This window comes from Streptomyces sp. NPDC060000 (assembly GCF_042737375.1).
In the GTDB taxonomy this organism is placed as follows: Bacteria; Actinomycetota; Actinomycetes; order Streptomycetales; family Streptomycetaceae; genus Streptomyces.
In genome coordinates this window covers 57,108-114,778 of record NZ_JBHWUU010000015.1, presented here as the reverse complement: position 1 = coordinate 114,778, position 57,671 = coordinate 57,108, and the positions used below count along the sequence as shown (strand labels likewise).

At 69.9% G+C, this 57,671-nt stretch carries 45 protein-coding genes and 2 pseudogenes (1 of these 47 only partly in view); 26 read left to right on the top strand and 21 right to left on the bottom strand.

What is annotated here, in order from left to right; all coding sequences use genetic code 11:
* The 4 genes from ACFWBB_RS11140 to ACFWBB_RS11125 all read left to right on the top strand — a co-directional run.
* A protein-coding gene (locus ACFWBB_RS11140) for a glycoside hydrolase family 2 protein (RefSeq protein WP_385269452.1) crosses the window boundary here: on the top strand, positions 1-1,823 show its 3' portion. The gene continues 610 nt to the left of window position 1, outside the view; 1,823 of the gene's 2,433 nt are visible here — the last part of the coding sequence; its start codon lies off the left edge, out of view; its stop codon occupies positions 1,821-1,823.
* On the top strand, positions 1,820-2,857 hold the full coding sequence (locus ACFWBB_RS11135; protein WP_385269450.1) for a LacI family DNA-binding transcriptional regulator: 1,038 nt from the start codon (positions 1,820-1,822) through the stop codon (positions 2,855-2,857). The genes ACFWBB_RS11140 and ACFWBB_RS11135 overlap by 4 nt, the downstream gene beginning before the upstream one ends.
* A gap of 158 nt (positions 2,858-3,015) precedes the next feature.
* Positions 3,016-4,242, top strand: coding sequence for a thiolase family protein (locus tag ACFWBB_RS11130; RefSeq protein ID WP_385269448.1), 1,227 nt, complete (start codon positions 3,016-3,018; stop codon positions 4,240-4,242).
* Positions 4,239-6,365 (top strand): 3-hydroxyacyl-CoA dehydrogenase NAD-binding domain-containing protein, encoded by a 2,127-nt coding sequence (locus ACFWBB_RS11125; RefSeq protein WP_385269446.1) that lies wholly within the window; start codon positions 4,239-4,241, stop codon positions 6,363-6,365. Before ACFWBB_RS11130 ends, ACFWBB_RS11125 begins: the two co-directional genes overlap by 4 nt.
* 207 nt (positions 6,366-6,572) lie before the next feature.
* Here ACFWBB_RS11125 and ACFWBB_RS11120 read toward each other — a convergent pair.
* Positions 6,573-7,590 (bottom strand): annotated as a pseudogene (locus ACFWBB_RS11120) (hypothetical protein).
* A 78-nt stretch (positions 7,591-7,668) separates the two neighbouring features.
* On the opposite strand from ACFWBB_RS11120, the gene ACFWBB_RS11115 reads away from it, so the two are divergent.
* Entirely contained in the window at positions 7,669-8,040 is a 372-nt protein-coding gene (locus tag ACFWBB_RS11115; protein WP_385269444.1) for an NTP pyrophosphohydrolase, read from the top strand.
* A 123-nt stretch (positions 8,041-8,163) separates the two neighbouring features.
* Here the strand turns inward: ACFWBB_RS11115 and ACFWBB_RS11110 are convergent, their stop codons facing one another.
* The 9 genes from ACFWBB_RS11110 to ngcE all read right to left on the bottom strand — a co-directional run bounded on the left by ACFWBB_RS11110 (position 8,164) and on the right by ngcE (position 20,738).
* Positions 8,164-9,654: an amino acid permease gene (locus ACFWBB_RS11110; RefSeq protein WP_385269442.1), complete on the bottom strand. Its 1,491-nt coding sequence runs from the start codon at positions 9,652-9,654 to the stop codon at positions 8,164-8,166.
* A gap of 157 nt (positions 9,655-9,811) precedes the next feature.
* On the bottom strand, positions 9,812-11,734 hold the full coding sequence (dxs, locus tag ACFWBB_RS11105) for a 1-deoxy-D-xylulose-5-phosphate synthase (protein ID WP_385269468.1): 1,923 nt from the start codon (positions 11,732-11,734) through the stop codon (positions 9,812-9,814).
* Between the two features lie 193 nt (positions 11,735-11,927).
* Positions 11,928-13,283: a sugar ABC transporter permease gene (locus ACFWBB_RS11100; RefSeq protein WP_385269440.1), complete on the bottom strand. Its 1,356-nt coding sequence runs from the start codon at positions 13,281-13,283 to the stop codon at positions 11,928-11,930.
* Complete coding sequence (locus ACFWBB_RS11095; RefSeq protein ID WP_078615460.1) at positions 13,280-14,071, bottom strand: ATP-binding cassette domain-containing protein; 792 nt, start codon at positions 14,069-14,071, stop codon at positions 13,280-13,282. Before ACFWBB_RS11095 ends, ACFWBB_RS11100 begins: the two co-directional genes overlap by 4 nt.
* Positions 14,072-14,336: 265 nt before the next feature.
* A complete protein-coding gene (locus tag ACFWBB_RS11090) occupies positions 14,337-15,440 on the bottom strand; it encodes a sugar ABC transporter substrate-binding protein (protein WP_385269437.1) in 1,104 nt (367 codons plus the stop codon).
* A 122-nt stretch (positions 15,441-15,562) separates the two neighbouring features.
* Positions 15,563-16,762, bottom strand: a complete 1,200-nt coding sequence (locus ACFWBB_RS11085; protein ID WP_385269435.1) for an ROK family protein — start codon at positions 16,760-16,762, stop codon at positions 15,563-15,565.
* Positions 16,763-17,386: 624 nt separating this feature from the next.
* Positions 17,387-18,319 (bottom strand): carbohydrate ABC transporter permease, encoded by a 933-nt coding sequence (locus ACFWBB_RS11080; RefSeq protein WP_385269433.1) that lies wholly within the window; start codon positions 18,317-18,319, stop codon positions 17,387-17,389.
* Positions 18,320-18,321: 2 nt separating this feature from the next.
* On the bottom strand, positions 18,322-19,248 hold the full coding sequence (locus ACFWBB_RS11075; RefSeq protein WP_385269466.1) for a carbohydrate ABC transporter permease: 927 nt from the start codon (positions 19,246-19,248) through the stop codon (positions 18,322-18,324).
* A gap of 44 nt (positions 19,249-19,292) precedes the next feature.
* On the bottom strand, positions 19,293-20,738 hold the full coding sequence (gene ngcE, locus ACFWBB_RS11070; protein ID WP_385269464.1) for an N-acetylglucosamine/diacetylchitobiose ABC transporter substrate-binding protein: 1,446 nt from the start codon (positions 20,736-20,738) through the stop codon (positions 19,293-19,295).
* 459 nt (positions 20,739-21,197) lie between these two features.
* Between ngcE and ACFWBB_RS11065 the strand changes: the two genes are divergently transcribed.
* Positions 21,198-25,022 (top strand): GH92 family glycosyl hydrolase, encoded by a 3,825-nt coding sequence (locus tag ACFWBB_RS11065; RefSeq protein ID WP_385269431.1) that lies wholly within the window; start codon positions 21,198-21,200, stop codon positions 25,020-25,022.
* 112 nt (positions 25,023-25,134) lie between these two features.
* Positions 25,135-25,659 (top strand): hypothetical protein, encoded by a 525-nt coding sequence (locus ACFWBB_RS11060; protein WP_385269429.1) that lies wholly within the window; start codon positions 25,135-25,137, stop codon positions 25,657-25,659.
* A gap of 494 nt (positions 25,660-26,153) precedes the next feature.
* Here ACFWBB_RS11060 and ACFWBB_RS11055 read toward each other — a convergent pair whose 3' ends face one another.
* From ACFWBB_RS11055 to ACFWBB_RS11035, 5 genes are all read right to left on the bottom strand, one after another.
* Positions 26,154-27,242, bottom strand: a complete 1,089-nt coding sequence (locus ACFWBB_RS11055) for a lytic polysaccharide monooxygenase (protein ID WP_385269427.1) — start codon at positions 27,240-27,242, stop codon at positions 26,154-26,156.
* Positions 27,243-27,542: 300 nt separating this feature from the next.
* Complete coding sequence (locus ACFWBB_RS11050; protein ID WP_385269425.1) at positions 27,543-29,054, bottom strand: ATP-binding protein; 1,512 nt, start codon at positions 29,052-29,054, stop codon at positions 27,543-27,545.
* Positions 29,051-29,776: a response regulator transcription factor gene (locus ACFWBB_RS11045; RefSeq protein ID WP_385269423.1), complete on the bottom strand. Its 726-nt coding sequence runs from the start codon at positions 29,774-29,776 to the stop codon at positions 29,051-29,053. The genes ACFWBB_RS11050 and ACFWBB_RS11045 overlap by 4 nt, the downstream gene beginning before the upstream one ends.
* A gap of 309 nt (positions 29,777-30,085) precedes the next feature.
* On the bottom strand, positions 30,086-32,803 hold the full coding sequence (gene acnA / locus ACFWBB_RS11040; protein WP_385269421.1) for an aconitate hydratase AcnA: 2,718 nt from the start codon (positions 32,801-32,803) through the stop codon (positions 30,086-30,088).
* A 456-nt stretch (positions 32,804-33,259) separates the two neighbouring features.
* Positions 33,260-34,285 (bottom strand): AraC family transcriptional regulator ligand-binding domain-containing protein, encoded by a 1,026-nt coding sequence (locus ACFWBB_RS11035; protein WP_385269419.1) that lies wholly within the window; start codon positions 34,283-34,285, stop codon positions 33,260-33,262.
* 399 nt (positions 34,286-34,684) lie between these two features.
* On the opposite strand from ACFWBB_RS11035, the gene ACFWBB_RS11030 reads away from it, so the two are divergent.
* The 4 genes from ACFWBB_RS11030 (at position 34,685) to ACFWBB_RS11015 (ending at position 36,575) form a co-directional block, all read left to right on the top strand.
* Positions 34,685-34,960, top strand: coding sequence for a DUF4267 domain-containing protein (locus ACFWBB_RS11030; protein ID WP_385269417.1), 276 nt, complete (start codon positions 34,685-34,687; stop codon positions 34,958-34,960).
* 131 nt (positions 34,961-35,091) lie between these two features.
* Complete coding sequence (locus ACFWBB_RS11025; RefSeq protein ID WP_385269415.1) at positions 35,092-35,325, top strand: hypothetical protein; 234 nt, start codon at positions 35,092-35,094, stop codon at positions 35,323-35,325.
* Between the two features lie 46 nt (positions 35,326-35,371).
* Complete coding sequence (locus tag ACFWBB_RS11020) at positions 35,372-35,833, top strand: DUF2871 domain-containing protein (protein WP_385269413.1); 462 nt, start codon at positions 35,372-35,374, stop codon at positions 35,831-35,833.
* Between the two features lie 91 nt (positions 35,834-35,924).
* Positions 35,925-36,575 carry a DUF1772 domain-containing protein gene (locus ACFWBB_RS11015; protein WP_385269411.1) on the top strand — a complete coding sequence of 217 codons (651 nt, stop codon included), beginning with the start codon at positions 35,925-35,927 and terminating at the stop codon, positions 36,573-36,575.
* Between the two features lie 272 nt (positions 36,576-36,847).
* Here ACFWBB_RS11015 and ACFWBB_RS11010 read toward each other — a convergent pair whose 3' ends face one another.
* Positions 36,848-37,759, bottom strand: a complete 912-nt coding sequence (locus ACFWBB_RS11010) for a LysR family transcriptional regulator (protein WP_385269409.1) — start codon at positions 37,757-37,759, stop codon at positions 36,848-36,850.
* A gap of 499 nt (positions 37,760-38,258) precedes the next feature.
* On the opposite strand from ACFWBB_RS11010, the gene ACFWBB_RS11005 reads away from it, so the two are divergent.
* The 11 genes and pseudogenes from ACFWBB_RS11005 to ACFWBB_RS10955 all read left to right on the top strand — a co-directional run bounded on the left by ACFWBB_RS11005 (position 38,259) and on the right by ACFWBB_RS10955 (position 48,061).
* A complete protein-coding gene (locus tag ACFWBB_RS11005) occupies positions 38,259-39,194 on the top strand; it encodes an NADP-dependent oxidoreductase (RefSeq protein ID WP_385269407.1) in 936 nt (311 codons plus the stop codon).
* A gap of 27 nt (positions 39,195-39,221) precedes the next feature.
* A complete protein-coding gene (locus tag ACFWBB_RS11000; protein ID WP_385269405.1) occupies positions 39,222-39,863 on the top strand; it encodes a Type 1 glutamine amidotransferase-like domain-containing protein in 642 nt (213 codons plus the stop codon).
* A 21-nt stretch (positions 39,864-39,884) separates the two neighbouring features.
* A complete protein-coding gene (locus tag ACFWBB_RS10995; RefSeq protein ID WP_385269402.1) occupies positions 39,885-40,328 on the top strand; it encodes a carboxymuconolactone decarboxylase family protein in 444 nt (147 codons plus the stop codon).
* A gap of 626 nt (positions 40,329-40,954) precedes the next feature.
* On the top strand, positions 40,955-41,155 hold the full coding sequence (locus ACFWBB_RS10990) for a DUF4236 domain-containing protein (RefSeq protein WP_385269400.1): 201 nt from the start codon (positions 40,955-40,957) through the stop codon (positions 41,153-41,155).
* A gap of 64 nt (positions 41,156-41,219) precedes the next feature.
* Positions 41,220-42,749 (top strand): helix-turn-helix domain-containing protein, encoded by a 1,530-nt coding sequence (locus ACFWBB_RS10985; protein WP_385269398.1) that lies wholly within the window; start codon positions 41,220-41,222, stop codon positions 42,747-42,749.
* A gap of 87 nt (positions 42,750-42,836) precedes the next feature.
* Positions 42,837-43,049 (top strand): hypothetical protein, encoded by a 213-nt coding sequence (locus ACFWBB_RS10980; RefSeq protein WP_385269396.1) that lies wholly within the window; start codon positions 42,837-42,839, stop codon positions 43,047-43,049.
* A pseudogene (locus ACFWBB_RS10975) lies at positions 43,049-43,882 on the top strand (hypothetical protein); the annotation flags it as partial. The gene ACFWBB_RS10980 and the pseudogene ACFWBB_RS10975, both read left to right, overlap by 1 nt.
* 202 nt (positions 43,883-44,084) lie before the next feature.
* Positions 44,085-44,480: a molybdopterin-binding protein gene (locus ACFWBB_RS10970; protein ID WP_385269394.1), complete on the top strand. Its 396-nt coding sequence runs from the start codon at positions 44,085-44,087 to the stop codon at positions 44,478-44,480.
* A 694-nt stretch (positions 44,481-45,174) separates the two neighbouring features.
* A complete protein-coding gene (modA, locus tag ACFWBB_RS10965) occupies positions 45,175-46,011 on the top strand; it encodes a molybdate ABC transporter substrate-binding protein (protein WP_385269392.1) in 837 nt (278 codons plus the stop codon).
* A complete protein-coding gene (gene modB, locus ACFWBB_RS10960) occupies positions 46,008-46,865 on the top strand; it encodes a molybdate ABC transporter permease subunit (protein WP_385269390.1) in 858 nt (285 codons plus the stop codon). Before modA ends, modB begins: the two co-directional genes overlap by 4 nt.
* A complete protein-coding gene (locus ACFWBB_RS10955; protein ID WP_385269388.1) occupies positions 46,862-48,061 on the top strand; it encodes an ABC transporter ATP-binding protein in 1,200 nt (399 codons plus the stop codon). Before modB ends, ACFWBB_RS10955 begins: the two co-directional genes overlap by 4 nt.
* Before the next feature lie 72 nt (positions 48,062-48,133).
* Here ACFWBB_RS10955 and ACFWBB_RS10950 read toward each other — a convergent pair whose 3' ends face one another.
* On the bottom strand, positions 48,134-48,565 hold the full coding sequence (locus tag ACFWBB_RS10950) for a DUF6299 family protein (protein WP_385269386.1): 432 nt from the start codon (positions 48,563-48,565) through the stop codon (positions 48,134-48,136).
* 230 nt (positions 48,566-48,795) lie between these two features.
* On the opposite strand from ACFWBB_RS10950, the gene ACFWBB_RS10945 reads away from it, so the two are divergent.
* Complete coding sequence (locus ACFWBB_RS10945) at positions 48,796-48,999, top strand: DUF5999 family protein (RefSeq protein ID WP_385269384.1); 204 nt, start codon at positions 48,796-48,798, stop codon at positions 48,997-48,999.
* Positions 49,000-49,208: 209 nt separating this feature from the next.
* Here ACFWBB_RS10945 and ACFWBB_RS10940 read toward each other — a convergent pair whose 3' ends face one another.
* The gene (locus ACFWBB_RS10940) at positions 49,209-49,610 is read right to left on the bottom strand and encodes a RidA family protein (RefSeq protein ID WP_385269382.1); all 402 of its coding nucleotides are present in this window, start codon (positions 49,608-49,610) and stop codon (positions 49,209-49,211) included.
* Complete coding sequence (locus ACFWBB_RS10935) at positions 49,607-50,779, bottom strand: acyl-CoA dehydrogenase family protein (protein ID WP_385269380.1); 1,173 nt, start codon at positions 50,777-50,779, stop codon at positions 49,607-49,609. The genes ACFWBB_RS10940 and ACFWBB_RS10935 overlap by 4 nt, the downstream gene beginning before the upstream one ends.
* A 241-nt stretch (positions 50,780-51,020) precedes the next feature.
* Between ACFWBB_RS10935 and ACFWBB_RS10930 the strand changes: the two genes are divergently transcribed.
* Positions 51,021-52,703 (top strand): AMP-binding protein, encoded by a 1,683-nt coding sequence (locus tag ACFWBB_RS10930; RefSeq protein ID WP_385269378.1) that lies wholly within the window; start codon positions 51,021-51,023, stop codon positions 52,701-52,703.
* Positions 52,704-52,718: 15 nt separating this feature from the next.
* Positions 52,719-53,546 (top strand): PaaX family transcriptional regulator C-terminal domain-containing protein, encoded by an 828-nt coding sequence (locus ACFWBB_RS10925; protein WP_385269376.1) that lies wholly within the window; start codon positions 52,719-52,721, stop codon positions 53,544-53,546.
* 1 nt (position 53,547) lies between these two features.
* On the opposite strand, the gene ACFWBB_RS10920 is transcribed toward ACFWBB_RS10925, so the two are convergent.
* On the bottom strand, positions 53,548-55,920 hold the full coding sequence (locus ACFWBB_RS10920) for a bifunctional salicylyl-CoA 5-hydroxylase/oxidoreductase (RefSeq protein WP_385269374.1): 2,373 nt from the start codon (positions 55,918-55,920) through the stop codon (positions 53,548-53,550).
* A gap of 35 nt (positions 55,921-55,955) precedes the next feature.
* Positions 55,956-56,783, bottom strand: coding sequence for an enoyl-CoA hydratase family protein (locus tag ACFWBB_RS10915; RefSeq protein ID WP_385269372.1), 828 nt, complete (start codon positions 56,781-56,783; stop codon positions 55,956-55,958).
* Positions 56,784-57,072: 289 nt separating this feature from the next.
* On the opposite strand from ACFWBB_RS10915, the gene ACFWBB_RS10910 reads away from it, so the two are divergent.
* Positions 57,073-57,558 (top strand): ATP-binding protein, encoded by a 486-nt coding sequence (locus ACFWBB_RS10910; protein ID WP_385269370.1) that lies wholly within the window; start codon positions 57,073-57,075, stop codon positions 57,556-57,558.
* Positions 57,559-57,671: the final 113 nt, after the last annotated feature.

Genomic DNA, 57,671 nt, shown 5'->3' with positions numbered 1-57,671 from the left:
AGCGCACCCGGGTGGAGGCCGGACTCACGCTGGAGGCCCGGGTGGGGGGGCGCTCGGCGCGCGCCGAGGTGACGGGCACCAGCGCCACCGTGCGGGTCGAGGTGCCGGACGCGGAGCTCTGGTGGCCGCGCGGGTACGGTGAACAGGCTCTGTACGACGTCGAGTTGACGTTGCACCACGGCAGCGCGCCGCTCGACGTCTGGCGGCGGCGCGTCGGCTTCCGCAGCGTCGGGCTGGATACCTCCGCCGACGCCCACGGGACCGGGTTCACCCTCGTCGTCAACGGGGAGCGGCTCTTCGTGCGGGGCGTCAACTGGATCCCGGACGACGTGTTTCCGTCCCGGGTGACCCGGGCGCGCTACCGCGAGCGGCTGGGGCAGGCGGCCGGCGCCGGGGTCGACCTGGTCCGGGTCTGGGGCGGCGGTATCTACGAGAGCGAGGACTTCTACGACGCCTGCGACGAGCTGGGCCTGCTGGTGTGGCAGGACTTCCCGTTCGCGTGCGCGGCCTACCCCGAGGAGCAGCCGCTGCGCGGCGAGGTGGAGGCGGAGGCCCGCGAGAACGTCGTACGGCTGATGCCGCATCCGTCGCTCGTGCTGTGGAACGGCAACAACGAGAACCTGTGGGGGTTCAGGGACTGGGGGTGGGAGGAGCGGCTGGACGGGGACTCCTGGGGTGAGGGCTACTACCTCGGTGTACTCCCGCGTGTCGTGGGCGAGTTGGATCCGACGCGGCCCTACACGCCGGGGAGTCCCTGGTCGGGGTCGTGGGAGCACCATCCCAACGACCCGGCACACGGGACGCACCACTCCTGGGAGGTGTGGAACCGGCAGGACTACGCCGACTACCGGAGCGAGGTGCCGCGCTTCGTGGCCGAGTTCGGCTGGCAGGCCCCGCCCGCCCACGCCACTCTGCGGCGGGCGCTGCCGGGTGAGGCGCTCGCGGCGGACTCCCCCGGCATGCTGCACCACCAGAAGGCCGAGGACGGCAACGGCAAGCTGGCCCGCGGGCTCGCCCGCCACTTCGCCGTGCCGGAAGGCGACTTCGACCGGTGGCACTACCTCACGCAGGTCAACCAGGCGCGGGCCGTGGCGACCGGGATCGAGCACTGGCGGTCGCGCTGGCCGGTCTGCGCGGGCACGATCGTCTGGCAGCTCAACGACTGCTGGCCGGTGACGTCCTGGGCGGCGATCGACGGGGACGGGAGGGAGAAGCCGCTGTACCACGAGCTGCGGCGGCTGTACGCGGATCGGCTGCTGACCCTGCAAGTGCGGTACGAGGGACTGGCGTTGGCCGCCGTCAACCAGTCGGGCGAGCCGTGGGCGGCCACGGTGTCGTTGCGGCGGGTGTCCGTTGAGGGGGGAGTGATCGGTGCGGCGGACGTGGAACTCACGGTCGGTGCACGGGCGGTCGGCGAGATGCGGGTGCCGGCCGAGCTGGAGCCGGCCGGGGCGAAGGAGTTCCTGGTGGCCGACACAGTGGCCGGCGCAGGGGGGTCCCTCCGCTCGACCGGGAGCGGGACCGGGAGCGGGAGAGGGGAAGGGCTGCGGGCCGTGCACTTCCCGGTGGCCGACCGCGACATCCCCTATCCGCGGCCGCGGTTCGAGGTGACCGTGGCACCGGGGGGCGTCACCGTCACGGCCCACACCCTCGTACGGGATCTGCTGCTCCAGGCCGACCGGCTGGGGCCGCACGCGCGGGCCGACCGGGGCCTTGTGACCTTGCTGCCCGGGGAGCGGGTGACCATCGGGGTCGAGGGCTGGGAGACTCCGGATGCCGCCGCCGCCCGGGCCGCGCTGTACTGCCAGGAGCCCGCTCGATGACAGCGTCCCCGTCGCCTCGCGTCACCATCAAGGACGTCGCGGCGCGTGCCGGCGTCTCCAAGGGTGCCGTGTCGCTCGCCTTCAACCGCAAGCCGGGTCTGGCGGAGGCGACCCGGGACCGGATCTTCGCGGCGGCGCGGGAGCTGGGCTGGGAACCGAACCTCACGGCACGCTCGCTGTCGAGCTCGCGGGTGGACGTGGTGGGGCTCGCGATCTGCCGGCCGGCCCGGATGCTGGGTCTTGAGCCGTTCTACATGGAGTTCGTCTCCGGGGTGGAGAGTGTGCTGACCGAGCACTCCTGTTCGCTGCTGCTGAGGCTGGTGCGCACCGTGGAGGAGGAGGCCGGGCTCCTGGAGTCGTGGTGGCGCGGGCGACAGATCGGCGGGTCGATCCTGGTCGACTTCCGGGCCGACGATCCCCGGGTGGCGGCGGCCGAGCGGCTCGGGATGCCGGTGGTCGCGGTGGGGCACCCCTCGCTGACCGGGAGCCTGACGTCGGTGTGGACCGACGACGCGACGGCGGTGACGGAGGCGGTCCGCTATCTGGCGGCCCTCGGGCACCGCCGGATCGCGCGGGTGGGCGGCGCGGCCGCACTCGGGCACACGGTGATGCGGACCGCGGCCTTCGACGCGGCGGCGCGGACCCTGGGGCTGGCGGGAGCCTGGCAGGTCGCCACGGACTACTCCGGGGAGGCGGGGGCGCGGGCGACCCGGTCGATGCTGACCGCCGCTCCGCCGGACCGGCCCACGGCGATCGTCTACGACAACGACATCATGGCGGTGGCCGGGCTGGCCGTGGCGGCCGAGATGGGGCTCGGGGTGCCCGCCGACGTCTCCCTCCTCGCCTGGGACGACTCCCAGCTGTGCCGGCTCACCCATCCGACGCTCTCCGCGATGAGCCATGACGTGCACGGATTCGGCGCGGAGGCGGCGCGGACGCTGTTCGGCGTGATCACCGGGCCGGGTTCCGGATCGCATCCGGTGCCGACGCCCGTACTGACCCCACGCGGCTCCACGGCACCGCCCCGCGGCTGAGTGCGAGGGTGAGTTCGGACGCGTCCCGGGTGTGACGTTCGCCGCTTGGCCCCCCGGGACTGGGCAGCTACGTTACCGATAAGTAGCATGGGTCCTGAGCGCGCGCTCAGTGTTTGCGTGTCGCAGCAGTGCCATCCCGCACCTGGAGGAGAGCCATCGTGCCTCGTACCGTCAGGGACGTCGTCTTCGTCGACGGCGTCCGTACCCCGTTCGGCAAGGCGGGCCCGAAGGGCATCTACCACGAGACCCGGGCCGACGACCTCGTGGTGAAGGCGATCCGGGAGCTGCTGCGCCGCAACCCCGGCCTCGACCCGAAGAAGATCGACGAGGTCGCCATCGCCGCGACCACGCAGATCGGCGACCAGGGCCTGACCATCGGCCGCACCGCCGGCATCCTGGCCGGTCTGCCGACCTCCGTGCCCGGTTACTCCATCGACCGCATGTGCGCGGGCGCCCTGACGGCCGTCACCGCGGTCGCCGGCTCCGTGGCCTTCGGCGCCTACGACATCGCCGTCGCCGGCGGTGTCGAGCACATGGGCCGCCACCCGATGGGCGAGGGCGTGGACCCCAACCCGCGGTTCGTCAGCGAGAAGCTGGTCGACGAGTCCGCCCTGTTCATGGGCATGACCGCCGAGAACCTGCACGACCGCTACCCCACCATCACCAAGCAGCGCGCCGACGAGTACGCCGTGCGCTCGCAGGAGAAGGCCGCCAAGGCGTACGCCAACGGCAAGATCCAGGCCGACCTGGTGCCGGTGTCGGTCCGCCGCACCAACCCGGACGCCGGTGAGACGGGCTGGGGCCTGGTCACCGCCGACGAGCCGATGCGCCCGGGGACGACGCTGGAGAACCTCTCCGGCCTGAAGACCCCGTTCCGTGTCCACGGCCGGGTAACCGCCGGTAACGCGGCCGGTCTGAACGACGGCGCGACCGCTTCCCTCATCGCGTCCGAGGACTTCGCCCGCGAGAACGGCCTGCCGGTCAAGATGCGCCTCGTCGCGTACTCCTTCGCGGGTGTCGAGCCGGAGGTCATGGGCTACGGCCCGATCCCGGCCACGGAGAAGGCGCTGGCCCAGGCGGGCCTGTCCATCTCCGACATCGGTCTCTTCGAGATCAACGAGGCCTTCGCCGTCCAGGTCCTGGCCTTCCTCGAGCACTACGGCATCGCGGACGACGACGAGCGCGTCAACCAGTACGGCGGCGCGATCGCCTTCGGTCACCCGCTCGCCTCCTCCGGCGTCCGTCTGATGACGCAGCTGGCCCGCCAGTTCGAGGAGCAGCCGGGCGTCCGCTACGGCCTGACCACCATGTGCGTCGGCTTCGGCATGGGCGCGACCGTCATCTGGGAGAACCCGCACTTCGAGTCCGCCGGAGGCGACAAGTGAGCACCACCGAACTCCTGAAGGGCGCGGCCGAGCTGTTCCCGGACGAGGTCGTCACCCAGGCGCACGTCCGTCACCTGGACCTGCCGTTCAACGCGGGGCGCTTCGCCCTGATCACGCTGGACAACGGTTTCGACCACACCAAGCCGACCACCTTCGGACCGCAGTCCCTCGCGAACCTCGACAGCGCGATCGACCAGGTCGAGAAGGAGGCCGCGGCCGGCGAGATCGTCGGTGCCGGCGTCACGGGCAAGCCGTTCATCTTCGCCGTCGGCGCGGACCTGAAGGGCGTCGAGCTCCTCAAGGAGCACAAGGACGCGCTCGCCATCGGCAAGGGCGGCCACGAGGTCTTCAAGCGCCTGTCGGGCCTCGCGGTCCCGACCTTCGCCTACTACAACGGCGCGGCGATGGGCGGTGGCGTCGAGGTCGGTCTGCACTGCAGGTACCGCACGGTGTCCGCGGCGCTGCCGGCCTTCTCGCTGCCCGAGGTCTTCCTCGGTCTGGTCCCCGGCTGGGGCGGCTGCACACTGCTGCCGAACCTGATCGGCGCGGACAAGGCCGTCTCGGTGATCATCGAGAACTCGCTCAACCAGAACAAGCAGCTCAAGGGCGTGCAGGTCTACGAGCTGGGCATCGCCGACGCCCTGTTCGAGGGCGCGGACTTCCTGGAGCAGTCGCTGCTCTGGACGGCGTCCGTCCTCAAGGGCGAGATCGTCGTCGACCGCCCGGTGATCGACCGCGGTGAGGCCTGGGACCAGGCCGTCGCGCGCGGCCGGTTCGTGGCGGACAGCAAGGTGCACGGCGCGGCCCCGGCCGCCTACCGCGCCCTCGACATCATCGCCGCCGCCAAGAACGGCGACCTCCAGCAGGGCTACGACGCCGAGGACGTGGCGCTCGCCGACCTGATCATGGGTGGCGAACTGCGCTCCGGCATCTACGCGTTCAACCTGGTGCAGAAGCGCGGCAAGCGGCCGGCCGGCGCACCGGACAAGTCCCTGGCGCGTCCGGTCACCAAGGTCGGCGTCGTGGGCGCGGGCCTGATGGCCTCGCAGCTCGCCCTGCTGTTCCTGCGCCGCCTCGAGGTGCCGGTCGTGCTGACCGACATCGACCAGGAGCGCGTCGACAAGGGTGTGGGCTACGTCCACGCCGAGATCGAGAAGCTGCTCGGCAAGGGCCGTATCAACCAGGACAAGGCCAACCGCCTCAAGGCGCTGGTGTCCGGTGTGCTGGACAAGGCCGAGGGCTTCGCCGACGCGGACTTCATCATCGAGGCCGTGTTCGAGGAGATCGGCGTCAAGCAGCAGGTGTTCGCGGAGGTCGAGGCGGTCGCCCCGGCGCACGCGATCCTCGCCACCAACACCTCCTCGCTGTCGGTCTCCGAGATGGCGTCGAAGCTGAAGAACCCCGAGCGGGTCGTGGGCTTCCACTTCTTCAACCCGGTCGCGATCCTGCCGCTCCTGGAGATCGTGCGCGGCGAGCGGACCGACGACGCCTCGCTGGCCACGGCGTTCGCCGTCGCCAAGAAGCTGAAGAAGACGGCGGTTCTGGTGAAGGACGCTCCGGCGTTCGTCGTGAACCGCATCCTCACCCGTTTCATGGGCGAGGTGCAGAACGTCATCGACGAGGGCACCCCGGTCGAGGTGGCGGAGAAGGCGGTGGAGCCGCTCGGCCTGCCGATGTCCCCGCTGGTCCTCCTCGAGCTGGTCGGCCCCGCGATCGGTCTGCACGTCTCGGAGACCCTCAACCGGGCCTTCCCGGACCGCTTCACGGTCTCCCCGAACCTCGCGGCCGTCGTCAAGGCGGGCAAGCGCGGTTTCTACGTGTACGACAGCGGCAAGCCGGAGCTGGACCCCGAGGTCTCCGCGCTCCTGAAGCAGGGCGACAACGTCCTGACCGAGGAGCAGGTGCGGGCGCGCGTCCTGGACGCGGTGGCGCAGGAGATCGGGCTCATGCTCGACGAGGGTGTCGTCGCCGAGGCGCAGGACATCGACCTCTGCCTGATCACGGGCGCCGGCTGGCCCTTCCACCTGGGCGGCATCACGCCGTACCTGGACCGCGAGGGTGTCTCCGAGCGCGTGAACGGCAAGAAGTTCCTGGCGCCCGGCGTCGCCTCGGTGCCTGCGTAACCGTCGTGACCGTCCTGTGCCGCAGGACGTGAAGAGGGCCTCCGCCACGTGCGGAGGCCCTCTTTTCATGCGCCGACGGCGTCCGTTCGGCCTCGGCGGACTCTGCGCCGCGGCGCACGCCGACCGACGGAGACGCGGCCGGGGAAGACGCGGCCGACGGAGACGCAACTGACGGTCAGGTCGGCTGCGGTGACGCGGAGACCGCGGTCAGACGGTGCGCCAGGCCGTCAGGGCCAGGCCGGGCTCGTCCTTGCGGCGGGTGAGCCGGAGGTGGCCGGTCGACCGGGGACAGGGCCGCCGCGACCACCCGGTTCTCGTGGTCCTCGGCGAGCGCCACCACGGCGTCGGCCGGCAGTTGCGGTCCCGACTCGGACCACCAGGCACCGGCCGACTCCCGTTCCGTCGGGTACGCGGCGAAGGCCACGCGACCGCTCGTGGAGCGCTGGGCGAGCAACGTGCAGTCGTGACCGTCGAGTTCGGTGCGGATCGCCGCGACCGGGCCGGGTCCGGCGGCGGCGAGCACGCGGTGGGGCTCGCCGCCGGGACGCCACGCGCACACGTCACCGGATGCGTCGGTGTAGAAGAGGGTGGTGTGCTCCGGGGAGGTGGCCAGCGCCCGCAGGGTGTTGGGCCGGACCGGTGTGTTCAGGGGCTCCTGGAGCACCGGCTGGGCGCCCGGCGCCTCCTGGCGCCAGTGCAGGATCCCACCGGACACGGCCGCGTACGCCTGGACGAGGCCGGATTCCCCCGTCACCGCGACCGGCGGCCCCTCGACGCCCTGTCCCTTCAGGTCGCGCCACGGATCCCAGCCGCCCTTCTCCTTCTGGGCGACCATGCACAGTCCCGTGCCGATGTTGCGGGCGAAGACGTGCGCGCGCCCCTGGGCGTCCACGGCGACGGCGGGCGTGCCCGTGCGGTCGCCCTTCTTGTTGGGATGGCCGATGGGCGCCCAGTCCAGGGCGGCGAGCAGCAGCCGGAAGTGCGTGCAGTGCACCAGGGCCGCCTCCCCCTTGCCCGTGGGCCGCCAGGAGGCCAGATGGGCGTAGCCGTCGGCGCCCTGTCCGACAGCCACGGCCGGGTACACCTTCTGGTCCCCGCCCACCTTGCGCGGGGCGCCCCAGGAGCCGCCCGGGATGTGTTCCGCCCGGCACAGGACGGCGTCGTCCGACATCAGATAGACACCGAGCCGCCCGTCGCGGCCGCGTATGAGCCAGTCGCCGTTCACCCGATCACTTTATGACGGCCCCCCTCGGCGCCCGCGCGAGGGTCATGCCCGCAGGGCCGGCCGTGCGACCCTGGGCCCATGGACGACACTCCCGCGCTGCTCGTGATCGTCGACGCCGCGAACGTCGTCGGGTCGGTGCCCGACGGCTGGTGGCGGGACCGGCGCGGGGCCGCGGAGCGACTGCGTGACCGGCTGGCGGTGGACGGGCTGCGGGGGCACGAGGGGCCCGAGGAGATCGTCCTCGTCGTGGAGGGCTCGGCCCGCGGGGTGGAGCCGGTGCCCGGGGTACGGGTGGAGGCGGCGCCAGGCAGCGGGGACGATCGCATCGTCGAGCTGGTCGCCGGGTCCGCGGGGCGCCCCCGTCTGGTCGTGACGGCCGACCGCGAGCTGCGCCGCCGGGTGACGGAGCTGGGAGCGGACGTGACGGGCCCGCGCTCGGTACGGGGCTGAAGCGGTACGGGGCTGAAGCGGTACGACGCCGGAGCCGGTCGCCGTGCTCCGTGCGGGGCGCGGGACCGGCTCAGGAGCCGCCTGGCCGGGTCGTCGCGCCCCGGCTTGCGGGACTGGACGGGACTAGACGGCGGACGTCTCCTCGTGGCGTGCGAGACGGCTGTGGGAGCGGCCGTAGAGGAAGTACACGACGAACCCGATGACCATCCAGATGCCGAACCGCAGCCAGGTCTCGGCAGGCAGGTTGAGCATCAGCCACAGCGAGGCCAGCACTGACACGATCGGCAGGAACGGCACCCACGGGGTGCGGAAGGACCGGGGCAGGTCGGGGCGCGACCTGCGCAGGAGGACCACGCCGATCGCGACGACGATGAAGGCGAACAGGGTGCCGATGTTCACCAGCTCGGCGAGCTCGCTGAGGCTGGTGAAGCCGGCCAGGATCGCGATCAGCACGCCGAGCAGGATGGTCGGCCGGTGCGGGGTCTTGAAGCGCGGGTGGACGTGGGAGAAGAAGCGCGGCAGCAGTCCGTCCCGGCTCATGGCGAAGAAGACCCGGGTCTGGCCGAGGAGCAGGATCATGCAGACGGTCGTCAGGCCTACGGCGGCACCGAAGCTGATGAAGCCCGCGAACCAGGGGTGTCCGGTGGCCTTGAAGGCGTCGGCGAGCGGGGCGCTGACCGACAGTTTGGTGTAGTGCTGCATCCCGGTGACGACGATCGACACGGCGACGTACAGGACCGTGCAGATGATCAGTGAGCCGATGATGCCGCGGGGCATGTCGCGCTGCGGGTTCTTGGTCTCCTCGGCGGCGGTGGCGACGACGTCGAAGCCGATGAAGGCGAAGAAGACGACGGAGGCGGCGGTGAAGATGCCCATCACGCCGAAGTTGGACGGCGCCCAGCCGAAGATCAGCTGGATCAGCGGGGCCTTGAGGCCGCCGCCCGCGTCGACGGGTTGCGCCTTCGGGACGAAGGGGTGGTAGTTGTCGCCGTGGATGAAGAAGGCGCCCGCGATGATCACGGTGAGGACGACGGTCACCTTGATGGCGACCACGACGGTGGTGACCCGCGCGGAGAGCTTCGTGCCGACCACGAGGATGGCGGTCAGCACCAGGACGAGGGCGGCGGCGAGGATGTCGAAGCCGAAGCCGTCGACTCCCTCCCGGCCGCTGAGCGCCGCCGGCAGGTGCCAGCCCGCGTTGTCGAGCAGCGAGGCGATGTATCCGGACCAGCCGACGGCCACCACCGCCGTGCCGAGCGCGAACTCCAGGACCAGGTCCCAGCCGATGATCCAGGCGGGGAGTTCTCCGAGGGAGGCGTACGAGAAGGTGTAGGCCGACCCGGCCACCGGCACGGTGGAGGCGAACTCGGCGTAGCAGAGCGCGGCGAGCGCGCAGACGACCCCGGCCACCACGAAGGCCAGGGCGACGGCGGGGCCGGCGTTGTTCTTGGCGACCGTGCCGGTGAGGACGAAGATGCCGGTGCCGATGATGACGCCGACGCCGAAGACGGTGAGGTCCAGCGCGGACAGGGATTTCCTGAGCGCGTGCTCGGGTTCCTCGGTATCGAGGATGGACTGCTCGACCTTCTTCGTCCGGAAGAGGGTGCTGCTCACGGGTTACCTCCCACGCTGCGTCGTCCTCGACATGATCGAGAGGGGGCAGAGACCGTATGCCCCGACGCGGGCCGGTTAACGCGAATGGACCGGTTTCACCACTCTTCACAGTGGTGGAACCGGCCCATTCGGGCGCTTCGGCTTGCCCGGTGCGGCGTCAGTCGCGGGCGGACTCCACGGAGTCGACCTCGGCCGAGCTGCCGTACTTGCCGTCGAGCTTGGAGACCAGGCCGGTGACCTGGCGGGCGATGTCGGGGGCGGTGAGCCCGATCTCGGCCATGACCTCGGCGCGGGAGGCGTGGTCGAGGAAGCGGGGCGGGATGCCGAAGTCGCGCAGCGGGACGTCGACGCCCGCGTCGCGCAGTGCCTGGGCGATCGCCGATCCGACGCCTCCGACACGGGAGTTGTCCTCGACGGTCACCACCACGCGGTGGCGTTCGGCGAGCGGGGCCATGGCCTCGTCGACGGGCTTGACCCAGCGCGGGTCGACGACCGTGGTGGTGATGCCCTGGCGGTCGAGGAGGGTCGCGATCTCCAGGCACATCGGGGCCAGGGCGCCCACCGAGACCAGCAGCACGTCCGGGGTGTCGGTGCCGCTCTCGCGCAGCACGTCCATGCCGCCGACGCGTCCCACGGCGGGTACGGCGGGGCCGACGGCGCCCTTGGAGAAGCGGACGACGGTCGGCGCGTCCTCGACCTGGACGGCCTCGCGCAGCTGGGCGCGGACCTGGTCGGCGTCGCGCGGGGCGGCGAGTCTGAGGCCCGGGACGACCTGGAGGATCGACATGTCCCACATGCCGTTGTGGGAGGCGCCGTCGGTGCCGGTGACACCGGCCCGGTCCAGTACGAACGTCACACCGCACTTGTGCAGGGCGACGTCCATCAGGACCTGGTCGAAGGCCCGGTTGAGGAAGGTGGCGTACACCGCGAAGACCGGGTGCACCCCGCCCGCGGCCAGTCCCGCGGCGGAGACCGCGGCGTGCTGCTCGGCGATGCCGACGTCGTAGATGCGGTTCGGGAAGGCGTCCGCGAACTTCTTCAGGCCGACCGGCTGCAGCATCGCCGCCGTGATCGCGACGATGTCCTCGCGCTCCTTGCCGAGCTCGACCATCTCGTCGCCGAAGACCGAGGTCCAGTCTGCGCCCGAGGCCTTGATCGGCAGACCGGTGTCGGGGTGGATGGGGCCGATGCCGTGGAAGCGGTCGGCCTCGTCCTGGAGGGCGGGCTGGTAGCCGCGGCCCTTCTCGGTGAGGCAGTGCACGATGACCGGGCCGCCGAAGCGCTTGGCGCGGGCCAGCGCGGACTCCAGGGCCTCGATGTCGTGGCCGTCGATCGGGCCGACGTACTTCAGGCCGAGGTCCTCGAACATGCCCTGGGGGGCGATGAAGTCCTTCAGACCCTTCTTGGCGCCGTGCAGGGTCTCGTAGAGCGGCCTGCCGACGACCGGGGTCCGCTCCAGGAGGTCCTTGCCGCGGGCGAGGAAGCGCTCGTAGCCGTCCGTCGTCCGCAGGGTGGCGAGGTGGTTGGCGAGGCCGCCGATGGTCGGCGCGTACGAGCGCTCGTTGTCGTTGACGACGATGACCAGCGGGCGGTCCCCGTCGGCGATGTTGTTCAGCGCCTCCCAGGCCATGCCGCCGGTGAGCGCCCCGTCACCGATGACGGCGACCACGTGGTCGCCGCGGTCGAGGATCTGGTTGGCCTTCGCGAGGCCGTCGGCCCAGCCGAGCACCGTGGAGGCGTGGCTGTTCTCGATGACGTCGTGCTCGGACTCCGCCTGCGACGGGTAGCCGGAGAGGCCGCCCTTCATCTTCAGCCGGGAGAAGTCCTGCCGGCCCGTGAGCAGCTTGTGCACATAGGACTGGTGGCCCGTGTCCCACAGCACCTTGTCCTTCGGGGACTCGAAGACCCGGTGCAGGGCGATGGTGAGCTCGACCACGCCGAGGTTGGGGCCGAGGTGGCCACCGGTCTTGGAGACGGCGTCGACGAGGAAGGTCCGGATCTCCCCTGCCAGCTGGTCCAGCTCCTCCAGGCTGAGCCGGTCCAGATCGCGCGGTCCCCTGATGCGGGTCAGCAGCGGCACCCGTGCCTCCTTGCAGTAAAAGCTGATCGAGCTGTTGCCGGGCTCGTCGAGTCTAATGTTCCGCCCGGGCTGATCGACTCCGGCCCATGCGTCATAGGTCACGCGAACGGCCGTACCCAGAATGAGCCTTTCCTATGACACGACTGTGCCCGGCATCTGAACAGATGCCGGGCACATCGGGTCACCGGGAGCGTTATCCGCGACCGGCGGCCTTCTGGCTCTTGCGGGAGATGGAGTCGATGACGACCGCGCCCAGCAGAACACCACCGGTGATCATGTACTGGATCGAGGTGTTCATGTTCAGCAGGTCGAGACCGGTCTGGATGGACTGGATGACCAGCATGCCCAGGAGGGCGGACCACACGGTGCCACGGCCGCCGAAGAGGCTCGTACCACCGATGACGGCCGCCGCGATGGCGAGCATCAGGGTGTTGCCGCCACCGGCGTTCAGCGTCGCGGACGCCGTCTGGCCCGCGAAGAACATGCCGCCGACCGCCGCGAAGCCACCGGAGATGGCGAACACGGTGATGCGGACCATCGGCACGTTGATACCGGCACGGCGAGCCGCCTCGATGCCGCCACCGACCGCGAAGACCTTGCGGCCGTACGTGGTGCGGCGCAGCACGAAGTCGACGATCACCAGCGCCACCAGGAAGATCACCAGCGCGTTGGAGACACCGGACGCGTTGTTGAGCACGCCGGCCGCCACGAAGGCGGCGACGGCCAGCGCACCGACGCGCAGCAGGATCTCGGCGGTGGGCCGGAACGGCACACCGGCCGCCCGGCGGCGGCGCTGCTCACCGAAGTTGCCGACGAGGGTCAGCACGACCGCGAGACCGGCCAGCAGGTAGGCGCCGATGATGGCCTGGTCCATGAAGAAGGAGTTCTGGCCGAGCAGGTGCACCGGGCCGGAGTCCGACGGGATGTTGATCGTGCCGCTGGAGCCCAGCAGCCACAGCATCAGGCCGTTCCAGCCGAGGAAGCCGGCCAGGGTGACCACGAAGGCCGGCACGCCGATCTTGGCGAAGAACCAGCCCTGCAGTGCGCCGACGCCGGCACCGACGAGAACCGTCAGGATCAGGGACAGCCACGGGTTCATGGTGTGGTCCACCACGAACACGGCGAACAGCGTGGACGCCAGGCCGCTGACGGAACCGACCGACAGGTCGATCTCACCGAGCAGCAGGACGAACACCAGGCCGATGGCCAGCATGCCGGTGGCCGACATGAAGTAGCTGATGTTCGAGAGGTTGTCCGCGCTCAGGAACAGGTCGTTCTTCGCCTGGAAGATCGTCCAGATGATGATCAGGCCGATGACGACGGGCAGCTGGCCCAGCTCGCCGCCCTTCACCTTGCGCTTGAACTCGGTGAGGTAGCCCTTGAAGCCCTCTTCCCGCACCAGCAGGCGCGGGTCGACGACGGACACCGGAGCGGCCGTCGGGTCGTCGGCGGGGGCGACGGTGGTCTGGTCCTCGATGACGCCCCCGGTCTTCTCGACCTTCTGGGGCTCCGAGGAGTCGCTCTTCACGGTCTTGGACGTGTCGCTCACTTTGCCGCCTCCGCGGTGCGACGCCCCGCACGACGGGTCACGGCGTTGTCCGTGGCACCGGTGATCGCGGCGATGATCTCTTCGTGGCTGGTGTCCTTCACGGGGAAGGAGCCGTTGTTCTTGCCCAGGCGCAGGACGGCGACGGTGTCGGCGACCGCCTTGACGTCGGCCATGTTGTGGCTGATGAGGATGACCCCGAGGTTGCGCTCGCGCAGCCGCTCGACCAGGTCGAGGACCTGCGCCGTCTGCTCGACACCGAGGGCCGCGGTGGGCTCGTCGAGGATGACGACCTTCGGGTCACCGATCAGGGCGCGCGCGATGGCGACGACCTGACGCTGACCACCGGAGAGGCTGGCGATCGGGATCCGGACGCTCGGGATGCGGATGGAAAGGGTGGACAGCAGCTCGCGGGCGTTCTTCTCCATCGTCACCTCGTCGATGACGCCGCGGTGCAGCAGCTCGCGTCCGAGGTAGAGATTGCCGACCACGTCGAGGTTGTCGCACAGGGCGAGGTCCTGGTAGACGGTCGCGACACCGAGTCCCTGGGCGTCGTGCGGCCGGTTGATGCTGACCGGCTTTCCCTCCCACTCGATGACGCCCTCATCGATGGGGTGGACACCCGCGATCGTCTTGACCAGGGTGGACTTTCCTGCGCCGTTGTCGCCCACCAGGGCGACCACTTCTCCGGCGTGGACCTCCAGCTCGACGTCGGTGAGTGCCTGCACCGCACCGAATCGCTTGGAGACCCCGCGCAACGCCAGCACGGGCGTAGCGGACACGTGAACCATCTCCTTCGCCGCCTGACCGGCGGGGATGCCGCGCGCAAAAGACAGGCGCGGAGGGATGTGCGCGACGGGCGGAACGCGACGTCGGCGCACGAGGTTTACAAGATGAACATGCGTGAATCCGCTGCGCTTGGCAACGGTTCCGTCCGACGCCCGCCCCGGCAGCGGGGTGTGAAGGTGGGGCGGGCGTCGAACAGGTCTCACGGGACCGCTGAGCGGTCGGTGGGACCCGAGGGCCGGCTCGGAGAGGGCCCTCGGGACCGGATGCCTACTGGAGGCCGGCGGTCTTGCAGGCGGCGGCGTACTCGCCGGCGCAGATGTCAGCGACGGTGTACAGCCCGTCCTTGACGACCGTGTCCTTGATGTTGGCCTTGGTGACTGACACCGGGGTCAGCAGCTGCGAGGGGACCTTGTCGCCGGAGCCGCTGGTCAGCGTCTGAGTGGCCAGGGACTTGATGTCCTTGCCCTCCAGCAGGTTGACCGCGAGCTGGGCGGCCGCCTCGGCCTCGGGCTTGAAGGCCTTGTAGACGGTGGAGGACTGGGTGCCGGCGACGATGCGCTGGATACCCGCGAGCTCGGCGTCCTGGCCGGTCAGCGGGATACCGCTGATCTTCGCACCCTTGAGGGTGTTGGCGATGCCACCGGCCATGCCGTCGTTGGCGGAGTAGACGCCCGCGATGTTCTTGGCGCCCAGCTGGGTGATGGCCGCGGACATCTTCTGCGCGGCGACCGTGTCCTTCCAGAGACCGGACTGCTCGTAGGCGATGTCGACCTTGCCGTCGAGGGCGTTGTGCGCGCCTTCCTTGAACTGACCGGCGTTCGGGTCGGCGTCGTCACCGTTGATCATGACGACCTTCGCCTTGGGGGTCGCCTTGGCGCCGAGGGCGTCGATCAGGGCCTGGCCCTGGAGCTCGCCGACCTTGACGTTGTCGAAGGAGACGTAGGCCGAGACGGGGCCCTGGGCGAGGCGGTCGTACGCGACGACCTTGACACCCTTGTCCACCGCGGACTGGATCGAGGACTTGATCGCGGCCGAGTCCTGCGCCGAGATCACGATGACCTTGACGCCCTTGGTCACCATGCTGCTGACCTGCTGGGCCTGCTTGGCCGAGTCGGCCGCGGCGTTCGCGTACTCGAGCTTGCAGTCGGAGCAGAGCGCCTTGACCTTGGCGTCGAAGTACGGCTTGTCGAACTTCTCGTACCGCGCGGTGACGCTGTCGGGGAGCAGCAGGCCGATGGACTTGGAGCCGGAGTTGCTGCTGCTGCCGGAGTCGCTGGCCTTGTCGTCGCCCGCCTTGCCGCACGCGGCAATCGAAAGCGCCATGGACACGGCGGTGGCGCCGATCACGACTCTACGCATCATTGCGTTCATTGGGGTGTGCCTCCCTGACAGGGCCGCAACGCTGCGGCCGAGGTGGCTCGAAGTCAACTCGGCCGCAAGTTCGACGTCAAGAAGTAAATACTTAACGAGATGGCAACGGCCTCATTCGTTCTCTAAGTGAAGGCAGGTGTCGCTGCGGTCAGCGTGCCGTCCAAAAGGGTCGAATCGCCCATCTCGCTCAGTGCGAGGGCGAGCGCTCCGAGGACCTCCGCACGGCCCCCAAGTGCCCCCGGGAGAACGGAAAGCTGACGCGCCGCACTCGGGATCGCATAGCGGCCGACGGACTCTCTGATCGGACCGAGCACCAGCTCACCGGCCTCGGCGAGATCGCCGCCCAGGACCACCCGGCTCGGGTTCAACAGGTTGCAGAGATTGGCGACTCCACTGCCGATGTGGCGGCCGACGTCGGCGATCACCCGACGGCAGCCCGGGTCGCCGTCCCTCGCCAGTCGCACGACGCCTTCCATCGTCAGATCCGTGCCGTGGCTGGACTGGAGGAGAGGGAGCACATAGCGCGCCGCCGTGAAGGTCTCCAGGCAGCCCCGGTTTCCGCAGCGGCAGACGGGGCCGGACTCGTCAAGTGTAATATGTCCGATTTCTCCCGCAGTGCCGCCGGGGCCTCGGTAGATCTTCCCCTCGATCACCAGACCGGCGCCGACACCGCTCGCGACCTTGATGTATGCAAGATCACGTACGCCTCTGCCGCTGCCCCAGACCATCTCGCCGAGGGCCCCGAGGTTGGCGTCGTTGTCCACGTGCACGGGCACGCCGAGCCGGCCTCTCATCTCCTCGGCCGGTCTGGTGCCGATCCAGCCGGGCAGGATGGCGGAGGACCCGAGGCTTCCGGACTCCAGATCGATCGGCCCCGGCACGCCGAGACCGACTCCCGCGACCTTCGTACGGTCCACGCCGGTGGCCTCGATCAGCCGGGTGACCAGCTGTTCCGCCCGGTCGAAGCCCTGCGTCGAAGAGGCGTCCACATCGAGCGGCTCGGACTCCTCGGCAAGGACCTGATGGGCCAGATTGCCCACGGCCACCCGCAGATGGGTATGCCCGAAATCGACCCCGATGACGATGCCCGCGTCGCCGCTCAGACTGACGCTGCGCGCCCTTCGCCCGCCCGCCGAGGTGGGCGTGACCTCGACGGTTCCGCCGTCCTTGAGCTCGCGCACGATATTGGAGACGGTCGCGGCGGACAGACCGGTGCTCCGGGCGATCTCCGCCTGCGTGAGGGACCCGGCCAGACGCACGGCGCGTACGACTCGCTCCAGGTTGGCTCGGTGCAGCGACGACTGCGACCCCGGAGTCTCCACGACGACCTCCTGCGCACGGGGCCGCTTCAATGAGGCCCCGTCTATGTCCAACTAGTGAACTCTAAGCTGAGCCGTTCGGGTCGCCTCCCGTCAAGAGGTTGAACAGTATCCGCATGCGTGTGAAGCAACACGGAGGGTGGTCGAGGGGGGGATCGCGGGGCGTGCGGAAGCGGCTGCGGGGAGTTGCGGTCAGGGTGATGACCGCGACACGGGCGAAGCGCCGGAAGGGACGAACCCGCCACGGGGGCGAGGCGCCGGAAGGGACGAACCCGCCGCGAAGGCAAGGCGCCGGAAGGGTGAATCCGCTTCGCGGGTGGGTTCCGGAGAGGGTGCTCCCGCCGCGCCGCCGGGGTGCGGGAGAGGGGAGGGACCAGTTGGGGTGCGGGAGGGGGCGAACAGGTGCCGACCCGGGTGGGGCGGAGCGTGTTCCCGGGCCGGTCACGGGGAGTCGGGTGCGCGGGTGGGGCCGGGCGGTGGGGGCGAAGCCGGGTGCGCCCTCGCCTTCACCCCTTGTCCGCACCTTCACTCCGACGGCCCGCGCGCTCACCTGACCGGCCCACAAAGGCATCGGCCCGATGGGTCGCGACCCGGGCGCCGGCCGTTCACAGGGGCCGGACGGTCCCCCTACTTCAGCGCGCCCGCGGTCAGCCCCTGCACCACCTGCCGCTGGAAGACGATGTACGCGACCAGCACCGGCAGCATCGCCATGACGAGGCCCGCGAAGAGCCCCGACCAGTCACCCTTGTACCCCTGGCTCACGGCCAGTTGGACCAGCCCCTGGGTGAGGACGTGTTTGTCGGGGTCGGTGTTCAGAACCGTGGGGAGCATGTACTGGTTCCACTGGCCCAGGAAGTTGAAGATACCGACGCTGATCAGGCCGGGTTTGGCCATCGGCACCATGATCTGGAAGAACGTCCGGCTGTGCGAGGCGCCGTCCACGAAGGCCGCCTCCGCCACCGACGTCGGCAGCGTGCGGAAGAAGGCCGTCAGGAAGAACACCGTGAACGGTAGTGAGTAGGCGATGTAGACCAGGATCAGGCCGTGGATGGAGTTCAGCAGGCCCATGTTGTTCACCACGTAGAACAACGGGACCAGCGCCAGCATGATCGGGAAGCTCATGCCACCGACGAAGAGGTAGTAGATGAAGCGGTTGCCCGGGAAGTCGAACCGCGCCAGGACGTAGGCCGCCATGGAGCCGAGGACCAGCGTGCCGATGAGTGAACCACCCACCACCAACACGGTGTTGAGGAAGTAGTCGCTCATGTTGGCCTGGGTCCAGGCCCGTGACCAGTTGTCGAAGTGCAGCTTGTCCGGCAGCGACCAGGGCGAGCCGAAGATGGAGCTGTCGTCCTTGAAGGAGGTCATCACCGCCCACAGCAACGGCAGTACGACCATGATCGCCCAGATGACCAGAATGCCGTGCGAGAAGGCGTTGAGGACGTTTCCTTCCGTTTTCTTCCCCCTGCGCGGTTTCCCGGCGGGCAGGTCGACCTTCGTGACGGGGATGCCCGAGCCGGACTCGGCCGGCAGGGGCGCGGGCGTTTCGGTCGTCTTCAACGTCAGTACTCCAGCCGCTCGCGCCGACCCAGCCGCATCACGACCGCGGCGAAGGCCAGCGTCACGATGAGCAGGGCCACGCCGATGGTGGTGGCATAGGCGGCCTGACCGTCACGGAACGCCTTCTGGTACACGTACAGGACCATGACGGTGGTCGAGTAGTCGGGACCGCCGGGCCCGGTCGTCATGATCTGCACGACCGCGAACGACTCGGCGCCGAGCGCGAGGATGCCCATGTAGACCCAGCCCGACTGCACCGTGTCCCAGAGCAGGGGCAGGGTGATGCGGAAGAACGTGGCGGCCCGGCCCGCGCCGTCCAGCAGCGCGGCCTCGTACAGGTCCGCCGGGATGGAGGCCATGCCCGCCGAGAAGAGGACCACGAAGAAGCCGACCGTGGACCAGACGAGCACCGCCATCACGCACCACAGCGCGAGATCCGGGTCGCCGAGCCAGAGGGGCTGGAGGCTGTCCAGCCCGATCCCCCGGAAGAACGAGTTGATCGCGCCGCTGTCCGGGTTGTACGCGAACGCGAACAGCAGCGCCACGATGGCGATCGACAGCACCTGCGGGAAGAAGTACACGATCTTGTAGAAGGAAGAGCCCCGGACTCCGGAGATCACCGGGCCGCCCTTCCTTCTGAGTCCACCGACATTGATCATGAAGGCGAAGAACAGCGCCAGGCTGATCGTCACCAGCGGCAGCACGACCGCGAACATCAAGCTGTGCTGCAAGGACTTCCAGAAGATCTCGTCGTCCAGCATCCTCCGGTAGTTGTCCAGGCCGACCATCTTGAATTCGGGGCTGAGGCCGGTCCAGTCCGTGAACGAGTAGTAGATGGACTGGATGAACGGCCACACCACGAAGAGCGCGTACAGTCCGAGGGGCAGCGCCAGGAACCCCACGATGAACCGGTACTTGCCGTGCTGCATCGCCACTCCGGTGCTTTATGGATGGTTCGCCGTGATTCCCGCCGTCACTGGTGTTTGTAATGCTTGATCGACGTGTCCTTGGCCGCCTCGTCGGCGTACCCCTGGATCTTCTTGATCGCCTCGGCCGGGGTGAGCCGGCCGGCCATCATCTCGCCGAGACCGGACACCCCGATCTTCTCCTTCTGCAACTGGACATACCAGTCCTGCAGTCGCGGATTCACCACGTTGTCGCCGGCCTTGTCCAGCGCCGCGACACCCGATTTGAGACCCGGGGTGAGGGTGATGCCGTCGGTTCCCCCGTTGTAGGCGGTCAGCGACTTGACCTTGGAGGTGAAGTTCTTGGAGGACGCCTCGCTGAGCATGATGCGCAGCTGTTCCATCCCGCCCGCCGTGTTCTTCGCCTTGGCCGGGACGACGAACGGCTCGCCGCCGGAGGCCCAGATGGTGCCGAAGGGCATCTTGTCGGAGGAGTCGATGCCGGTGGGTGCGGACACGGCCAGATCGAAGTCGGCGGGGATGACGTTCGCCGACTCGTTCTCCACCCAGGAGCCGTTGGGGATGAACAGGGCCTTGCCCTTGGCCCACGCGGTCTGCGACTGGATGTGGTCCAGACCCGGGGTGCCCTGGAGGACGTAACCCTTCTTGTAGAGCTCGTAGTAGGCGTCGAAACAGGCCTTCACCGCCGGGTGCTTCCAGGCGTTCGGCTCCAGGTTGTCGATGGCGTCGAGGGCCTCGCGGCCGCCCACCTTGCCGATCATCGGATACAGCGAGAAGGGGATGTAGTACGGGTACTTGCCCGCGTACGTCCAGCCCGCGATGCCCTTCTTCTTGGCCTTCTCGCAGACCGCGAGCATCTGGTCCCAGGTCTCGGGGTACGTGGCGTCGAGCGAGTCCAGGGCCTTCTGCGAGTACCAGACGCCGTAGACGGTGTAGGCGTAGTACATGATCCACACCGGGTCGCCGTCGAACTGGCCCATCTCGACGATGCCGGGGCGCAGGGTGTCGCGGACCTTCTTGTCCGGGTCGTCGTAGGACGCGGCGTCCAGGAGCGGCGTGAGGTCGGCGAGCTGCTTCTTGCCGACCAGGACGCCCATGTCCATCTGCTCGGCGCCGGAGTTGTCGATGAGGTCGGGCGGGGTGCCCTGGTTGAAGCGCGGCTGGAGGGTCGACTGGATCTTCTGGGTGGCCGCGAACTTCACCTTCGCGTCCGGGAAGCTCTTCTGGTAGATCTTGACCGCGTCCTCGGCGTACTCCTTGCCGAAACCGCCGTCGAACAGGACGAATTCCATCTGGGCGGTCTCGTTGACCGCCAGCGGATTCTTGGCGGTCTTCTTTCCGGCCTTGGCCTTGTCCTCGTCGCCGCCGCCGCTGCTGGCACAGGCGGACAGGAAGCTCATCGTGGGAACGGAGATCAGGCCGAGTGCCGCGGATCTCCTGATCAGGTCTCGGCGGCCGATACCCGTGGGGCCGCGCTTCTCGGAGCCGCGCATCTCGGCGCCGTGCTGCTCGGAGCCGTTGTTCTCGGAGCCGTTGTTCTCGGAGCCGTTGTTCTCGGAGTGGGATCCCATGCTCAAGTCCTCGCCTTCTCCAGGACTCAGGCGGTGTACCGGATCCTTCCCGGCACCGCGGTCAGGTCAAGCAGGGTCGTGCGGATCATACGGTTCGACGGCATCGACGGTTCGAGGGCTGATCGCCGACAGGTATAGTCCACTTCTTGCCGACGGAGCAAGATCGAATGCAAGGTTGGCCGTTGGTCTTTTCCGAGTTGAGACCTCCCGGAAATATGACCGGGCCGTGGGCGCCCTGCCCGAAAATTGCATGACATGGGCCCCGCCTGGCGCAATCAACATCCTTGACATCACTGTCCACTTGGCCACCTACTGATTCCTGCGTAACCACGAGGACAACGTTGTCCGGGGCGTTGTCCGGCGCGGGGAGGGTGCTCACGCATGCAACGGTTCGGGCGGTTGCGGGCGGTCGTGATCACGGCCGCTCTGGTCATGACGGTCGGCGCACAGGGGACGGCGGTGGCGCTCCCTTTCCCCGTTCCGGTCCCCGGCCGGGGGTTCGCCTCGTCCTTCGAGGCGGGTGAGCACGCCCCCGACTGGCAGAGCACCGTCGACACCGCGCCCGGCGGTGGCAAGCGGGCCTCGGGGGTGGACGGCGGCTACGGCGGCGGGCTCCCCGGCGACGTGACGGACCGGGTCACGGGCCTACGGGCGAGCGCGGAGAACACGGCCGGCGGCGAGGTGAAGGAGAACCTCGTCGACGGCGAGGCGGGCACCAAGTGGCTGTCGTTCGCGTCCACCGGATGGGTCGAGTTCGACCTCGCCGAGCCCGCGCGGGTAACCGCCTACGCGCTGACCTCGGCCAACGACTTCGCCGAGCGCGACCCCGCCGACTGGACCCTCTCGGGCTCGGCGGACGGGACCGCCTGGACCCCCCTCGACACCCGCTCCGGGGAGTCCTTCGCCCAGCGGTTCCAGAGCCGCACGTACACCCTCGCGGCCGGGGCCCCGGCCGGGTACCGGCACTTCCGGCTGGAGGTCACCCGCAACCACGGCGCCGGGATCCTCCAGCTCGCCGACGTGCGGTTCGGCACGGGCGGCGGCGACGGACCCGTTCCGCCGGACATGCTCACCGTCGTCGACCGGGGGCCGAGCGGCTCGCCGACCGCGAAGGCGGGCGCCGGATTCAGCGGGAAGCGGGCGCTGCGTTACGCGGGCCGGCACACCGCTTCGGGCCGGGCGTACTCGTACAACAAGGTCTTCGACGTCAATGTGCGGGTCGGTTCGCGCACCCAGCTGGCGTACCGGATCTTCCCCCAGATGGCGGACGGCGACCGTGACTACGCCGCGACGAACGTCTCCGTGGACCTCGCGTTCACGGACGGCACGTATCTGAGCGGGCTCGGGGCGAGCGACCAGTACGGCTTCCCGCTGTCGCCCCGCGGACAGGGCGCCGCGAAGGTGCTGTACGTCAACCAGTGGAACGACGTGGTGTCGGGAATCGGGGCGGTGGCGGCCGGGAAGACCGTCGACCGGATCCTCCTGGCCTACGACTCCCCCGGCGGCCCGGCCCGGTTCAGGGGCTGGGTGGACGACATCGCGCTGCGCACGGCTGCCCCGGAGGCGGCGAAGACACATCTGTCGGACTACGCGGTGACCACCCGGGGCACCAACTCCAGCGGCAGCTTCTCGCGCGGCAACACGTTTCCCGCCACGGCCGTGCCGCACGGCTTCAACTTCTGGACGCCGGTGACCAACGCGTCGTCGCTCGGCTGGCTGTACGACTACGCACGGGCGAACAACGCGGACAACCTGCCCACGATCCAGGCGTTCAGCGCGAGTCACGAGCCGAGTCCGTGGATGGGCGACCGGCAGACCTTCCAGGTGATGCCGTCGGCCGCGGCCGGTGTCCCGGACACCGGGCGGACCGCACGGGCCCTGCCGTTCCGGCACGTGAACGAGACCGCCCGCCCGTACTACTACGGAGTCCGCTTCGAGAACGGTCTGACGGCGGAGATGGCGCCGACCGACCACGCGGCGGCCCTGCGCTTCACCTACCCGGGCTCGGACGCGAACGTCGTCTTCGACAACATCACCGACCAGGCGGGGCTGACCCTGGACACCGAGACCGGCGTGGTGACCGGCTACTCGGACGTGAAGTCGGGCCTGTCGACGGGAGCGACCCGGCTCTTCGTGTACGGCGAGTTCGACGCACCGGTGACGGACGGCGCGTCGAGCGGGGTGAAGGGGTACCTGCGTTTCGACGCGGGCGCCGACCGCACGGTCACCCTGCGCCTGGCGACCTCCCTCATCAGCGTCGACCAGGCCCGCGACAACCTGAGCCAGGAGATCCCGCGGGACACCGACTTCGACACGGTCGTACAGCGCGCCCAGCGGCAGTGGGACAAGCTGCTCGGCACGGTGGAGGTCGAGGGGGCGAGCCAGGACCGGCTCACCACGCTGTACTCCAGTCTGTACCGGCTGTACCTGTACCCCAACTCCGGTTTCGAGAAGGTCGGTTCGACGTACCAGTACGCGTCGCCCTTCTCACCGATGCCGGGCCCGGACACCCCGACGCATACCGGCGCGAAGATCGTGGACGGCAAGGTGTACGTGAACAACGGCTTCTGGGACACCTACCGGACGACCTGGCCGGCGTACGCCCTGCTGACACCCACTCAGGCCGGGCTGCTGACCGACGGGTTCGTGCAGCAGTACAAGGACGGCGGCTGGACCTCGCGCTGGTCCTCACCCGGGTACGCGGACCTGATGACCGGCACCTCGTCGGACGTCGCCTTCGCCGACGCGTACGTCAAGGGGGTCGGCTTCGACGCCAGGGCGGCCTACGAGGCGGCCCTGAAGAACGCCACGGTCGTACCCCCGGCATCGGGTGTGGGCCGCAAGGGCATGTCGACCTCCCCCTTCCTCGGCTACACGAGTACGGCCACGCACGAGGGCCTGTCGTGGGCGCTGGAGGGATACCTCAACGACTACGGCATCGCCCGGATGGGCCAGGGCCTGTACCGGCAGACCGGCGAGAAGCACTACCAGGAGGAGGCCGACTACTTCCTCAACCGCGCGCAGGGCTATGTGCACCTCTTCGACTCGAAGGCCGGGTTCTTCCAGGGGAAGGACGACAAGGGCGCCTGGCGGGTGGCCTCGGAGACCTACGACCCCCGGGTGTGGGGCTACGACTACACGGAGACCAACGGCTGGGGTTACGCCTTCACCGCCCCGCAGGACAGCAAGGGCCTGGCCAATCTGTACGGCGGCCGCGACGGGCTGGCGAAGAAGCTCGACTCCTACTTCGCGACCCCGGAGACCGCCTCGCCGGAGTTCGCGGGATCGTACGGCGGGGTCATCCACGAGATGACGGAGGCGCGGGACGTGCGGATGGGCATGTACGGGCACTCCAACCAGGTCGCCCACCACGCGATCTACATGTACGACGCGGCCGGTCAGCCCTGGAAGGCGCAGGCGAAGGCCCGCGAGGTGCTGTCCCGGCTCTACACCGGCGACACCATCGGGCAGGGCTACCACGGGGACGAGGACAACGGCGAGCAGTCGGCCTGGTACCTGTTCTCCGCGCTCGGCTTCTACCCGCTGGTGATGGGCAGCGGCGAATACGCCGTGGGCTCCCCGCTGTTCACCAAGGCGACCGTGCACCTGGAGAACGGCAGGGACCTGGTGGTCAAGGCGCCGAAGAACAGCGCCAAGAACGTGTACGTACAGGGCCTGAAGGTCAACGGCAGTGCCTGGACGTCCACTTCACTGCCCCACACGCTCCTGGCGAAGGGTGGGGTGCTGGAGTTCGACATGGGACCGCGGCCCTCCGCGTGGGGCTCCGGAAAGAACGCGGGCCCGGTCTCGATCACCCGGAACGACAAGGTGCCCGCGCCGCGCACCGACGTACTGAAGGGCGCGGGCGCCCTCTTCGACGACACCTCGGCGACGCAGGAGACGGTGTCGGGCGCACTCGCCCTGCCGGTCACGGCCGCCACCAAGGCGGCGCAGTACACCCTGACCTCGGCCGACCACGCCCAGGCACCGAAGGGCTGGGTGCTCCAGGGCTCCGCCGACAACCTGACCTGGACCGACCTGGACCGCCGGGCCGGCGAGACCTTCCCGTGGGACCGCCAGACACGTGTCTTCACGGTCGCAGGGCCGGGAACCTACGCGCACTACCGACTGGTCTTCGACGGCGACACGGGAGGGGCGGGCACGGGGAGCCAAGTCAGCCTCTCGGAAGTCGAGTTGTTGTCATGATCCGGTAACCAACAGCGATGGTCCGCTGTGTCGGACGTCACCCGTGTTCCAGAATGATCCTGCCGCCCGGTGAACTCACCGGACGGTCCGTCACGGAGGGGGAATGCGGTAAATGAGCATCATCAGAAGGTTCACGGGACTGCTCGCGGGTGCGGCACTGGGAGCGGGGGCCCTGTTCGCGACGGCGGCGCCGGCGCAGGCGTACAGCCCCAACCCGACGTTCAACGCCTACTACTACGACACCGACAACTGCCCGTGCAGTGGCGGCAACCTCACCGACCCGTTCGACAACACGTACTTCGCGCAGGACGCCGGCGGCTACGCCGTGAAGATGGAGCTGGTCAACTCCGGCGCCTTCGTGGGCAAGGTGGAGTTCCACCCGAACGACGAGAAGCTGTGGGTGTACGACACCGCGAACGACGGTGACACGTTCTACGTCAAGGTCAGCTACACGTCCGGCGGTGTGAGCCACGACCTGGGCACCTTCAGCGCGCCCGGGACCACGGCGGTGCTGGACTACGAGGTCGAGGACTTCGACCTGCCCGAGGGCGCCACCGTGGACATCTCCGTCTACGACGACGCGGCGCTCACCGACCTGATCGGTGCCGCGCGCGGTACCGGATCGGCCATCGCCTAGGCCAGCGGTCCCGGCGATCTCGGGGGCCTTGGCGACGCCTGCCCGACGGCGGCGTCGCCGCCCCCTCACCGAGTTCGGCGACGCCCACGACAGCGACGTCGCCGAACCGGTTGCCGAAGGATTGGCCACGCGAGTTCGATCCCGGTCGCTGTCCGTACGACAACTCCGTACGACAACTCCGTACGACGACCCGTCGACAACTCGTCGACACAGAACCGAAGTCGGCCTGCCTCGAAGAGGCCGAGCGGCGGCGCCCGGTCGGCAGCGGCTTTTCGGCCGACCCGGTCCAACACGGTTGACCCATACACCCGTTGACCCGGTAGGGTCGTACGCGACGACGAGACAACGTTGTCGGCAACCGTGATCCCCGTCCCGTGGCACCGTCCGGGCGGGGACACCCCGGACCGCCCCTCCCCCCTTGGGGCCGGACCGGCTCGCGGACCCGGTGGGCGCGCGGCTCGCTGCCCACCGGGTCCGCCCCGAGCGGCTGTCGCTCAACCGACCCTGCAGGGAAGGCCGGTGACACTGTCACCGCCCGCCCCGGAGACGACGTATCCGAACGTCGTACTCTGGCCCGGACTCAACGAGCCGTTCCAGTCGGCGTTGTGGACCATCACCGCCTGCCCGTTGTACGTGGCGTTGCCGCTCCACAGACTGGCCACCGACTGACCGCCGGGCAGCGTCCAGTCGACCATCCAGCCGAGCATCGGGACGTCGCCGGAGTTGGTGACGGTCACCTCGGACTGGTAGCCGCCGGACCAGCTGTTGGTGGTCCGGCGCGTGGCGGTGCAGGTGCCGGGGACGGGCTCGGACGGGTTGCCCGGTTCGTGGATGCCGGTCACCTCACCGTTTCCGCCGTCGAAGACGACGTCGGAGCAGGAGTAGAAGGTCTCGGCACTGTCCGAACGCTGCCAGACCATGTAGATGATGTGCCGTCCCGTCTTGTTCGCCGGGAGCCGGCCGGTCCAGGAGTAGTTGGCCTCGACCGTGCCCGGACTGCCGTTGAGCGGCGGGTGGTCGACCGAGAGGAAGGGCTGGTCCTCGATGGCGTCCCAGGTGAGGGTCCGGGTCGGGTCGAAGCCGTCCTTGGTGACGTAGACGTAGAACCAGCCCGGGTGCGCCGCCCAGGCGTTGTAGGAGAAGTCTACGGTCGCGCCCGAGGTGAGGTGGGTGAGCGGCCAGTCGCTGCGGGCCGCGTTGAAGCCGGTGAAGTTGGTGTTGCCGCCGCTGCACAGCTGGCCGTCCGGTACGAAGCCGCGGGTGCGCCCCGCGCCGTCGGAACGCAGCACCGAGAACCAGTTGTAGAACGGCGTGGTGCCGCTCACCTGCTGCGCGTTCCGGCAGGCGGGGTTGACGGGCTTGATCTCACCGGTGTCGGTCAGCCCGTCCTGCCAGCACAGGAACGTGCGGCTGCCGGGCTTCATGGGGGTGCCGTGGGCCTCGGCCCTGCCGCCGGTCGAGACGATCAGGCCGAGGGCGGGAACCGTGGCCAGCAGGGCGAGGAGGACGAGGAGGAGGGCTCGGGTACGTGATCTCGAGCGTAACCCCGAGGTCGAACATGACGTGATCATGACAGATCGCATGGCAGAGGAGTCCGCCTTCCGTGTACGGACCGGGCGTGCAGGGGGTGCACTGCGGATGCGGGTGTGGGGGCGTGAAGCGGGAGCCTCCCGGTCCCGTGCCCGACGGGTTCCGGTCCGCCGGGCGCGAGCGGATATGGGAGCGCTCCCACTTCACCTGTGGCGGAAGGTAGCGCGGTGCGGCCCACTTGTAAACCGGCGCGTGCACCGCTGACGTGAAACGCCGGGTCGTCGCCGGCGGTGCGGCGACGCCCCGTGGGCGACGCCGGGTCGTCGACGGCCGTGCGGCGGTGTCCCGTGGGCTCAGCCCACCGACATCCGCGGGCTCCAGGTCAGGGTGTCCGCGGAGGTCTCTCCGGCGAGGGGCAGCTCCACCGTGAACTCCGTGCGGCCCGGTTCGCTGTGGACGGCGATGTGACCGCCGTGGGCCGCCGTGATCGCCGCGACGATGGCGAGGCCGAGGCCGGCGCCACTGCCCGCGGTGCCGCGGGCCCGGGAGGCGTCGGCGCGGGTGAAGCGTTCGAAGACCGTCGGGAGCAGGTCGGACGGGATGCCGGGGCCGTCGTCCCGGACCCGCACCGCGCACCTCCCCCCTCGCGCCTCCACCACCGCCACGACACTCGTGCCGGCAGGCGTGTGCACCCGTGCGTTGGCCAACAGGTTGGCCACCACCTGGTGGAGGCGAGCCTCGTCGCCGAGGACCAGGGGCACCTCGTCGAGACACAGTTCCAGCTGCCAGTCGTGGTCGCCGCCGGCCGCCCGGGCGTCCCACACCGCCTCGGCGACGAGCGCCGCCAGGTCCACCTCGGCGGACTGCAGCGGCCTGCCCTCGTCCAGACGGGCGAGCAGCAGCAGGTCCTCCACCAGGCCCGTCATCCGCGCCGACTCGGCCGTGACGCGGCGCCAGGCCAGTCCGGGTTCGATGCGGTCCGTTCCCCGGTTCATCAGCTCCGCGTATCCGGCGATGGAGGCGAGGGGCGTGCGCAGCTCGTGGCTGGCGTCGGCCAGGAAGCGGCGCATGCGTTCCTCGCTCCGGCGCACCCGCTCCTCGCTGCGCTGGCGTGCGGCGAGCGAGGACTCGACGTGGTCGATCATGCGGTTCAGGGCGGCACCCACCTGGCCTGCCTCGCTGCCGGGGTCGGTGTCCCGCTCGGGGACCCGGGTGAGAGCGGCCACCTCGCCGCGGCAGAGCGGGGCGTGCGAGACCTCGACGGCGGTGGCGGCGACCCTGCCGAGGGGGCGCAACTGGCGTCGGATGACCACCGCGCAGACGCAGCCGGCCACCGTCAGACCCGCCGCGGCGACGGCCGCCTCCACGACCACCAGGCCGCTGATCATGTCCTGGACGTCGTCCATCGGGAGCCCGGTGAGGACGCGGACGCCGCCGTTGTCGAGTGCGGTGAAACGGTAGGTGCCGAGGCCGGGGACCGTCCTGGTGTGCAGAGCGCCGTCGGTTTCGATGCCCTTGAGGACCGCGATCTGGTTTTCCGTCAGGGACCGCGGCGGGGTGTCCTGGCCGACCGTGGCCGCCGCGAGGACGGTCCCGTCGGCGCCGAGGCGGGCGGCGAGCATCCCCGCGGGATGGCCGCTCTCGTTGAGGAACGTCAGGTCCTGCGACAGTTCCGGGTGGAGCGAGGCGCCGCCCAGGCCGCGTTCGGCGGCGTTGGTGACCCGGTCGTCCAGGTTGCCCAGCAGGTAGGCGCGCTGGGCGAAGACGGTGGTGAGTGCCATCACGGCGCACACGGCGACGAGTACGACGCCGATGAAGATCAGGAGGCGGGTGCGCAGGGAGCCGCCCCCGGTACGCGTGCTCATCTCGCGTCCTCCACCGGCCGGATGGCGTAACCGAGCCCGCGGACGGTGTGGATCATGGGCGGGCGGCCGCGGTCGAGCTTGCGGCGCAGGCTGGAGATGTAGACCTCGACGAGGTTTCCGCCGCCGTCGAAGGAACCGGTCCAGACCTGGTCGAGGATCTGCGTCTTGCTCAGCACCTGCCGCGGATGCTCCATGAGCAGGCTGAGCAGCTCGAACTCCTTGGCCGTCAGGGCGATCCGCGCACCGTCGCGGTGCACCTCGCGGGACTCCCCGGTGAGCACCAGATCGCCCAGGACGCGTACGGAGCCGTCGGCGCGGGTCCGTTCGGCACCGGAGCGGCGCAGCAGCCCGCGCAGTCTCAGCACGACCTCCTCCAGGGAGAACGGCTTCGTGACGTAGTCGTCGGCCCCGTTCTCCAGCCCGTCGATGCGGTGCTCCAGGGCGTCACGGGCGGTGAGCATGAGGACGGGCAGCTCGGGGTTCTCGTAGCGCAGCCGGCGCAGCACCTGGATGCCGTCGAGGTCCGGCAGCATGCCGTCGAGGACGACGGCGTGCGGGGCGCAGCCGCGCGCGATCCTGAGCGCGCTGTGTCCGTCGGCGGCCGGATAGGGTCGCCAGCCCGCCTCGGTGACGGCCACGGACAGCACTTCGGTGAGCGCGGGCTCGTCGTCGACGATCAGAACGCGGACCGGTCCGCTTCGGGTACCGGAGATGCCAGCCATGTCCTGATCCTGTCCCGGTCGGCTGAGGGAACCCTGTGTTCCGACTGAGCCGGAGCCGTGTGAACCGGCGTGGCGCGGCGGCCGGGCAGGGCCGGCGGCCCGCAACGGGTGGCGGCCCGGAACGGGTGGCGGCCCGGAACGGCGGAGGGCCGGAACGGGTGGCGGCCCGGAACGGGTGGCGGCCCGGAACGGCGGAGGGCCGCACCCCCGATGACGGGGATGCGGCCCTCCTCTGCCGTGCCGTGCCGTTTGCGGAACCAGCCGGGTGATCAGTCGCGGGACCGATCGCCGAGCTGGTTGCCCGCTCGGTTACTTGCGGATCAGGCTGCGCAGCACGTACTGCATGATGCCGCCGTTGCGGTAGTAGTCGGCCTCACCGGGGGTGTCGATGCGGACGACCGCGTCGAACTCGACGCCCGTGTCGGTGGTGACCTTGACCGTGCGCGGGGTGGTGCCGTTGTTGAGCTCCTCGACGCCCGTGAAGGAGAAGGTCTCCTCGCCGGTCAGGCCGAGGGACTCGGCGTTGGCGCCCTCCGGGAACTGGAGCGGGAGGACACCCATGCCGATGAGGTTCGAGCGGTGGATACGCTCGTACGACTCGGCGATGACGGCCTTGACGCCGAGGAGCGCGGTGCCCTTGGCGGCCCAGTCGCGGGACGAGCCCGAGCCGTACTCCTTGCCGGCCAGGATGGCCAGCGGGACGCCCTGCTCGATGTAGTTGCGCGAGGCGTCGTAGATGAACGACACCGGGGCGTCCGCCTGGGTGAAGTCGCGGGTGTAGCCGCCCTCGGTGCCCGGCGCGATCTGGTTGCGCAGACGGATGTTGGCGAACGTGCCGCGGATCATGACCTCGTGGTTGCCTCGGCGCGAGCCGTAGGAGTTGAAGTCACGACGCTCCACACCGTGCTCGGTGAGGTACTTGCCGGCCGGGGTGTCGGCCTTGATGGCGCCGGCCGGGGAGATGTGGTCGGTGGTGACCGAGTCGCCCAGCTTGGCGAGGACGCGCGCGCCGGTGATGTCGGAGACCGGGGTGGTCTCCATCGTCATGCCCTCGAAGTACGGGGGCTTGCGGACGTAGGTCGACTCGGCGTCCCACTCGAAGGTGTTGCCGGTCGGGATCGGCAGCGCCTGCCACTGGGCGTCGCCCGCGAAGACGTCCTGGTAGGACTTGTTGAACATGTCCTCGCCGATGGCGTTCGCCACGACGTCGTTGACCTCGGCCTCGGAGGGCCAGATGTCCTTGAGGAAGACCGGGTTGCCGTCCTGGTCGATGCCCAGGGCGTCCTTGGTGATGTCCACCTTCATGGAGCCCGCCAGGGCGTACGCGACGACCAGCGGCGGGGAGGCCAGGTAGTTCATCTTGACGTCGGGGTTGATCCGGCCCTCGAAGTTCCGGTTGCCGGAGAGGACCGAGGTGACCGCGAGGTCGTGGTCGTTGACCGCCTTGGAGACCTCCTCCGGCAGCGGGCCGGAGTTGCCGATGCAGGTGGTGCAGCCGTAGCCGACGAGGTTGAAGCCGACCTTGTCGAGGTACGGGGTGAGGCCCGCCTTGTCGAAGTAGTCGGTGACGACCTTCGAGCCCGGGGCGAGGGTGGTCTTGACCCACGGCTTGCGGGTCAGGCCCTTCTCCACGGCCTTCTTCGCGACGAGCGCGGCGGCGACCATGACGTACGGGTTGGAGGTGTTGGTGCAGGAGGTGATGGCCGCGACCGTCACCGCACCGTGGTCGATCTCGTACGTCGAGCCGTCGGGGGCGGTCACGGTGACCGGGTTCGACGGGGCGCCGTTCGGGTGGATGGCCGGGGCGTCGGAGGCCGGGAAGGACTCCTTGCCCGCCTCGTCGATCTCGTCGACGTAGTTGCGTACGTCCGTCTTGAACTGCTCGGCGGCGTTCGCGAGGACGATACGGTCCTGCGGGCGCTTCGGGCCGGCGATGGACGGGACGACGGTCGACAGGTCCAGCTCGAGCTTCTCGGAGAAGTCCGGCTCGGCCTTCGGGTCCAGCCAGAGGCCCTGCTGCTTGGCGTACGCCTCGACGAGCGCGACCTGCTGCTCGGAGCGGCCGGTGAGCTTGAGGTACTTCAGGGTCTCGTCGTCGATCGGGAAGATCGCGGCGGTGGAGCCGAACTCCGGCGACATGTTGCCGATGGTGGCGCGGTTCGCGAGGGAGGTGGCGGAGACGCCCTCGCCGTAGAACTCGACGAACTTGCCGACGACGCCGTGCTTGCGGAGCATCTCGGTGATCGTGAGCACGAGGTCCGTGGCGGTGGTGCCGGCCGGCAGCTCGCCGGTGAGCTTGAAGCCGACGACGCGCGGGATGAGCATCGAGACCGGCTGGCCGAGCATCGCGGCCTCGGCCTCGATGCCGCCGACGCCCCAGCCGAGGACGCCGAGGCCGTTGACCATGGTGGTGTGCGAGTCGGTGCCGACGAGGGTGTCGGGGTACGCCTGGCCGTTACGGACCATGACCGTACGCGCCAGGTGCTCGATGTTCACCTGGTGGACGATGCCGGTGCCCGGCGGGACGACCTTGAAGTCGTCGAACGCGGTCTGGCCCCAGCGCAGGAACTGGTAGCGCTCCTTGTTGCGGCCGTACTCCAGCTCGACGTTCTGGGCGAACGCGTCGTGGGTGCCGAACTTGTCGGCGATGACGGAGTGGTCGATGACCAGCTCGGCCGGGGAGAGCGGGTTGACCTTCGCCGGGTCACCGCCGAGCTCCTTGACGGCCTCACGCATGGTGGCGAGGTCGACGACACAGGGCACGCCGGTGAAGTCCTGCATGATCACGCGGGCCGGCGTGAACTGGATCTCCTGGCTGGGCTGGGCCTGCGAGTCCCAGCCGCCGAGGGCACGGATGTGGTCGGCGGTGATGTTCGCGCCGTCCTCGGTACGGAGCAGGTTCTCCAGCAGCACCTTCAGGCTGTACGGAAGGCGAGCCGAGCCTTCCACCTTGTCCAGCCGGAAGATCTCGTACGACTCGTCGCCCACCTGCAGCGTGCTGCGGGCGTCGAAGCTGTTCGCCGACACGACAGTCTCCTTCATTGATGTGCGCTTACTACCGCATCCTGTCGCCACGCGGGCTTGGCCGATCCTCTGAGGTCAGGCTAAGTTAGGTAACCCTTACCAGGGTGGGCGGCTGCGGGGCGCCTCGGCAGATATCTCGATGTCGAGATAACTCTAGTACATGGGGGCTGAATGGTCATGCCCGGGCTCGCTTGCTGTCCGCTGTCATCCCATCGAGGCGTTTGACAGCGAACCCAGTCGTACGAGGTGACGCCGGGGATGTTGGGCGGTTGGGCCGGCCGGGTGGAATCTTGCGCTCCGTGCCCATTCCGGGCGTGCTGCGCGCCTGGCCGCCGTGACCGGCCGTGAGCCCTCTACCCTGCGGGAAATCTTCGAGAACACCCGGTGCGTCGAGTGCGGAGCCTTGCTGCCACCCGCTCCTGCGCGCGTCGGCCCCGGGGCCACTTCAGTGGCGAACCGTTACTGGAGGCGGCTCAACGGGTGCCGGACGGCATGGGGTGGTTGGCCCTCCCAGCGGCGTACGGCGCGGCGCAGTGCGCGGACATCGCTGTAGCCGACGCGGGCGGCGATCGACTGCAGGGGCAGGTCGGTCGTGCGCAGCAGATCCATCGTGTGTTCCTGGCGTATCGCCTCGATCTCTTCGCGCCAGCTGCTGCCGTGCTCTCCCAGGCGGCGCTGGAGGGTACGCGGGCTCATCGCCAGGCGCTGCGCCACGTGTTCAAGCGATGCGCTGTCCTCGTGGAAGGCCGCGATCAGGGTTGCGCGGAATCTGTCGCGCCACTGCAGGACGGGTTTGGACGTGGCCAGGGTCAGATCGGCGTGGCGCATGAGGATCTTCTCCAGGCCCGGCTGCGCCTTGGGCAGGGGAGCGCGCACGTCGTCGTCGAGGAAGGTGATGGAGTTCGAGGGGGCGTCGAATTCGACGTTCCGGGTGCCGAAGAACTCGACCACTTGTCGGTGCTCGTGCGGCGGGCGGTGGGACAACGTGACGCGGAGCGGGACGATCGGACGCCGGGTGGCCGCCCTGGCTCGGGTGAGGAACATCGCCAGGGCGAAGAAGTCGATCGCCTCGACCACATCGGGGACCCAGGCGCCGGTGGTGTGGCGGATGGTGAAGTGCTTTCCGTCCTCGATCGTCTGGAGTTTGTCTCCGGCGGGGTCGCCGATGCATTCCAGGTAGGCGATGGCCCGCTTGAGGGTTTCGATGAGGTTCTCACCCGTGGTGACCAGATAGTCCCACAGGCCGAAGGTGCCGATCGGGGCATGGTTGGTGATCAGCGCGCCGATGGCCGATCCCGGCTCTGTCAGCGTGAGTTGCTCCCACAGGACGAGCGCCGTGGGGGTCGACACCCGAGACAGGTCGTCGCGCAACACCTCGGGGTCGAGGTCGGGCAGGCGGGCGAACCTGCCCAGGCTCGTTCCCGAACGGCGTACCGAGTCGAGGATGAACCGCGCCAGGTGGACGGAGATCGTGCCTTCGTTCACATGGGACTGCATAAGGCCAGTGACAGTACCAGCATGCGCATGAGAATTGGCGTGAGCTGCCCCCTATCTGACGTGAACGGTCCCCCCTTGACGTGAACGGTCCGCCCGTGGCGTGAACGGTTCCGCGGTGGCGCGAAAGGTCCCCTTCATGACGTCCGGGTGCCCTTATCCGCTTCGGCACGCGAGCCCTAGGTTCAGTGGTGGGGCACCGAGCCGAGGCGGCATGCAAAGCGTCGGGGACGGACGACCCCGCATGACCGGAAGCGCATGCAGCGATGCACACACTTCCTCGCGGCGCATCAGCGATGACACCCCCATGAATGGAAGCGCCATGTCCTTGAAGACCGTCAACACCGTTCTCTCGCCGTTCTCGGCGCCCTGTTCATCATGTACGTCGGCGTGAGTTACGTGTTCACCCCTGAAGCGACGGCCCCGAACTTCGGGCTGCCGAGCTGGCCACAAGGCGACGGCGGCGGTTTCCTCACGCTCAAGGGCGTGCGCGACCTCGTCTCCGGCCCGGTCCTCCTGGTGCTGCTCACAACCGGCCACCGCCGCGCCCTCGGCTGGGTTCTCCTCGCTGCGGCCTGCACTCCGATCGGGGACATGATCACCGTCCTGGCGCACCACGGTCGGCAGCCGCCGCCTTCGGTATCCACGGAGCCACCGCGGTGGTAGTGCTCGCGACCGGGCTTCTGGTCCTCAGAGAAACCCTCCCCTCCCGATGAAGAAGACCTTGTCCACTCTCTTCATCCACTGCAAGCGAATCCCGGTACCGCGGCCGCGCCGACCCGCCCGGGGCGTCCGGCGTGGGCACGCCGCAGGACCCCCAACCAGCGCCCGGCCTCGTCCACGCCTTCGCCGCCGCTCCGGCGCGACGCCGACGTCCTGTCATCGCACCCGGAGTCCAGCGCTGCGAGTCCTTCCGCCGCCTGGCACGTACCGCCTACGGCAAGGTGCCGCCGGAAGGCCTGCCGGCGGTCCAGGAGTTCCACGCCATCTACTTCCTGACCAACCCCACCCGCAGCAATACCAGACCCTGAGGCTCCGCCCAGGCTCTCTCCTGCTATCGGCTGAAAGAGCACAGGAATGCGAAAGTCTTATCACGCGGCACACATATATATGATCTTGGGAGTGGTGTCCGGTCTGTACTACCGGGAGTTCACCAAGCTCAACGACTTCGACGGTCGAACCCAGCTCGCGCTCATGCACACGCACTTGCTCGCGCTGGGCATGCTGGCCTTCCTCGTCGTTCTGGCTCTCGACAAGCTGTTCCAGCTGTCCGGGACCAGGTTGTTCACCACGTTCTTCTGGTTCTACAACGCGGGCGTCATCATCTCCGTCGCCATGATGTTCGTCCACGGCACCCAGACGGTTCTCGGTCGTCCTGTGCCCGTGGAAGTCTCGTTGACCGCAGGCCTCGGCCACACGCTTCTCACCGTTGGCCTCATCCTGCTGTTCGTCCTTCTCGGCAGGCGTCTCAAAGAAAAAGTACTCGCCCAGCCCGGGGCGACCGCGGAGCCCGCCCACGATGCCCGGGTCCCCGGATGACAGCACGCCCTGTCCGCAAGCCCGTGGCATCCCGCCGAGCACGCCCGAGAGACACAACTCCCCTGAATTGCGAATCGGAAAGGAGCCTACGATGAAAGCGCTGCAGACCGCGACGCTGCTCGCAGCGACCCTCACCACCGGGCTGATGGCCGGGCTGTTCGCCGCCTTCACCTACTCGGTCATGCCGGGCCTGGGACGGTCGTCCGACCACGCGATGATCGAGACGATGCAGAACATCAACAAGGCGATAGTCAACCCCTTCTTCATGCTCCTGTTCATGGGGTCGCTTCCGCTCCTCGCCCTCGCCGCGTTCCTGGCCTGGAGAGGACACGGCAGACCCGCGCTGCCGTGGATCTTCGCGGCGCTCGCGCTCTACCTGATCGCGTTCTTCGTGACAAGCGGGGTCAACGTCCCCCTCAACGACAAACTCGCCAGGGCAGGCGATCCGCGGCACATCAAGGACCTCGCCGCCGTCCGCAGCGAATTCGAGAACGCGTGGGTCACTTGGAACGCCGTCCGCGCCCTGTTGCACACCGCGGCGTTCGGGTGCCTGGTCTGGGCTCTGGTGGTGTACGGAGCCCATCGACTCCCCGAGACCGGCAAGGCGGGCCCGGCGGCCTACGACACCTCGGGTCCCGCCCCCGCCGGCCCGTACCAGCGGCCGTCGGCTCAACGGCCGGCGGCGCCCTCCGGTGCTCCGCTGCCGTGGGTTCCTCCCACCGGTCGGCGCACGACTGACTGAACGCCCTTCGAACGGAAGGAATCAATGCGAGAAGACAACGTGATCTCTGGTCCTCGGCGGCACCGGTAAGTCCGGACGGCGGATCGTGGACCGCCTCCGCCTCCGACCCGGGCATGTGAGCAGATCGCGGCGGCCTCCGACGCGGAGTGCACGGCGGCAACGCCAGGGCGAAGAGCGGGGGCGTGCTGGGAAGGAACCTTCCCGGTGCGCCCCGTTCCGTTTCCGGGGAGGCTGTCCCCTGGACGCATGCCGGTCGACGCACGGCTCGGCGTTCAGCGGCTGATGTCGAGAGAGACCCGGGTGGTGATGTCCTGGGCGGCCTGGTTGAAGGCCTGGATCCGGGGTGCGGTGTTGGTGACGAGCCAGGTGGGCACCCATTCAAGGGGTGGTGCATCGCTGAACGGAACATAGACGACGCCGGGGCGCGCGTAGAAGCGCGACACCTGCGCACCCATCACGAAAGCGCCTTCGCCGGCGTCGATCAGAGCCAGGGCCTCCTGGAGTGTTTCGAACTGTGGACCCGGTGCGACGGAGCGGCCCTCGGGCGTGAGGGCGGGTGTGCGATCCGCACGCCAGTAGTCGGGGAACGCCTCGGCCACCTGCAGCATCCTGACCGCAGTGAGGTCTTCCAGCGAAACGCTGTCACGGCGAGCGAGCGGGTGCCGGGAGGACACTCCCAGCACCCGGGTTTCGGAGAACAGGACCGGTCCGGTGACCATGTCGGGTTCGTTGTGCGGAAGGCTCACGACCAGAAGGTCGACATCACCCGCGCGCAACCGCCGGAGGCCGTCGACGATCTGCAGTTCCCTGGGCTGGGCCCGCCAACCGGGGTGGCGCCGGCCGAACAGCTGGGCGGCCTGGACAATGAGCTGTCCCGCGGCGGCGCCGAGGAAACCGACCTGGAGCACGTTGCGGACGCCGCGCGCGGCGTTGGTCGCCTTCTCGAGCGAGGCCTCGATCTGCTCGTAGGCCGGACGCAGATCGTCGCGCAACCGCTGACCAGCCTCGGTGAGGCCGACATGGCGGCTGTTGCGTTCGAACAGCGGCGTCCCGATCTGACGTTCCAGCTTCTTGATGGTCTGGCTGATCCGGGCGGTGGTCACATGCAGACGTTCCGCCGTGCGGCCGAAGTGCAACTCCTCGGCCAGCATAAGGAACGCCTCAAGTTCAAGCCGCTCCAGCACTTGGCCCCCCGGGCGTTAAACCCACCTTAATGACCGTTGCACTATGACACCTTGATGACGCATCCGGCGCAAAGGAGTCTGAACAGGCCAGCACCAGCTGCCGATTCCGACTCCCACCCGAGGACCTTCCATGGGCAAGACCGTTTCACTCGACTACCTGTCGCTGGACGGAGTGACGGAGATCCGACCTGTGCCGAGTTGTTGTACGGCCGCGTCCTGGCCAACCTCCTGACCGTCGGCAGCGCAAGCGTCTGTTCCCCGAAGGCGTCGAGTCAACCTCGTGGTGGCTCGTCAGGACCGCCGCCTTCAGTTCCGGCACGAGGATCCTGCACTCCCAGCCCACCGGCCGCAGCTGAGTCCCTCTCGCCTCCTCGGGTGACGGCGAAGGAGGTCTCGCCGTCCCGGCCCGCCGGTCCGAGCGCGAACCCCCATGAACTTGTTCATCCCCTACACGGCCGGACCTTGACGGACGGCGTGCCAGAGACAAAGGAACGTCACTATGCGTGCCATCGGCCAGGACTCGTTCGGCGGACCGGAGGTTCTGAAGATCATTGAGGCGCCGCGCCCAGTGCCCGGCCCCGCTGAGGTGCTCGTCCAGGTGCGTGCCGCCGGGGTGAACCCGACCGACTGGTGGCACCGGGCCACCGGCGGGTTGGCGGGTGATGCTCCGATCCGGCTGGGCTGGGACGTGTCCGGCGTGGTCGATGCCGTCGGACCGGGGGTGACCCTGTTCCAGCCCGGCGACGAAGTGTTCGGGATGCCGCGCCAGCCGGCTCCTGCGGGAACCTACGCCGAGTACGTGGTCTCTCCGGCGCGGCACCTGACTGCCAAGCCGGCCGGGCTCTCCCATGTGGAGGCCGCCGCACTCCCCTTGGCCGCGCTCACCGCGTGGCAGGCCCTGGTCGACACGGCCGACGTCCGTCCCGGCCAGCGCGTGCTGATCCATGCCGCGGCGGGCGGCGTCGGACACCTGGCCGTGCAGATCGCCAAGGCGCGCGGCGCCTATGTCATCGGCACCGCCCGCACCGCCAACCACGACTTCGTGAGAGGTCTGGGCGCCGACGAGGTCATCGACTACACCCGTACCGAATTCACCAACGCCGCCCGCGCCATCGACGTCGTGATCGACACCATCGGTGGCGACTACGGGCCGCGCTCCCTCCGGACCCTGCGTCCGGGCGGCATCGTCGTCTCGCTCGCCTCCCCTGCCGAGGCGGACCTGGCGGCCGAGGCCGGAGCTCTCGGACTCCGCTCCACCTTCATGATCACCGAAGCCGACCAGGCGGGGATGCGGGAGATCGCCTCCCTCGCCGCATCCGGCCGGCTGCGCGTCCGCATCGACACCGTCCTGCCGCTGGAGCAGGCGGCCGAGGCCCACGAGATCGGCGAGGCCGGCCATACCGCAGGAAAGATCGTTCTCACCGTCTCCACCTGACGTCCCCCTTCTCACGAGAGCAGGCCCATGCGTTTGTTCCTTTCCTCCTGGAAACTCGGGGACGCCCCCGAACTGCTGGACGACCTCGTCGGAGACGCCCGGGCCGCGGCCGTCGTCGGCAACGCGCTGGACGCCCTCCCCGACCCGAAAAGACGGCAGGCCACCGGGCGAGAGGTCGCGATGCTGCGCGACCGCGGCTACCGGGTGACCGAGGTGGACCTGCGGGACCACTTCGGTGATTCGGAGGCGCTCGCAAAGCGCCTGTCCGACTTCGGGATCGTCTGGGTCCATGGCGGCAACCCGTTCGTCCTGCGGCTGGCAATGGCCCTCAGTGGCGCCGACGAGATCCTGACCGGCCTGTTGCGGCGCGACGCCGTCGTCTACGCCGGCTGGAGCGCGGGCGCCTGCGTCCTGTCGCCCGGTCTCCAGGGCCTCGAACTCGTCGACGACCCCGCGGACACCGTCACCGCCTACGGCCGCACTGCGCTCTGGGAAGGGCTCGGCCTCCTGGACTACGCCTTCGTCCCCCACTACCGCTCGCCGATCCCCGAGAGCGAGCCCATCGAGCGCGTCGTGAAGCGTTATGAGCGCGAAGGAGTGCCCTACCGCGCCCTCCGCGACGGCGAGGTCGTCGTCGTCGACCGACCGTCGACCGCTGCGAGCCGATAACCCCACCCGAAGGAGAACGCCATGAAGTCCGTACGACTTCCGGTCGACAAGCTGGCCCCGCACATCAACCGCGCACTCAACTCGCTCGATGCGGCCTCCCGGAAGGTCAGCCTGGAGCCCACGCTGCTGGAACTGGTGCGGGCACGCGCCTCCCAGCTCAACGGCTGTGCCTACTGCGTCGATCTGCACACCCGGGACGCACGTACGGCAGGGGAGACCGAGCAGCGGCTCTACGCACTGCCCGTGTGGCGCGAGACCCCGTTCTTCTCCGACCGCGAACGGGCCGCCCTGGAGCTGACCGAGGCGGCGACCCGTCTCACCGACGGCCCCGTCACCGACGAGGTCTTCGGCCGGGCAGCCGCCGAGTTCACCGAGGTCGAACTCGCCGAGCTGATCTGGACCATTACCGTGATCAACGCCTGGAACCGGCTCGGTGCCGTCGCTCGCCCCTGGCCGCTCGACTGACCGGGGTCACGACCGGGGAGAGGAGGAGGCAGCACGCGCTGTGGAGGCCCGCTGGGACGCGTCGGCTCGCAGGCCGTCGCGCCCCAAGGCCCCCGACGGCCAAGCCCATGACGAACCTCTTCCACGCAACATCTGGTCGACCGTGCACATCGACGACATGGCAGACCTCTACCTGCGCGCCCTTACCGACGCCCCGGCCGGGTCCATCTACTTTGTCTGTCGAGAACGGTGAGGCGTCGTTCGGCGACATCTGCGCATCGCTCGCCTCGGCGCTCGGCGCTCGGCCTCGGCCCCGCCGAACCCTGGGACGCGGACACCGCCGTCTCCCTCTGGGGGCACGAACTCGGCTTGTACGTCCTTGCCTCCAACAGCCGGGTACGGGGCGGGGGCGCGGAACTGGGCTGGCGTCCGGCCCACCCCTCTGTCCTCGACTGGATCGAACAAGACCCTGACTAGGACGTGTGTCGCAAGTGCTCTGACGGGCGCGGTGCGCCGAAGGCTCCCCGGGAGCATCTCCGAGTCTTCGCAGGCGCGTTGGGATGTCCGCAGCGCGCCCGTTCCAGTCATGGGTTCGCCGACCCGGGGTAGACGTCGGCCAACGGACACTTCGCGACGAAGGAGGCTCGATGCCCCTCACCTTCCGCAAGAGCTTCCGCATCCTCCCCGGGGTGCGGCTGAACATCAACCGGCATTCCTGGTCGATCACGACCGGCGGCGGCCGACACGGGCCGCGCCAGACGCACAGCAGCACCGGACGTCGCACGACATCGGTTGATTTGCCCGGACCTTTCGGGTGGCGCCGTACCCGTAAGGAAGGGCACCATTGACGGGACGTCACCCGAACGGCCCCCTCAAGAGGTGCCATCTCATATCTGAGATAACCTCAACCCCATGGCAGACGACTACCTCGTACGCATCGGCAAGCTCATCCGTGACGCCCGGCAGCATCGAGGCTGGACACAGGCGCAGCTGGCCGAGGCGCTCGGAACCAGCCAGAGCGCCGTCAACCGCATCGAGCGGGGCAACCAGAACATCAGCCTTGAGATGATCGCTCGAATCGGTGAAGCCCTGGACAGCGAAATCGTCTCTCTGGGCTATGCGGGGCCGATGCACCTGCGGGTCGTGGGCGGTCGGCGGCTCTCCGGCGCGATCGACGTGAAGACCAGCAAGAACGCGTGCGTGGCACTGCTGTGCGCCTCACTGCTTAACCAGGGGCGCACGGTGCTGCGCCGGGTCGCCCGGATCGAGGAGGTCTACCGCCTCCTCGAGGTGCTGAACTCCATCGGCGTACGGACCCGTTGGATCAACGAGGGTGTCGACCTGGAGATCGTGCCGCCGGCCCGGCTGGACATGGCGGCGATCGACGCCGAGGCCGCCGTGCGCACCCGGTCCATCATCATGTTCCTCGGTCCGCTGCTGCACCGTATGAACCACTTCAAGCTGCCGTACGCCGGCGGCTGCGACCTCGGCACGCGGACCATCGAGCCGCACATGATCGCGCTGCGCCGGTTCGGGCTGGAGGTGGCGGCGACGGAGGGTCAGTACCACGCCGTCGTCAACCCCGCCGTCCGCCCGGACCGGCCGATCGTGCTGACCGAACGCGGGGACACGGTCACCGAGAACGCTCTGCTGGCGGCTGCCCGGCACGACGGCGTGACCGTCATCCGCAACGCCTCCTCCAACTACATGGTCCAGGACCTGTGTTTCTTCCTTGAGGCGCTGGGGGTGCGGGTCGAGGGCATCGGCAGCACCACGCTCACCGTGCACGGCGTGCCGGACATCGACGTCGACGTGGACTACTCGCCCTCCGAGGACCCGGTCGAGGCGATGAGCCTGCTGGCCGCCGCCGTCGTCACGGAGTCGGAACTGACGGTGCGCCGGGTGCCCATCGAGTTCCTCGAGATCGAGCTGGCGGTCCTGGAGGAGATGGGCCTCGACCACGACCGTACGCCGGAGTACCCGGCCGACAACGGCCGCACCCGTCTGGTGGACCTCACGGTCCGGCCCTCCAAGCTGGAGGCGCCGATCGACAAGATCCACCCGATGCCGTTCCCCGGTCTGAACATCGACAACGTCCCGTTCTTCGCGGCCATCGCTGCCGTCGCCCAGGGCAAGACCCTCATCCACGACTGGGTCTACGACAACCGCGCGATCTACCTGACGGACCTGAACCGGCTCGGCGGTCGGCTGCAACTCCTCGACCCGCACCGGGTGCTGGTCGAGGGCCCGACGCGCTGGCGGGCCGCCGAGATGATGTGCCCGCCGGCCCTGCGTCCCGCGGTGGTCGTCCTGCTCGCGATGATGGCGGCGGAGGGCACGTCGGTGCTGCGCAACGTGTACGTCATCAACCGCGGTTACGAGGACCTCGCCGAACGGCTGAACTCCGTCGGGGCGCAGATCGAGATCTTCCGGGACATCTGAGCAGACGTCACCACCGACCCCTCATGGCCCGCGCTGATGTGGGCTGGGAGGGGTCGGTTTCCTGGGGCTTGAGGCAAACCTGGTTCCGTGTCGTCCAACTCAGCCGGACGGCCCGAGAAGACCGTGCTCCATAACCTCCGGTACGAGGGGCCAGCCGCCCCGCTCCAGGACACCGCCAACTCCTCCCTCGCTCGTGTGCACGCCACGAACAGCAGGCCGTACTGGCAGACCGACGACGCCCAGGCCTACGGGCGTGGGTTCGCGAACGATCTGAACGAGGCAGGGAACGCACTGCGCTGATGACCAGCCCCTCCCATGCGGACGACGACCGCGGCTGCCTCCGTCTGGTCCTCGCCGTACCCCTCACCCTGCTCACCCTCATCGCCGCGTACTTCTGCTGGACGGCATTGACCATCACTCCGTCCGGCACCTGGGACGACGCGTACGCCGGAATCGTCCTGTCGTGCGTCCTCACCATCGCGGCCGCCGGAGCCGCGGCGGCGCTCTGGCTGGTGCCTTCGGTGCGGAGATCCATGCCGTGGCGGTGGATTACTTCCGGCTCTGCTGTCGGGCGTGGTCGCGGGAGCGCGCTGGGCCGTGGGCGGTTAGGCCCACGGCCACCGTCGTGTCACATCCGTCCGCGCCTTGCGATCGGGACATCCTGGACGGTTGCCCGCTTGCCTGAGCGCCCCGGCTCGGCTCGCTGCGGAGCGACGATTCGCGTACTGGACCGGTTGCAGGACACCCCGGCGCAGGTCATGGGCCCCCTCGGCGAGACCTTGCTGCAGACACCGCCCGCCGCGGCCCTGCTCGGCGCACAGACCCACTACACCGGGGACGTCCGCAGCGCCCCCTACCGCTGGTTCACCGATCCGACCGCTCGCAGCCGTTACCTTCCCGACGACCACGACCTCAACAGCCGGGTGAACGTCTCGCTGCTGCGGATGGCCGCCGCCAGGGAAGGCGCCCGGTCGCGGGCCGCCCGCCACGTCCGGAGCCTGCTGCGGCGCAGCGCGGAGTTCACATCGCTGTGGAATCAGCAGGAGACCGGCCTGTACTGGAACAGCGCCAAACGGTTCGTTCACCCCCAGGTCGGTCGCCTCGACCTGTTCTGTCAGAACCTGCTGGATCCCGACCAGTCCCGGTCCCCGCTCATCTTCACCGCGGCCCCCGGCACCGAGAACCACGGCGCACCGGCCCTGCTGAACGTCCTCGGCACGGACAGCGTGCCTTCGCCACCGGTTGAGACCGGGAGGCCCTGCCTCACCCCGACGGGCCGGGCCAAGCCCCCACCGCGTACCGAAGGGTCGGCGTTGATCGCCTATCTTGGCGCGTATGCAGTCCTACACGATCGGCCAGGCGGCGCGTCTGCTCGGGGTGAGCCCGGACACCGCGCGCAGGTGGGCGGACGCGGGCCGGGTGGCCACGCACCGGGACGAGGGCGGGCGACGCCTCGTCGACGGCAAGGATCTGGCCGCCTTCTCGGTGGAGCTGGCCAGGAGCGGTGGCGGCGAGGAGGGTGCCTCCTACACCTCGGTCCGCAATGCCTTCCCCGGCATCGTCACGGCCGTGAAACTCGGCGATGTCGCCGCCCAGGTGGAGATCCAGGCCGGGCCGCACCGGCTGGTGTCGCTGCTGACGCGGGAGGCCGTGGAGGAACTGGGGCTCGAGGTCGGAGTGGAAGCCACCGCCCGGGTGAAGTCGACCAGCGTGCACATCGACCGGACCTGAGAGCGGGGCACGGGTGGCGGCCGCCGCCGGCCACGTGTGGCCGCCGACCACCGCTCCCCCTGCTCGGCGCAGCCTGCCCGCGTGAGAGCGTACGGCCCTCCCGGGGCAGGTGCCGGACGAGCCTGCCGCCCGTCGGTCCACCCAGTTCACCGGTCACCGTCACCTCCGTCGGCGTCGCCGTCACCGTCACCGCCGCCGTCACCGTCACCGTCACCGCCGTCGCCGTCGCCGTCGACGCACTGATGTCGGTCCTGATGTCGCTCGGTGTCACGCCCACGAGGTGTAGCCGTCGTCCACGCGGATCGCGTTGATGCCGCTGATGTGCCGGGACCCGCAGCGGTCCTGTCGGAGGACGAGCTGAGGACCGGTACGGGCACCGTCAGCCGGGCCGGCCGGGTCAGATTGCCGGCGAGACGAGCTCCGCCACCGGACCGGACGACGGATTAGCCATGGAACCGGACACGGGCCGGACGACGGGCCGGACGACGGGCCGGTCGCCGTGTCGGCGGCTGCGAGGGGATGGCTCACGGGCTCCACCTCCTGGATGACCGTACCCGTACCCACCTCCCGTGCAAACGCACATGCCACCCACGTTGATCACAGTTCCGGCTCATGCGAAGTGACAGGAGACTTTCACCTTGCATCTGCGGCAGTATCATCAGGCGTCCGTCAGACCAGAGGGAGTGGACCCGTGATGACCCGTACCGCGCGCCGGACCGGCCGATCGATGCAGGTGGCGGCCCTGGGGGTCACCTCGTTGCTGGCCCTGAGCGCCTGCTCGTCGTCCGACCGCTCCTCGTCGGCGAAGTCGGATTCCTCCACGTCCGCGTCCTCGTCCTCCGCCTCGGACAAGCTGTCCGGCACGGTGACCGTGTTCGCCGCGGCCTCCCTGAAGGAGAGCTTCACGGCGCTGGGCAAGGAGTTCGAGAAGGAGCACCCCGGCACGAAGGTCACCTTCAGCTTCGGCGGCAGCGACTCGCTCGCCGCGAGCATCACAGGCGGCGCCCCGGCGGACGTGTTCGCGTCCGCCAGCCCGAAGACGATGAAGATCGTCACGGACGCGGGGGACGCCTCGGGGACGCCCGCCACCTTCGTCCGCAACCAGCTGGAGATCGCCACCCTGCCGGGCAACCCCGACAAGGTCTCCACCCTCGAGGACCTCACCAAGTCGGGCCTGAAGGTCGTGCTCTGCGACAAGACGGTGCCCTGTGGCGCCGCCGCCCAGAAGGCCCTCGACGCCGCCGAACTGAAGCTCACCCCCGTCTCCTACGAGCAGGACGTCAAGGCCGCTCTGACGAAGGTGGAGCTGAAGGAGGCCGACGCGGCCGTGGTCTACAAGACGGATGTGCACGCCGCGGGTGACAAGGTGGAGGGCGTGGAGTTCCCCGAGTCCGCCCAAGCCGTCAACGACTACCCGATCGTCCAGCTGGAGGACGCGAAGAACACCGGGGCCGCCACGGCGTTCATCGCGCTGGTGCAGTCCGCCGAAGGCCAGAAGGTCCTGACCGAGGCCGGGTTCCTCCAGCCGTGAACGCGCTCGACAGGTCCGGCGCCGCGACCGACACCCTCCGGGGCGGTTCGCGGCGTCGGCGCGCCCGGGCCCAGGTGCGCGGGGTGCCGTTGCCACTGCTGGTGCCCGCGCTGATCGGCCTGGCCTTCCTGATCGTGCCGCTGATCGCCCTGCTCGTACGGGCCCCGTGGCGCAGCCTGCCCGAGCTGCTGAGCAGTGCCGAGGTGTGGCAGGCGCTGCGGTTGTCCCTCGTCTGCGCCACCGCCGCCACCGCGGTGAGCCTGGTCGTCGGCGTGCCGCTGGCCTGGCTGCTGGCCCGGGTCGAGTTCCCCGGACGCGGACTCGTGCGGGCCCTGGTCACCCTGCCGCTCGTCCTGCCTCCGGTCGTCGGCGGTGTGGCCCTGCTGATGGCGCTCGGCCGCAACGGCATCGTCGGCAAGTGGCTCGACTCCTGGTTCGGCGTCACGCTCCCGTTCACCACCGCCGGGGTCGTGGTCGCCGAGGCGTTCGTCGCCATGCCGTTCCTCGTCATCAGCGTCGAGGGCACTCTGCGCGCCGCCGACCCGCGTTACGAAGAGGCGGCCGCCACGCTCGGTGCCTCCCGCTTCACCGCGTTCCGCCGGGTCACGCTGCCGCTGATCGCACCGGGCATCGCGGCCGGCGCGGTCCTGGCCTGGGCCCGGGCGCTCGGCGAGTTCGGCGCGACGATCACCTTCGCAGGCAACTTCCCCGGCCGTACCCAGACCATGCCGCTGGCCGTGTACCTGGCCCTGCAGAGCGACCCGGAGGCCGCCATCGCCCTCAGCCTCGTCCTGCTGGCCGTGTCCGTGGCGGTGCTGGCGGGCCTGCGCGACCGTTGGATGACAGCGGGATGAGCCGGCCCGACGAGGCCGCCTCCGCCGCCCCGCACGCATCGGACGCATCGCGCGCACCGCACTCACCGCACGCACCGGACGCGTCCGCCGCCCCCGACGGCCACGCAGGCGCCGACGCCACGGCATGCGTCTACGGTCACGCAGGCACCGCCTCCGAGGCCGGACTCGACACCCACCTCGTCGTCGAACGCGGCGCGTTCCGGCTCGATGTGGCGATGACGGTCGCGCCCGGTGAGGTCGTCGCCCTGCTCGGCCCCAACGGCGCCGGAAAGACCACCGCGCTGCGTGCCCTCGCCGGTCTTACGCCGCTCACCGGCGGCCGTCTGCGGCTGGACGGCACTGCGCTGGAACGTACGCCGCCGGAGTCCCGCCCGGTCGGTGTCGTCTTCCAGGACTATCTGCTCTTCCCGCACCTGAGCGCCCTGGACAACGTGGCCTTCGGACCGCGCTGCCAGGGCGCGACCAGGGCGCAGGCGCGGGCGCAGGCCGCCGAGTGGCTGGACCGCCTGGGTCTCACGGAGCACGCCGGCGCCAAGCCACGCAAGTTGTCCGGCGGTCAGGCCCAGCGGGTCGCCCTGGCCCGTGCGCTGGCCACCCGCCCGCGTCTGCTGCTCCTCGACGAGCCGCTGGCCGCACTGGACGCCCGCACCCGTCTGGAGGTCCGTGCCCAACTACGCCGCCATCTGGCCGAGTTCGAGGCTGTCGCCGTCCTCGTCACGCACGACCCCCTGGACGCCATGGTGCTGGCCGACCGGCTGGTCGTCGTCGAACACGGCCGGGTCGTCCAGGAAGGCGCCCCGTCCGACATCGCCCGCCATCCCCGTACGGAGTACATCGCGCAGCTGGTCGGCCTGAACCTCTACCGGGGCGAGGCCGACGGTCACACCGTCCGCCTCGACGCCGGCCCGCGCCTCACCACCACGGAGGTCCTGTCCGGCCCGGTCTTCGTGGCGTTCCCGCCGAGTGCGGTCACCCTCCACCGCTACCGGCCCCACGGCTCCAGCGCGCGCAACCTCTGGCGCTGCCGGGTCGCCGGTCTGGAGACCCACGGCGACCAGATCCGCGCCGACCTCTCCGGAGAGCTCCCGCTCGCCGCGGACCTCACCACGGTCGCCGCCGCCGAACTCGATCTCCACCCCGGCGCGGAGGTGTGGGCGACGGTGAAGGCGGCCCAGACCCACGCCTACCCGGTCTGAGACCCCGCCGGCCCCGCTCGGCCAGGGCCCGGCCGGGACCGGCCCGAACAGGGCCCGGCGGGGACCGGCCGCTCAGCCGGCCGTCAGGGTGATGTCCCGCTCCTGTGCCGCGTGGAAGCGGGGCAGCGGCAGGCCGCCCTGGGGACGCAGCTCCATCAGCGTGGCCTCGACGTGGGCCGCGCCGGGGGCAAGGTCGTTCGGAGTGGTCTTGCCGGTGTTCTGCCAAATGTGTTCGGCACCGTCGCACACTGCACGGGTACCGCCGATGCCGTGCCGGCCCTTGCCGGAGTCCCGGCCGACGGAGGAGCTGACGAAGACGGGGCCCGTGTTGCCGACACAGCGATACGTGCCCGAGAGGGTGATGGTGCCGTCCGCGGCGATACGGCCGACCGGGTCGGCGGTGACGTAATCCGACGGATCCGCGGTGGCCGTGACCGCCGGGGCGGCGAGCAGGATCAGCACGGCACCGGCGGCCGCGGCGGAGAGGGTGCGGCGCAACGACATGGAGGAACCTCCTGTTGTGGGGGCCTCCACAGGTACCCGGCGGACACGCCCGGGGCGGTGATCGTCACTCCTTCGGTGGCGAGTCCGCACCGGTCGTCGGCGAACGGTCCTGGGGTTGTCCTGGTGCTGTCACGCTTGCCGGCACCCTCTGGAGATGCCCGCGGGCCGGGCGCATGCTCTGCCCATGGGGGCCGACCGGACGGCCGACCCCACCGACGTGGAGGTACTCCATGTGTTCTCTCCAGCTCCCCAGCGCTTCTGCCGACGCCCACTCGGTACACCTCGCGCACATCGTCGCCGCCCACCCCGAGCAGGGCTGGAACCTGCTGTGCGACGGCACGATCGTCTTCGACGACTCCGGCGAGCTGCTGCCCGACGGCCGGGTGGTGGACCCGCACCGGGTGACCGCCCAGCAGCTCGCCGTCGCCGCCTGACCGAACCTGCCTGACCGAACCTGCCCGGCCGGTGACGCGCGGCTGGGCTCGGACAGCTGGAGGCGGACGCCTGGTGACGGGCGGCCGGTGACTGGTGTCGGTCGCTGATCCCGGTCACCCGGTCGCTGATCCCGGTCACCCGCTCACCGGTCCCGATCACCGTCACTGGTCACTGGTCACTGGTCACTGGTCACGGCAAAGGGTCCCGGTCAGCGATCCAGTACCGCGAACCCGTCCAGTTCGACGAGGGCCTGTTCGTCCCAGAGCCGTACGATCCCGACGACCGCCATCGCCGGATAGTCACGTCCCGCCGACTCCCGCCAGATCGCGCCCAGTTCGGCGGCGTGCTCGCGATACGCGGCGACGTCCGTGACATAGACGGTGACGCGCGCCAGGTCCGACGGCGTGCCGCCCGCCGCCCTCAGCGCGGCCAGCAGATTCGCCAGCGCCCGGGTGAACTGTTCCGGCAACGACTCCCCCACGACCTTCCCGCCGGCGTCCAGTGCGGTCTGGCCCGCCAGGAAGACGATCCGCCGGCCGGCGGCGACGACGGCGTGGGAGAAGCCGGTGGGCGGGGAGAGTTCGGGCGGATTGACGCGCTCCATGCTCACCTGGCCTCCAGGTCTGCGAGTTCGGCGTACAACTCCCGCGCGATGATGCCGCGTTGGACCTCACTGGCACCCTCGTAGATCCGCGGCGCGCGTACCTCCCGGTAGAGGTGCTCGAGCAGATGGCCGCGCTGCAACGCCCGTGCGCCATGGAGTTGCGCGGCCGTGTCGACTACGTACTGCGCGGTCTCGGTGGCGAACAGCTTGGCCATCGCGGCACGCTTGGGAACGTCGGTTGCGCCGCTGTCGTACGCCGCTGCCGCGGCGTGGACCATCAGACGCGCGGCCTCCGTGCGCAGGGCCATCTCGGCGACCTGGTGGGCGACGGCCTGAAGGTCACTCAACTTGCCTCCGAAAGCGTCTCGTTGTGCGGTGTGGGCCAGGGTCGCGTCGAGTGCGGCCTGTGCCATCCCGACGGCGAAGGCGCCGACGCTGGGGCGGAACAGGTTGAGGGTGCCCATGGCGACCCGGAAGCCGCGGTCGGGCTCGCCGAGCACGTCGTCCATCGTGACCGGGACGGCGTCGAAGCGGAGGGCGCCGACGGGGTGCGGGGAGAGCATGTCGAGGGCGGAGCCGGTGAGGCCGGGGCGGTCGGCGGGAACCAGGAACGCGGTCACGCCCCGGGCGCCCGCCCCCGTGGTGGTGCGGGCGAAGACGGTGTAGAAGTCGGCTTCGGGAGCGTTGGAGATCCAGCACTTCTCCCCGGTCAGCCGCCATCGGTTCGGTCTGCCCTGCCCGTCCAGCCCGTCCTTCGCGTCCCGCCCGTCCGGTTCGGCCGCAAGTGACAGGGCCGCCGCGTCCGAGCCCGCGCCCGGCTCGCTCAGGGCGAACGCGGCGATCGCGGCGCCGTCGGCGACACGGGGCAGCCAGTGCCGCCGCTGGGCGGGTGTGCCGTGGGCGTGGACCGGATGCGCGCCCAGCCCTTGCAGCGCGAGCGCGGTCTCCGCCTCGGTGCAGGCGTGGGCGAGGGACTCGCGCATCAGACAGAGGTCGACGGCGCCGGAGGTGAACAGCCGCGGCAGCAGCCCGAGCCGGCCGAGTTCGGCGACGAGCGGGCGGTTGACGCGTCCCGGTTCGCCCTTCTCCGCGAGTGGGCGGAGCCGCTCGGCGGCCAGGGCACGCAGCTCGGCGCACCAGGCGGTCTGTGCCGGTTCGAGCGAGAATGCGGGCATCGCCTGTCCCCTCTGCTGTACCTGCCGTACGTGACGTGCCTTGTCCGAAGCCTTCCTTACCTGCCGCGCCACACCTGACCCCTGCCCCACCGGTGCCTGCCCCACCGGTGCCTGCCCCACGAGGATATCGCGCACCGTTGACTGTCGTCACCAAGGCGCTACGCTCGTTGCGCGACCCCAAGACGAGGCCGGCCCGGGCAGCCCAGCCGGACAGTCCATCCAGGCAAGGGGGCGAACGCCCATGAACGTCTCGGCCCACGTCGACACCTTCGCGCGCGACCACCTTCCGCCGCCCGGCCTGTGGCCGGACCTCCGCTTCGATCTGCCCGAACTGCACTACCCCGACCGGGTGAACTGCGCCGCCGAGCTGCTCGACCGCGCCGACCCGGAGCGGCCCGTGTTCCACACCCGCTCCGGCCCGTCCTGGACGTACGGGGAGCTGCGTACCCGCGTCGACCGGATCGCTCATGTGCTGAGCGGCGATCTCGGAGTCGTCCCCGGCAACCGGGTGCTGCTGCGCGGCCCCACCACGCCCTGGCTCGCGGCCTGCTGGCTGGCGGTGCTGAAGGCGGGCGCGATCGCGGTCACCGTGCTGGCCCAGCAGCGGCCGAAGGAACTGCGCACCCTGTGCGAGATCGCGCGGGTGGAGCACGCGCTGTGCGACATCAGGGCCGTCGACGACCTCGCCAAGGCGGAGATACCCGGGCTCCGGATCACGACGTACGGCGGTGACGCGCCCGACGACCTGCTGAACCGGTCGGCGCCGCCGGATCCGTACGAGGCTGTCGCAACGGCTTCCGACGACGTGGCGCTGATCGCGTTCACCTCCGGCACCACCGGCCGCCCGAAGGGCTGCATGCACTTCCACCGGGACGTGCTGGCGATCGCCGACACCTTCTCGCGGCATGTGCTGAAACCGCTGCCGGACGATGTCTTCGCCGGCAGTCCCCCGCTCGGCTTCACCTTCGGCCTCGGCGGGCTGGTCGTCTTCCCGATGCGGGCCGGCGCCAGCGCGCTGCTGCTCGAACAGGCGGGCCCGCGGCAGCTGTTGTCCGCCATCGCCGAACACCGGGTGACCGTGCTGTTCACGGCGCCCACCGCCTACCGCGCGATGCTCGGCGACCTGAACCGCCCGCACGAGCGGAACGGCCCCGGCGCGCACGACGTCTCCTCGCTGCGCCGTTGCGTCTCCGCCGGCGAGAACCTGCCCGCCGCGACCTGGCGGGCCTGGCACGAACGGACCGGGCTCCGGCTGATCAACGGCATCGGCGCCACCGAGCTGCTGCACATCTTCATCTCGGCCGCCGACGAACACATCCGGCCCGGTGCGACCGGCGTCCCCGTCCCCGGCTGGCACGCGCGCGTACAGGACCCCGGCGGCAGCCCGGTGCCAGACGGTGAGCCCGGACTGCTGGCCGTGCGCGGCCCGGTCGGCTGCCGCTACCTCGCAGACGGCCGCCAGCGGCAATACGTGCGCGACGGCTGGAACGTCACCGGCGACACCTATGTCCGCGAGACCGACGGCTACTTCCGGTACGTCGCCCGCGCGGACGACATGATCATCTCGGCCGGGTACAACATCGCGGGCCCCGAGGTCGAGGACGCGCTGCTGCGCCATCCGGACATGCTGGAGGCGGCGGTGGTGGGACGGCCCGACGCACACCGGGGACAGGTGGTCGTCGCGTTCGCCGTCCTGCGGGAGGGTGCCCTGCCCGACGCGGAGGCACTGCGCGACTTCCTCAAGGAGGAGCTGGCACCGTACAAGTGTCCGCGCGAGTTCGTCTTCCTGGACGCGCTCCCGCGCACGGCGACCGGAAAACTGCAGAGATTCAGACTGCGCGTCGAGGGTGACACCCACGACCACACCGCAAGCCTCACCCAGAGCCATCACCTCGGCGATGACACCGATGGTGACCAGCAGTGATACCGAAGACCTAAGATGATCAACGTGTCCGACCAGCCCGCACCCCGGTCTCTCATCGTCACGCTCTACGGCGCGTACGGCCGCTTCGCCCCGGGCCCGGTGCCCGTCGCCGAGCTGATCCGGCTGCTCGCCGCGGTCGGTGTCGACGCGCCCTCCGTGCGCTCCTCGGTGTCCCGGCTGAAGCGACGCGGGCTGCTGCTGCCGGCCCGTACGGCGCACGGCGCGGCCGGGTACGAACTGTCCGGCGAGGCACGGCAGTTGCTGGAGGACGGGGACCGGCGCATCTACGCCACGACCCCGCACGCGGACGAGGGCTGGGTACTGGCGGTGTTCTCCGTGCCGGAGTCGGAGCGCCAGAAGCGGCACGTGCTGCGGTCGCGGCTCGCGGGCCTGGGGTTCGGTACCGCCGCCCCGGGCGTGTGGATCGCTCCGGCGCGTCTGCACGACGAGGCCCGGCACACCCTCCGGCGGCTGCGTCTCGACCCGTACGTGGACCTCTTCCGGGGCGAGCACCTGGGCTTCTCGCCGACCGTCGAGTCCGTCGCCCGCTGGTGGGACCTGGCGGCCATCGCCAAGGAGCACGAGACGTTCCTCGACAGCCACGCCCGCGTGCTGCACGCCTGGCGGCAGCGTCCGGACACCCCGCCGGAGGAGGCCTACCGCGACTACCTCCTCGCCCTGGACTCCTGGCGTCACCTGCCCTACACCGACCCCGGCCTGCCCGCCCGTCTGCTCCCGGAGGACTGGCCGGGAGCCCGCTCGGCAGCGGTCTTCCAGGGCCTGCACGACCGCCTGCGCGACGCGGGCGCGGAGTTCGCGGGAGTGACCCCGGACGCGCCGTGAGTCACCCGGCCGGACCTCGGGTTCCGCGGCCGGTCCTCTCCGCCGCGGGCGGGTCCGTACGGCCGGTGCGTGGGGGACGGCTTCCCGCCCGGTAGGGGGCGGGCCAGGTGGCGCCCGGTCCGGTGTAGTTCTGTTCGGCGGCCGCGTGCAGGGTCCAGTTCGGGTCGTAGAGGTGGGGCCGGGCGAGGGCGCACAGGTCCGTACGGCCCGCCAGTATCAGCGAGTTGACGTCGTCCCAGGAGGAGATGGCGCCGACCGCGATCACAGGTACCTTCACCTCGTGCCGGATCCGGTCCGCGAACGGGGTCTGGTAGGAGCGTCCGTACTCGGGCCGTTCCTCGGCCACCACCTGTCCGGTCGACACGTCGATCGCGTCGGCGCCGTGCGCGGCGAAGGCGCGGGCGATCTCGACGGCGTCGTCGGCCGAAGTGCCGCCCCGGGCCCAGTCGGTGGCGGAGATGCGGACGGTCATCGGCCGTTCGGCCGGCCATACCGCGCGGACCGCGTCGAAGACCTCCAGCGGGAACCGCAGCCGCTTGGCGAGCGAGCCTCCGTAGGCGTCCGTGCGGTGGTTGGTCAGCGGGGAGAGGAATCCGGAGAGCAGGTAGCCGTGGGCGCAGTGCAGTTCGAGGAGATCGAAGCCGGACCGGGCGGCCCGCCGCGCCGCTTCGGCGAACTCGTGCCGGAGGTCGGTGAGTTGGGCCCGGGTGAGCTCGCGGGGCATTTGACCGTCCGGCTTGTACGGCAGCGGGGAGGCGGCCACGAGCGGCCAGTTGCCGTCGGGCAGTGGTTCGTCCATGCCCTCCCACATCAGTCTCGTCGAGCCCTTGCGCCCGGAGTGGCCGAGCTGGACGCCGATCGCGGTGCCCGGCGCCCGGTCGTGCACGAAGTCGGTGACGCGCCGCCAGGCATCGGCCTGCCGAACGGTGTAGAGGCCGGTGCAGCCGGGCGTGATGCGCCCTTGAGGGGACACGCACACCATCTCCGTCATCACCAGTCCGGCCCCGCCGAGTGCGCGGGCGCCGAGGTGGACGAGGTGGAAGTCGCCGGGCAGGCCGTCGGTGGCGGAGTACATGTCCATGGGCGAGACGACGACCCGGTTGCGCAGGGTCAGGCCACGCAGCCGGAACGGGGTGAACATCGGGGGCGTCCCGGGCGGGCAGCCGGCCTCCCGCTCCACGGCCTCGGTGAAGCGGGGATCGCGCAGCCTCAGGTTGTCGTGGGTGACCCGGCGGCTGCGGGTGAGCAGGTTGAAGGCGAACCTTCGGGGCAGCTGGTCGAGGTAGAGGCCGATGTTCTCGAACCACTCCAGGCTGGCTCGGGCGGCCCGCTGGGTGGAGGCGACGACGGGCCTGCGCTCCTCCTCGTAGGCGGCCAACGCCTCGCGGATGTCCGGGCGTTCGCGCAGACAGGCCGCCAGCGCCAGGGCGTCCTCGACGGCGAGCTTGGTGCCGGAGCCGATGGAGAAGTGGGCGGTGTGGGCGGCGTCGCCCAGCAGGACGACATTGTCGTGCGACCAGCGTTCGTTGACGACGGTACGGAAGACGGTCCAGGCGGAGTTGTTGGTTTTGAGTGAACGTCCGCCGAGGGCGTCCGCGAAGATCTTGGCGCAGCGCTCGACCGACTCCCGCTCGTCGAGTTCGTCGAAGCCGGCTGCCCGCCAGACCTCCTCGCGCATCTCGACGATCACGGTCGAGGCGTCAGCCGCGTAGGGGTAGCCGTGCAGTTGCATCACGCCGTACGGGGTCTCGGCGATCTCGAAGCGGAAGGCGTCGAAGGCGAAGTCCGCGGCGAGCCAGATGTAACGGCAGTGGTGGCCGGCCATATGGGGGCGGAACACCTGGGCGTACGCCTCACGGGTGGTGCTGTGCACACCGTCGGCGGCGATGACGAGGTCGTACTCCTCGGCCAACCGGGCGGGGTGCGGCGCCTCGCTGCGAAAGCGCAGGTCGACGCCGAGGGAACGGCAGCGTTCGTGCAGGATCTCCAGGAGTCCGCGCCGGCCGAGGGCGGCGAAGCCGTGCCCGGTGGAGGTGTGCCGGGTGCCGCGGTGCACGATGTCGATGTCGTCCCAGCGGACGAAGGCCCGCTGGAGGGCCGCGAAGACCTGCGGGTCGGCGTGTTCTATGCCGCCGAGGGTCTCGTCGGAGAGGACGACTCCGAAGCCGAAGGTGTCGTCGGGGGCGTTGCGTTCCCACAGGGTGATCTCGCGGGTGGGGTCGAGGCGTTTCAGCAGGGCCGCCGCGTAGAGACCGCCGGGGCCGCCGCCGATGACCGCGACCCGCAGGGGGCGGCTGGTCGGTTCGGGCGGCTGCGGGTGCGTGGTGGCCGGTCGTGCCCCTCGGCGGAGCCGCTTGTCGACACTGTCCCGCACCCCTGGGGATGGTGCCCGCACGCCGGCCGCCACGCCTACCGCCCCCGCCACTTCGGAGGCCGCTTGTCCTTGAACGCCGCGTGGAACTCCGCGTAGTCCTCGCCGTTCATCAGGAGGGCCTGGGTCGCGGCGTCCAGTTCCACCGCCGCCGCCAGGGGCATGTCCAGCTCGGCCGTCAGCAGGGCCTTCGTCTGGGCGTACGCCAGGGCCGGGCCGTCGGCGAGGCGACGGGCCAGCGCCTGTGCCGCCTCGTCGGACCTGCCCTCGTCCGTCAGTTCGCTGATCAGGCCGATGCGCTCGGCCTCGGGGGCGCGGACGGTTTCCCCGAGCATGAGCAGCCGGGTGGCGTGACCGAGGCCCACGACCCGGGGCAGCAGATAGGCGGCCCCCATGTCGCCGCCGGAGAGACCGACACGGGTGAAGAGGAACGCGAAGCGGACGCTGGGGTCGGCGATCCGGAAGTCCGCGGCCAGGGCGAGGACCGCGCCGGCGCCCGCGGCCACCCCGTGCAGGGCCGCGACGACCGGGAACGGGCACTCCCGTACGGCGCGCACGACCTGGCCGGTCATCCGGTTGAAGTCGAGGAGCCGGCCGGTATCCATGCCGAGGGTGGCGCCGATGATCTCGTCGACGTCTCCGCCGGAACAGAAACCGCGGCCCTCGCCGGCCAGTACCAGGGCGCGGACCGACCGTTCCCGGGACAGTTCGGCGAGCAGGTCGCGCAGGTCGGCGTAGGCGCCGAAGGTGAGGGCGTTGAGTTTCTCCGGACGGGCCAGGGTGACGGTGGCGACACCGTCGGTGAGTTCGACGCGCAGGTGGCGCCAGTCGGAGGTGCGGGCGGCGGAGCCGGTGAAGGGACTCATGAGGGCGGCCTCCTCGACAGTCACCTCCGAAGTTATCACCTACTTCTGACTGTCGTCATGAGTACGCGATAGAACGGCCGGGGAGAATCACCGTGTCACCGCACGACATGTTCTCGTCACACACGTCACCGGTCGTCAATAGCGCGGTAACAACGGGATCGGATGCGCGAGCGTGACCGTTGATGGGGGTAAGCCGCCGGACAGGGACCGAAGGTCCCCTACGGTGCCCGCCGAGCGCCTCTGCCGGAGGCCGCCGTACCATTCCTGAAGTTGAAAGCAGGACCGTCTGATGTCGATCACCGGAACCTGCGCCATGAACGGACTCGCCTTGCACGAACGCCCCTCCGAGCCGGCCGCCTCCTGGCGTATCGCGCTGCCGCACTCCGCCGCGGCCGTGCCGGTGGCCCGTGCGCTGGTCCGTACGGCGCTGGCCGATTTGAAGCACGGGGCCGACAGCGACACCGCGGAACTGCTCACCGCCGAGCTGGTGGCGAACGCCGTGGAGCACACCGCGGGGGAATCCCCGATCGAGCTGGTGCTGGAGCTGCAGCCGACCGGCTGCCGGGTCGAGGTGCACGACCCCGACCCGGTGCCGCCCGGCGATCTCACCCGCCCTTCCGGGGAGGAGCCCGATCCCTGGCAGGAGCACGGGCGCGGGCTGCTGCTGATCCGCGCCCTGAGCTCGTCCTGCGGGCACCGGCCCACCCAGCAGGGCAAGGCCGTGTGGTTCAGGCTGGCCGCCGTACCACCGCAGTGGCGTCCGCACCCGGCGTGACGTCGGCCGCTGCGACCTCCTGGGGCCCGGCCTCGCCGGACCCCGCCCCGGCGGGAGTGACCCGCGTCGACCGTGCGGCGATCACCGCGAAGCCGAGGACGGTGAAAGGCCCG

Coding starts and splice junctions, on each gene's coding strand:
- ACFWBB_RS11135 (WP_385269450.1), top strand. CDS start 1,820: ATGACAGCGTCCCCGTCGCCTCGCGTCACCATCAAGGACGTCGCGGCG.
- ACFWBB_RS11115 (WP_385269444.1), top strand. CDS start 7,669: ATGGACGACACTCCCGCGCTGCTCGTGATCGTCGACGCCGCGAACGTC.
- ACFWBB_RS11095 (WP_078615460.1), bottom strand. CDS start 14,071: ATGGTTCACGTGTCCGCTACGCCCGTGCTGGCGTTGCGCGGGGTCTCC.
- ACFWBB_RS11090 (WP_385269437.1), bottom strand. CDS start 15,440: ATGAACGCAATGATGCGTAGAGTCGTGATCGGCGCCACCGCCGTGTCC.
- ACFWBB_RS11075 (WP_385269466.1), bottom strand. CDS start 19,248: ATGCAGCACGGCAAGTACCGGTTCATCGTGGGGTTCCTGGCGCTGCCC.
- ngcE (WP_385269464.1), bottom strand. CDS start 20,738: ATGCGCGGCTCCGAGAAGCGCGGCCCCACGGGTATCGGCCGCCGAGAC.
- ACFWBB_RS11065 (WP_385269431.1), top strand. CDS start 21,198: ATGCAACGGTTCGGGCGGTTGCGGGCGGTCGTGATCACGGCCGCTCTG.
- ACFWBB_RS11060 (WP_385269429.1), top strand. CDS start 25,135: ATGAGCATCATCAGAAGGTTCACGGGACTGCTCGCGGGTGCGGCACTG.
- ACFWBB_RS11055 (WP_385269427.1), bottom strand. CDS start 27,242: ATGCGATCTGTCATGATCACGTCATGTTCGACCTCGGGGTTACGCTCG.
- ACFWBB_RS11050 (WP_385269425.1), bottom strand. CDS start 29,054: ATGAGCACGCGTACCGGGGGCGGCTCCCTGCGCACCCGCCTCCTGATC.
- ACFWBB_RS11045 (WP_385269423.1), bottom strand. CDS start 29,776: ATGGCTGGCATCTCCGGTACCCGAAGCGGACCGGTCCGCGTTCTGATC.
- ACFWBB_RS11020 (WP_385269413.1), top strand. CDS start 35,372: ATGCGAAAGTCTTATCACGCGGCACACATATATATGATCTTGGGAGTG.
- ACFWBB_RS11015 (WP_385269411.1), top strand. CDS start 35,925: ATGAAAGCGCTGCAGACCGCGACGCTGCTCGCAGCGACCCTCACCACC.
- ACFWBB_RS11005 (WP_385269407.1), top strand. CDS start 38,259: ATGCGTGCCATCGGCCAGGACTCGTTCGGCGGACCGGAGGTTCTGAAG.
- ACFWBB_RS11000 (WP_385269405.1), top strand. CDS start 39,222: ATGCGTTTGTTCCTTTCCTCCTGGAAACTCGGGGACGCCCCCGAACTG.
- ACFWBB_RS10995 (WP_385269402.1), top strand. CDS start 39,885: ATGAAGTCCGTACGACTTCCGGTCGACAAGCTGGCCCCGCACATCAAC.
- ACFWBB_RS10990 (WP_385269400.1), top strand. CDS start 40,955: ATGCCCCTCACCTTCCGCAAGAGCTTCCGCATCCTCCCCGGGGTGCGG.
- ACFWBB_RS10985 (WP_385269398.1), top strand. CDS start 41,220: ATGGCAGACGACTACCTCGTACGCATCGGCAAGCTCATCCGTGACGCC.
- ACFWBB_RS10970 (WP_385269394.1), top strand. CDS start 44,085: ATGCAGTCCTACACGATCGGCCAGGCGGCGCGTCTGCTCGGGGTGAGC.
- modA (WP_385269392.1), top strand. CDS start 45,175: ATGACCCGTACCGCGCGCCGGACCGGCCGATCGATGCAGGTGGCGGCC.
- ACFWBB_RS10955 (WP_385269388.1), top strand. CDS start 46,862: ATGAGCCGGCCCGACGAGGCCGCCTCCGCCGCCCCGCACGCATCGGAC.
- ACFWBB_RS10950 (WP_385269386.1), bottom strand. CDS start 48,565: ATGTCGTTGCGCCGCACCCTCTCCGCCGCGGCCGCCGGTGCCGTGCTG.
- ACFWBB_RS10945 (WP_385269384.1), top strand. CDS start 48,796: ATGTGTTCTCTCCAGCTCCCCAGCGCTTCTGCCGACGCCCACTCGGTA.
- ACFWBB_RS10935 (WP_385269380.1), bottom strand. CDS start 50,779: ATGCCCGCATTCTCGCTCGAACCGGCACAGACCGCCTGGTGCGCCGAG.
- ACFWBB_RS10930 (WP_385269378.1), top strand. CDS start 51,021: ATGAACGTCTCGGCCCACGTCGACACCTTCGCGCGCGACCACCTTCCG.
- ACFWBB_RS10925 (WP_385269376.1), top strand. CDS start 52,719: ATGATCAACGTGTCCGACCAGCCCGCACCCCGGTCTCTCATCGTCACG.
- ACFWBB_RS10915 (WP_385269372.1), bottom strand. CDS start 56,783: ATGAGTCCCTTCACCGGCTCCGCCGCCCGCACCTCCGACTGGCGCCAC.
- ACFWBB_RS10910 (WP_385269370.1), top strand. CDS start 57,073: ATGTCGATCACCGGAACCTGCGCCATGAACGGACTCGCCTTGCACGAA.